The sequence below is a fragment of the Rhodoferax lacus genome, assembly GCF_003415675.1.
Taxonomy (GTDB): domain Bacteria; phylum Pseudomonadota; class Gammaproteobacteria; order Burkholderiales; family Burkholderiaceae_C; genus Allorhodoferax; species Allorhodoferax lacus.
Map to the genome: position 1 here is coordinate 1 of NZ_QFZK01000018.1, position 55,844 is coordinate 55,844.

The 55,844-nt window shown below is 62.7% G+C and carries 55 protein-coding genes and 1 tRNA gene (1 of these 56 running past the window's edge); 35 read left to right on the forward strand and 21 right to left on the reverse strand.

All coding sequences use genetic code 11. The features are described from left to right. Positions 1–589, reverse strand: a 589-nt coding sequence (locus DIC66_RS18830; RefSeq protein ID WP_147321354.1) for a dihydrodipicolinate synthase family protein, incomplete at its 3' end; no start/stop codon positions are given. A 27-nt stretch (positions 590–616) separates the two neighbouring features. Further along, entirely contained in the window at positions 617–2,341 is a 1,725-nt protein-coding gene (locus tag DIC66_RS18835) for an IlvD/Edd family dehydratase (RefSeq protein WP_117179784.1), read from the reverse strand. Positions 2,342–2,483: 142 nt separating this feature from the next. Here DIC66_RS18835 and DIC66_RS18840 point away from each other — a divergent pair, with 142 nt between their 5' ends. Beyond that, positions 2,484–3,272, forward strand: coding sequence for an SDR family NAD(P)-dependent oxidoreductase (locus DIC66_RS18840; protein ID WP_117179727.1), 789 nt, complete (start codon positions 2,484–2,486; stop codon positions 3,270–3,272). Between the two features lie 84 nt (positions 3,273–3,356). Here the strand turns inward: DIC66_RS18840 and DIC66_RS18845 are convergent, their stop codons facing one another. After that, positions 3,357–3,956 carry a hypothetical protein gene (locus DIC66_RS18845; protein WP_147321355.1) on the reverse strand — a complete coding sequence of 200 codons (600 nt, stop codon included), beginning with the start codon at positions 3,954–3,956 and terminating at the stop codon, positions 3,357–3,359. Between the two features lie 131 nt (positions 3,957–4,087). On the opposite strand from DIC66_RS18845, the gene DIC66_RS18850 reads away from it, so the two are divergent. Further along, entirely contained in the window at positions 4,088–5,080 is a 993-nt protein-coding gene (locus tag DIC66_RS18850; RefSeq protein ID WP_117179729.1) for an NAD(P)H-binding protein, read from the forward strand. 123 nt (positions 5,081–5,203) lie between these two features. After that, positions 5,204–5,830 carry an esterase gene (ypfH, locus tag DIC66_RS18855; RefSeq protein ID WP_117179730.1) on the forward strand — a complete coding sequence of 209 codons (627 nt, stop codon included), beginning with the start codon at positions 5,204–5,206 and terminating at the stop codon, positions 5,828–5,830. 1 nt (position 5,831) lies between these two features. On the opposite strand, the gene DIC66_RS18860 is transcribed toward ypfH, so the two are convergent. Then, positions 5,832–6,803, reverse strand: a complete 972-nt coding sequence (locus DIC66_RS18860) for a LysR family transcriptional regulator (protein ID WP_117179731.1) — start codon at positions 6,801–6,803, stop codon at positions 5,832–5,834. An 85-nt stretch (positions 6,804–6,888) separates the two neighbouring features. Between DIC66_RS18860 and DIC66_RS18865 the strand changes: the two genes are divergently transcribed. The 6 genes from DIC66_RS18865 (at position 6,889) to DIC66_RS18890 (ending at position 13,729) form a co-directional block, all read left to right on the forward strand. Beyond that, on the forward strand, positions 6,889–8,067 hold the full coding sequence (locus DIC66_RS18865) for a fumarylacetoacetate hydrolase family protein (RefSeq protein ID WP_117179732.1): 1,179 nt from the start codon (positions 6,889–6,891) through the stop codon (positions 8,065–8,067). Positions 8,068–8,220: 153 nt separating this feature from the next. Then, positions 8,221–9,297, forward strand: a complete 1,077-nt coding sequence (chvE, locus tag DIC66_RS18870; RefSeq protein ID WP_117179733.1) for a multiple monosaccharide ABC transporter substrate-binding protein — start codon at positions 8,221–8,223, stop codon at positions 9,295–9,297. A gap of 85 nt (positions 9,298–9,382) precedes the next feature. Further along, the gene (gene mmsA / locus DIC66_RS18875) at positions 9,383–10,915 is read left to right on the forward strand and encodes a multiple monosaccharide ABC transporter ATP-binding protein (protein WP_117179734.1); all 1,533 of its coding nucleotides are present in this window, start codon (positions 9,383–9,385) and stop codon (positions 10,913–10,915) included. Between the two features lie 2 nt (positions 10,916–10,917). Further along, positions 10,918–12,123 (forward strand): multiple monosaccharide ABC transporter permease, encoded by a 1,206-nt coding sequence (gene mmsB / locus DIC66_RS18880; RefSeq protein WP_117179735.1) that lies wholly within the window; start codon positions 10,918–10,920, stop codon positions 12,121–12,123. 8 nt (positions 12,124–12,131) lie between these two features. Then, positions 12,132–13,100, forward strand: coding sequence for a 2-dehydro-3-deoxygalactonokinase (locus DIC66_RS18885; RefSeq protein ID WP_117179736.1), 969 nt, complete (start codon positions 12,132–12,134; stop codon positions 13,098–13,100). Further along, positions 13,097–13,729 carry a 2-dehydro-3-deoxy-6-phosphogalactonate aldolase gene (locus tag DIC66_RS18890; protein WP_117179737.1) on the forward strand — a complete coding sequence of 211 codons (633 nt, stop codon included), beginning with the start codon at positions 13,097–13,099 and terminating at the stop codon, positions 13,727–13,729. The genes DIC66_RS18885 and DIC66_RS18890 overlap by 4 nt, the downstream gene beginning before the upstream one ends. Before the next feature lie 46 nt (positions 13,730–13,775). Here the strand turns inward: DIC66_RS18890 and DIC66_RS18895 are convergent, their stop codons facing one another. The 6 genes from DIC66_RS18895 to DIC66_RS18920 are packed head-to-tail and all read right to left on the reverse strand — an operon-like array spanning position 13,776 to position 23,355. Beyond that, entirely contained in the window at positions 13,776–19,505 is a 5,730-nt protein-coding gene (locus DIC66_RS18895) for a hybrid sensor histidine kinase/response regulator (RefSeq protein WP_117179738.1), read from the reverse strand. A gap of 27 nt (positions 19,506–19,532) precedes the next feature. Further along, complete coding sequence (locus DIC66_RS18900; RefSeq protein ID WP_117179739.1) at positions 19,533–21,806, reverse strand: methyl-accepting chemotaxis protein; 2,274 nt, start codon at positions 21,804–21,806, stop codon at positions 19,533–19,535. 20 nt (positions 21,807–21,826) lie between these two features. Then, positions 21,827–22,345, reverse strand: coding sequence for a chemotaxis protein CheW (locus tag DIC66_RS18905; RefSeq protein ID WP_117179740.1), 519 nt, complete (start codon positions 22,343–22,345; stop codon positions 21,827–21,829). Positions 22,346–22,354: 9 nt separating this feature from the next. Then, a complete protein-coding gene (locus tag DIC66_RS18910) occupies positions 22,355–22,720 on the reverse strand; it encodes a response regulator (protein ID WP_117179785.1) in 366 nt (121 codons plus the stop codon). Continuing rightward, on the reverse strand, positions 22,720–23,142 hold the full coding sequence (locus tag DIC66_RS18915) for a response regulator (RefSeq protein ID WP_117179741.1): 423 nt from the start codon (positions 23,140–23,142) through the stop codon (positions 22,720–22,722). Before DIC66_RS18915 ends, DIC66_RS18910 begins: the two co-directional genes overlap by 1 nt. 39 nt (positions 23,143–23,181) lie before the next feature. Continuing rightward, positions 23,182–23,355, reverse strand: coding sequence for a rubredoxin (locus DIC66_RS18920; protein ID WP_199534800.1), 174 nt, complete (start codon positions 23,353–23,355; stop codon positions 23,182–23,184). Between the two features lie 122 nt (positions 23,356–23,477). On the opposite strand from DIC66_RS18920, the gene thiD reads away from it, so the two are divergent. The 6 genes from thiD (at position 23,478) to DIC66_RS18950 (ending at position 27,078) form a co-directional block, all read left to right on the forward strand. Then, positions 23,478–24,389: a bifunctional hydroxymethylpyrimidine kinase/phosphomethylpyrimidine kinase gene (gene thiD, locus DIC66_RS18925; RefSeq protein WP_117179742.1), complete on the forward strand. Its 912-nt coding sequence runs from the start codon at positions 23,478–23,480 to the stop codon at positions 24,387–24,389. Between the two features lie 36 nt (positions 24,390–24,425). Further along, positions 24,426–25,724, forward strand: coding sequence for a glutamate-1-semialdehyde 2,1-aminomutase (hemL, locus tag DIC66_RS18930; RefSeq protein WP_117179743.1), 1,299 nt, complete (start codon positions 24,426–24,428; stop codon positions 25,722–25,724). Positions 25,725–25,727: 3 nt separating this feature from the next. Beyond that, complete coding sequence (locus DIC66_RS18935; RefSeq protein WP_117179744.1) at positions 25,728–25,985, forward strand: hypothetical protein; 258 nt, start codon at positions 25,728–25,730, stop codon at positions 25,983–25,985. Positions 25,986–26,054: 69 nt separating this feature from the next. Next, a complete protein-coding gene (locus DIC66_RS18940) occupies positions 26,055–26,279 on the forward strand; it encodes an addiction module protein (RefSeq protein WP_117179745.1) in 225 nt (74 codons plus the stop codon). Next, the gene (locus DIC66_RS23780; protein ID WP_117179746.1) at positions 26,279–26,572 is read left to right on the forward strand and encodes a type II toxin-antitoxin system RelE/ParE family toxin; all 294 of its coding nucleotides are present in this window, start codon (positions 26,279–26,281) and stop codon (positions 26,570–26,572) included. The genes DIC66_RS18940 and DIC66_RS23780 overlap by 1 nt, the downstream gene beginning before the upstream one ends. A gap of 101 nt (positions 26,573–26,673) precedes the next feature. Beyond that, a complete protein-coding gene (locus DIC66_RS18950; RefSeq protein ID WP_117179747.1) occupies positions 26,674–27,078 on the forward strand; it encodes a hypothetical protein in 405 nt (134 codons plus the stop codon). Positions 27,079–27,139: 61 nt separating this feature from the next. Here the strand turns inward: DIC66_RS18950 and purH are convergent, their stop codons facing one another. The 3 genes from purH to dusB are packed head-to-tail and all read right to left on the reverse strand — an operon-like array spanning position 27,140 to position 30,037. Beyond that, a complete protein-coding gene (gene purH, locus DIC66_RS18955; protein ID WP_117179748.1) occupies positions 27,140–28,732 on the reverse strand; it encodes a bifunctional phosphoribosylaminoimidazolecarboxamide formyltransferase/IMP cyclohydrolase in 1,593 nt (530 codons plus the stop codon). A 22-nt stretch (positions 28,733–28,754) separates the two neighbouring features. Beyond that, entirely contained in the window at positions 28,755–28,991 is a 237-nt protein-coding gene (locus tag DIC66_RS18960) for a helix-turn-helix domain-containing protein (RefSeq protein ID WP_117179749.1), read from the reverse strand. Continuing rightward, positions 28,988–30,037 (reverse strand): tRNA dihydrouridine synthase DusB, encoded by a 1,050-nt coding sequence (gene dusB, locus DIC66_RS18965; protein ID WP_117179750.1) that lies wholly within the window; start codon positions 30,035–30,037, stop codon positions 28,988–28,990. The genes DIC66_RS18960 and dusB overlap by 4 nt, the downstream gene beginning before the upstream one ends. Before the next feature lie 155 nt (positions 30,038–30,192). On the opposite strand from dusB, the gene DIC66_RS18970 reads away from it, so the two are divergent. Together DIC66_RS18970 and DIC66_RS18975 are read left to right on the forward strand one after the other, a co-directional pair. After that, a complete protein-coding gene (locus DIC66_RS18970; RefSeq protein WP_117179751.1) occupies positions 30,193–30,660 on the forward strand; it encodes a YqaA family protein in 468 nt (155 codons plus the stop codon). Beyond that, a complete protein-coding gene (locus DIC66_RS18975; protein ID WP_117179752.1) occupies positions 30,660–31,259 on the forward strand; it encodes a hypothetical protein in 600 nt (199 codons plus the stop codon). The genes DIC66_RS18970 and DIC66_RS18975 overlap by 1 nt, the downstream gene beginning before the upstream one ends. 27 nt (positions 31,260–31,286) lie before the next feature. Here DIC66_RS18975 and DIC66_RS18980 read toward each other — a convergent pair whose 3' ends face one another. Next, the gene (locus DIC66_RS18980) at positions 31,287–32,186 is read right to left on the reverse strand and encodes a DMT family transporter (RefSeq protein WP_199534801.1); all 900 of its coding nucleotides are present in this window, start codon (positions 32,184–32,186) and stop codon (positions 31,287–31,289) included. A 10-nt stretch (positions 32,187–32,196) separates the two neighbouring features. Beyond that, the gene (gene ychF, locus DIC66_RS18985) at positions 32,197–33,288 is read right to left on the reverse strand and encodes a redox-regulated ATPase YchF (RefSeq protein WP_117179753.1); all 1,092 of its coding nucleotides are present in this window, start codon (positions 33,286–33,288) and stop codon (positions 32,197–32,199) included. Between the two features lie 321 nt (positions 33,289–33,609). Here ychF and DIC66_RS18990 point away from each other — a divergent pair, with 321 nt between their 5' ends. Further along, the gene (locus DIC66_RS18990; protein ID WP_117179754.1) at positions 33,610–34,989 is read left to right on the forward strand and encodes an EAL and HDOD domain-containing protein; all 1,380 of its coding nucleotides are present in this window, start codon (positions 33,610–33,612) and stop codon (positions 34,987–34,989) included. Positions 34,990–35,027: 38 nt separating this feature from the next. On the opposite strand, the gene DIC66_RS18995 is transcribed toward DIC66_RS18990, so the two are convergent. From DIC66_RS18995 to DIC66_RS19010, 4 genes are all read right to left on the reverse strand, one after another. After that, positions 35,028–35,699, reverse strand: a complete 672-nt coding sequence (locus DIC66_RS18995) for a DUF799 domain-containing protein (RefSeq protein WP_117179755.1) — start codon at positions 35,697–35,699, stop codon at positions 35,028–35,030. Between the two features lie 9 nt (positions 35,700–35,708). Beyond that, a complete protein-coding gene (locus DIC66_RS19000) occupies positions 35,709–36,065 on the reverse strand; it encodes a DUF4810 domain-containing protein (RefSeq protein ID WP_117179756.1) in 357 nt (118 codons plus the stop codon). A gap of 30 nt (positions 36,066–36,095) precedes the next feature. Beyond that, a complete protein-coding gene (locus tag DIC66_RS19005) occupies positions 36,096–36,770 on the reverse strand; it encodes a CsgG/HfaB family protein (protein WP_117179757.1) in 675 nt (224 codons plus the stop codon). A 314-nt stretch (positions 36,771–37,084) separates the two neighbouring features. After that, positions 37,085–39,277, reverse strand: a complete 2,193-nt coding sequence (locus tag DIC66_RS19010; protein ID WP_117179788.1) for an FUSC family protein — start codon at positions 39,275–39,277, stop codon at positions 37,085–37,087. 91 nt (positions 39,278–39,368) lie between these two features. Here DIC66_RS19010 and DIC66_RS19015 point away from each other — a divergent pair, with 91 nt between their 5' ends. The 6 genes from DIC66_RS19015 (at position 39,369) to DIC66_RS19040 (ending at position 44,486) form a co-directional block, all read left to right on the forward strand. Then, on the forward strand, positions 39,369–39,740 hold the full coding sequence (locus tag DIC66_RS19015; RefSeq protein WP_117179758.1) for a hypothetical protein: 372 nt from the start codon (positions 39,369–39,371) through the stop codon (positions 39,738–39,740). A 46-nt stretch (positions 39,741–39,786) separates the two neighbouring features. Next, positions 39,787–40,926, forward strand: a complete 1,140-nt coding sequence (locus DIC66_RS19020; RefSeq protein WP_117179789.1) for an FAD-dependent monooxygenase — start codon at positions 39,787–39,789, stop codon at positions 40,924–40,926. Positions 40,927–40,982: 56 nt separating this feature from the next. Beyond that, on the forward strand, positions 40,983–41,711 hold the full coding sequence (locus tag DIC66_RS19025) for a DsbC family protein (RefSeq protein WP_117179759.1): 729 nt from the start codon (positions 40,983–40,985) through the stop codon (positions 41,709–41,711). After that, positions 41,708–43,549 (forward strand): M61 family metallopeptidase, encoded by a 1,842-nt coding sequence (locus tag DIC66_RS19030; protein WP_117179760.1) that lies wholly within the window; start codon positions 41,708–41,710, stop codon positions 43,547–43,549. The genes DIC66_RS19025 and DIC66_RS19030 overlap by 4 nt, the downstream gene beginning before the upstream one ends. Positions 43,550–43,580: 31 nt before the next feature. Further along, positions 43,581–44,360: an enoyl-CoA hydratase gene (locus tag DIC66_RS19035; protein WP_117179761.1), complete on the forward strand. Its 780-nt coding sequence runs from the start codon at positions 43,581–43,583 to the stop codon at positions 44,358–44,360. Positions 44,361–44,409: 49 nt separating this feature from the next. After that, positions 44,410–44,486 (forward strand) — tRNA-Met (locus DIC66_RS19040). 91 nt (positions 44,487–44,577) lie between these two features. Here the strand turns inward: DIC66_RS19040 and DIC66_RS19045 are convergent. Continuing rightward, complete coding sequence (locus DIC66_RS19045) at positions 44,578–45,225, reverse strand: tetratricopeptide repeat protein (RefSeq protein ID WP_158558949.1); 648 nt, start codon at positions 45,223–45,225, stop codon at positions 44,578–44,580. Positions 45,226–45,499: 274 nt separating this feature from the next. On the opposite strand from DIC66_RS19045, the gene DIC66_RS19050 reads away from it, so the two are divergent. The 5 genes from DIC66_RS19050 (at position 45,500) to DIC66_RS19070 (ending at position 48,538) form a co-directional block, all read left to right on the forward strand. Beyond that, positions 45,500–45,871 (forward strand): hypothetical protein, encoded by a 372-nt coding sequence (locus DIC66_RS19050; protein ID WP_233506003.1) that lies wholly within the window; start codon positions 45,500–45,502, stop codon positions 45,869–45,871. Between the two features lie 98 nt (positions 45,872–45,969). After that, positions 45,970–47,334, forward strand: coding sequence for a tRNA (N6-isopentenyl adenosine(37)-C2)-methylthiotransferase MiaB (gene miaB, locus DIC66_RS19055; protein WP_117179763.1), 1,365 nt, complete (start codon positions 45,970–45,972; stop codon positions 47,332–47,334). 81 nt (positions 47,335–47,415) lie between these two features. Beyond that, positions 47,416–47,838, forward strand: a complete 423-nt coding sequence (locus tag DIC66_RS19060) for a BLUF domain-containing protein (RefSeq protein WP_117179764.1) — start codon at positions 47,416–47,418, stop codon at positions 47,836–47,838. Positions 47,839–47,949: 111 nt separating this feature from the next. Further along, a complete protein-coding gene (locus DIC66_RS19065; protein ID WP_117179765.1) occupies positions 47,950–48,228 on the forward strand; it encodes a helix-turn-helix domain-containing protein in 279 nt (92 codons plus the stop codon). Positions 48,229–48,295: 67 nt separating this feature from the next. Then, positions 48,296–48,538, forward strand: coding sequence for a helix-turn-helix domain-containing protein (locus DIC66_RS19070; RefSeq protein WP_117179766.1), 243 nt, complete (start codon positions 48,296–48,298; stop codon positions 48,536–48,538). A gap of 6 nt (positions 48,539–48,544) precedes the next feature. Here the strand turns inward: DIC66_RS19070 and ffh are convergent, their stop codons facing one another. Continuing rightward, on the reverse strand, positions 48,545–49,909 hold the full coding sequence (gene ffh, locus DIC66_RS19075; protein WP_117179767.1) for a signal recognition particle protein: 1,365 nt from the start codon (positions 49,907–49,909) through the stop codon (positions 48,545–48,547). A 78-nt stretch (positions 49,910–49,987) separates the two neighbouring features. On the opposite strand from ffh, the gene DIC66_RS19080 reads away from it, so the two are divergent. The 6 genes from DIC66_RS19080 to DIC66_RS19110 all read left to right on the forward strand — a co-directional run. Then, a complete protein-coding gene (locus tag DIC66_RS19080) occupies positions 49,988–50,785 on the forward strand; it encodes a cytochrome C assembly family protein (protein WP_117179768.1) in 798 nt (265 codons plus the stop codon). Further along, complete coding sequence (locus tag DIC66_RS19085; RefSeq protein ID WP_117179769.1) at positions 50,782–51,009, forward strand: PP0621 family protein; 228 nt, start codon at positions 50,782–50,784, stop codon at positions 51,007–51,009. The genes DIC66_RS19080 and DIC66_RS19085 overlap by 4 nt, the downstream gene beginning before the upstream one ends. After that, positions 51,010–52,752, forward strand: a complete 1,743-nt coding sequence (locus DIC66_RS19090) for a two-component system sensor histidine kinase NtrB (RefSeq protein WP_117179770.1) — start codon at positions 51,010–51,012, stop codon at positions 52,750–52,752. It begins immediately after the preceding gene. Continuing rightward, positions 52,731–54,227: a sigma-54-dependent transcriptional regulator gene (locus DIC66_RS19095; RefSeq protein ID WP_117179771.1), complete on the forward strand. Its 1,497-nt coding sequence runs from the start codon at positions 52,731–52,733 to the stop codon at positions 54,225–54,227. Before DIC66_RS19090 ends, DIC66_RS19095 begins: the two co-directional genes overlap by 22 nt. Continuing rightward, the gene (gene ampD, locus DIC66_RS19100; RefSeq protein ID WP_117179772.1) at positions 54,220–54,810 is read left to right on the forward strand and encodes a 1,6-anhydro-N-acetylmuramyl-L-alanine amidase AmpD; all 591 of its coding nucleotides are present in this window, start codon (positions 54,220–54,222) and stop codon (positions 54,808–54,810) included. Before DIC66_RS19095 ends, ampD begins: the two co-directional genes overlap by 8 nt. 416 nt (positions 54,811–55,226) lie before the next feature. Next, positions 55,227–55,844, forward strand: the start of a protein-coding gene (locus DIC66_RS19110) for a ribonucleoside-diphosphate reductase subunit alpha (RefSeq protein WP_117179774.1). 2,319 nt of this gene lie beyond the right edge of the window; only the first 618 of its 2,937 coding nucleotides appear in the window; it begins with the start codon at positions 55,227–55,229; the stop codon falls past the right edge of the window.

Below are 55,844 nucleotides of genomic sequence, written 5' to 3' on the forward strand. Positions count from 1 at the left end.
CCCACGGCCCTTCGATGGCTTCGCCGCCCAGGCGGATCAGCTCGCGCAGCTTGGAGGCCGCCCCTGCGGTTTCGATCTTGAAGTAGCAGACGTTCTCGATTTCCTTGGCCATGCGCGCCAGGAAGGCGGCCGACAGCGGCGTGCCGCTGACCGGTGCATCCTGGATCATGATGGGGATGTGGATGGCATCCGACAGGCGGGCGTAAAACTCGTAGATTTTTTCTTCACTCACGCGGATGGTGGCACCGTGGTAGGGCGGCATCACCATCACCATGGCCGCACCGGCCTCCTGGGCGCGCACACTGCGCTGGGCACAGACCCCGGTGCCGAAATGCGTGGTGGTGACGATCACCGACACGCGGCCGTTCACGTGCTTCAGGATGGCCTGTGTCAACACCTCGCGCTCTTCGTCCGAGAGCACAAACTGCTCGGAAAAGTTGGCCAAAATGCACAGGCCCGTGGAGCCCGCGTCAATCATGAAATCCACACAGCGCAGCTGGCTGTCCAGATCGAGTTCGCCGCTGGGCGTGAAGGTGGTGGGCACCACGGGAAATACGCCGCGGTAACGGGGCTTGGACAGGCTATGCATGGTGGCGACGGGCGGAGTGAAAAGGTTTCAATGTGAATCGCGCGGAATGCCGGCACCACTGCCGCCCACCAGAAAGTCCAGGTCGGCACCCAGGTGCGCCTGCTGCACGGTTTCCACATACAGCTTCTGGTAGCCGCGCTTGGGCGCCTCGGGCGCCACCCACAGCTTGCGGCGCTCGGCCAGCACTTCGTCACTCACCTCCAGGTGGATGCGCCGGCCTGCCACGTCGAGTTCAATCATGTCGCCGTTCTGCACCAGGGCCAGCGGGCCACCGGCGGCCGCTTCGGGCGAGGTGTGCAGCACCACGGTGCCGTAGGCGGTGCCGCTCATGCGGCCGTCGCTGATGCGCACCATGTCGGTAATGCCTTTTTTCAGCACCTTGGGTGGCAGCGGCATATTGCCCACCTCGGCCATGCCGGGGTAGCCGCGCGGACCGCAATTCTTCAGCACCATGACGCAGTTCTCATCCACATCCAGGTCGTCGCTGTCGATGCGCGCATGCAGGTCTTCGATGTTCTCGAACACCACGGCGCGGCCGCGGTGCTGCATCAAGTGGGCCGAGGCGGCAGACGGTTTGATCACCGCGCCATTGGGCGCCAGGTTGCCGCGCAGCACGGCAATGCCGGCGTCCTTCATGAAGGGTTCGTCCGGCGTCTTGATGACCTCGCGGTTGTAGCAAGGCGCGCTGGCAATGTTTTCGCCAATCGTCTTGCCGTTGGCGGTGAGGGCTTCGGTGTGCAGCAGGTTCTGGATCTCGCGCATCACCGCGGGCAGGCCACCGGCGTAGTAGAAATCTTCCATCAGGTATTTGCCGGAAGGCTGCAGGTTCAAGAGGCAAGGCACCTGCGCGCCCAGCGTGTCCCAGTCTTCCAGGTTCAGCTTGATGCCCATGCGTCCGGCAATGGCGATCAGGTGGATCACTGCGTTGGTGGAGCCGCCAATGGCGGCATTGGTGCGGATGGCGTTCTCAAAGGCTTCGCGGGTCAGGATCTTGGACATCTTCATGTCCTGCTCCACCATCTCCACAATGCGCCGGCCGCTCATTTGCGCCAGGCGGTTTCTGCGCGTGTCGGCGGCGGGGATGGCAGCATTTTCCGGCAGGCTCATGCCCAGGGCTTCGACCATGCTGGCCATGGTGCTGGCCGTGCCCATGGTCATGCAGTTGCCCTTGGAGCGGTGCATGTCGGACTCGGCGGCGGTGAAGTCGGCTTGCGTCATCTCACCAGCGCGCACCATCTCCGACATCTGCCACACGCCCGTGCCCGAGCCAATGTCCTTGCCGCGGAACTTACCGTTGAGCATGGGGCCGCCAGAGATGCCGATGGTGGGCAGGTCGCAGCTGGCCGCGCCCATCAACAGCGAGGGCGTGGTCTTGTCGCAGCCCATGAGCAGCACCACGCCGTCAATCGGGTTGCCGCGGATGCTCTCTTCCACGTCCATGCTGGCCAGGTTGCGAAACAGCATGGCGGTGGGGCGCAGCTGCGTCTCGCCCAGGGACATCACGGGGAATTCCAGCGGGAAGCCACCGGCTTCGTACACGCCACGTTTGACGAACTCGGCCAGTTCCCGGAAGTGGCCATTGCAGGGGGTGAGCTCGCTCCAGGTGTTGCAAATGCCGATGACCGGGCGGCCATCGAGCTCGTCGTGGGGGTAGCCCTGGTTCTTGATCCAGCTGCGGTGCACAAAGCCGTCCTTGTCGTTGCGGCCAAACCAGGCCTGGCTGCGGCGGAAGGGGTATTTCTTGGAATCCATGGTGTCGTCCTCGTATGTGTTTTTTGCAGAGCGGCTGGCGCTGAACCTCTTGACAACAGGCATCCTAGCAAGGCACATTGATAAAGGAAAATCAAGTTATCAGTGTTTGATATATACAAATTGCAATAGATCAGGAATCCGCATGCCCTCTCTCCCCCCCCTCTCCACCAAGCTCGCCCGCTACCCCAGCCTGCAAGGCCAGCGCGTTTTCATCACCGGTGGCGGCACCGGTATCGGCGCGGCCATGGTCGAAGCCTTTGCCGAGCAGGGCGCCCAAGTCGCCTTTGTCGATTTTGCCGAGGCCGAGAGCCTGGCCCTGGTGGAAAAAATTGCCGCCGCCGGCCATGTGAAGCCCTGGTTCTGCCAGTGCGATGTGCGTGATGTGGCCGCGCTGCAAAAGGCTGTGGCCGATGCTTCGGCCGCCCTGGGTGACTTCTCCACCCTGATCAACAACGTGGCGCGCGATGACCGCCACACGCTGGAATCGGTCACGCCCGAATACTGGGAAGAGCGCATGGCGGTGAACCAGCGCCCGGCCTTCTTCGCCATCCAGGCCATCGCTCCCGGCATGAAGCGCCTGGGGGGAGGATCCATCATCAACTTCGGGTCGACCGGCTGGCAGACCAAGGGCAGCACCTACCCCTGCTACGCCATCGCCAAGTCGGCCGTCAACGGCCTCACCCGCGGTCTGGCCGGCAGCCTGGGGCAGGACCGCATCCGCGTGAACACCATCTCGCCGGGCTGGGTGATGACCGAGCGCCAGATCAAGATGTGGCTCAACGATGAAGGGGAGAAGGAGATCAAGCGCAACCAGTGCCTGCCCGACAAACTGCAACCATCCGACGTGGCGCGCATGGCGCTGTTCCTGGCCTCCGATGACGGCGCCATGTGCACGGCGCAGGAGTTCAAGGTGGATGCGGGGTGGAACTAAAGGGGAGGTCTGACGCGAAATGACGGGGGACTGCGGCCTGTGCCATGCATGGCGCCGCGAGGGTCCCCCGGGGTCTGCAAGGGCTTATTGTTTGGTCAGTTGGATCTTTGAAAAATAGCCACCTATGCTATCCATTTGGCCACCCGGATTGACGAGCAAATAGAGCTTGCTGCCTTCCATGAGGTAGCCAACCCTGGTAGTCGTTACGTTGAATGGAAAACTTCCGCTCCACTTGGAGAGAGTGGTCCCGCTGATGCCAACATCTGCAATATTGGCGGTACCACTTTTATTAACGCCACCCTTGAATTCGCTGTCTGCGGCGGCTTGCGCCGTGATGACCTTGGTCGTGGTGGTAGCCGTCAAAGTACCAGTGAGTGTCACATCAGCTTTTTTATTTGCGTCGATGCATCCTGCCGATGTATAGCTCTTGGCGTTGAAGGAAAAATCAGCGTTCGTGCTGCCTTTCGGGTTGCTGATCTGCAAGGTGTAGCTTTCCAAGCCGCTGCTATTTGGACTGTCGGAGCAGCCATTGGCATAGGTCCCCTGCATCGCAGCAAACGTGTTGGATGCGCTGGGTGGGGTTGTATTGGAATTGCTGCTGCCGCCTCCGCCACAAGCTGCGAGAAGCAGCGCGGGCAAGCAAATGGAAGCGGCCGTAAAAATAGTACTGTGTGTGACTTTCATAGGAATCTTTAGTTGAGTTTGAGGAAATTACTCAATGCGCAATCGAGTACTTCTCAGGCTAAGGACGGGCAATTTTTTTACGATGGACAATGTGTTTTCGCAAACAATGTGTCGAAAAACAGGGGGAACGCATGACCGCACGCCGCGTCTTTGTCATAGGTGCCACCGGCACCATCGGGCAGGCCACGGTGCGTGCGTTGGTGCGGCAGGGACACCACGTGGTGTGTTTTGTGCGCCCCACATCCGGTGTGGGCGGCAAGCTGGGCGCTGAGGACTGTGCCCGGCTGTTCCCGGGTGCCGAGGTGCGAGTTGGCAACGTCACGGACCCGCAGTCCTTGGCGCGCGAGGGCTTTTGTGGCGAGCACTTTGATGGGCTGGTGTCCTGCATGGCATCGCGCACCGGCGCGCCGCAGGACGCCATGGCCATTGACTACCAGGCCCATGTGCATGCCCTGCAGGCAGCCCGGCAGGCGGGTGTGACCCACATGGTGTTGCTGTCCGCCATCTGCGTGCAAAAGCCGCGTCTGGCCTTTCAGCACGCCAAGCTGGCCTTCGAGCGCGAGCTGATGGCATCTGGCCTGACCTACTCCATCGTGCGGCCCACGGCCTATTTCAAGTCTCTCTCCGGCCAAGTGGAGCGGGTGAAAAAAGGCAAGGCCTTTCTGGTGTTTGGCGATGGCACGCTGACCGCCTGCAAGCCCATCAGCGACGACGACCTGGGCGACTTTATGGCTGGCTGTCTGAACGACCAGAGCCGCCACAACCGCGTCCTGCCCGTGGGCGGCCCGGGCCCGGCCATCACACCGCGGCAACAGGGTGAACTGCTGTTTGCATTGCTGGGCCAGCCACCACGCTTCAAGCAGGTGCCGGTGGCTTTGTTGGACACCATCATCACCGTACTGGGCTGGCTGGGGCGTGTGGTGCCCGCGCTTGCAGCCAAGGCAGAGCTGGCGCGCATTGGCCGCTACTACGCCACCGAGTCGATGCTGGTGTGGGATGCGGACCAGGGCCGCTATGACGCGGCGGCAACGCCGTCCCATGGCACGCGCACCTTGGCTGACCACTACCGCGATCTGCTGAGCGGAACTGCCCACAATGAGCGTGGCGACCACGCGGTTTTTTGACACAAGCGGCGGATCCATCCCCAGCTGTTCAAACAAATGAAACGACGTCGTGAATTGGGGTGCAGACCTTCCCAGCCCCTGTCGCATACCATGCCCGCAACTCCTCCCCTTTCAAAGCGCACCATGCCCGCATCCATCGTCATCCAGAAGCCAGCCGGCGCAGCCCGGCAACTCATTTTGTTATTCCACGGCGTGGGCTCGAACGCGCAGGACCTGGTGCCTGTGGGCCAACAATTTGCAGCCAGGTTCCCTGAGGCAATGGTGGTAAGCCTCGAAGGCCTGCAGCCATCGGACTTTGGACAAGGCCGCCAGTGGTTCTCTGTGGCTGGCATTACCGAAGAGAGCAGGCCTGCACGCATTGCGGCCGTCATGCCAGCGTTTCAGGCGCTCATCGCGCAACTGCAGCAAACCTCAGGCGTGTCGGCTGACAAGACCACGCTGATTGGCTTTTCCCAGGGCTCCATCATGTCCCTGGAATCCACCCAGAAGGCACCTGCACTGGCTGGCCACGTGATTGCCTTCTCGGGCCGTTTTGCAGGTGCTCCCCACGTCGCGCCCGTGGGCACGGCGATTCACCTGATCCATGGCGACGCTGATGCCGTGATTTCCGTGGACCAGAGCCGCAATGCAGCCAAGCAACTGCAGGCATTGGGCGCCAGCGTTTCGCTGGACATTGAACCCGGCATGGGCCACGGCATCAACGCGCACATGATGTCATTGGCCCTGGGCAAATTGCCGGCCCAGGAATAGTTCACGCGCCCGGCAGCACCTCGGCAGGCGCCAGCCCATACACCGTCTGCGCTGCCACGCGTATGGCGCGCAGCATCACCTCGGCTGCGGGTGACAGCAGCCGGTCGCGCCGGGTGATGATGCCGAAGGCCTCCATCTGGCAGGGCAGGTCTATGGGCAGGATGGACAGCAGGCCGTGTGAGGCGTAGTAGCGCGCCACGTCGGTGGCCAGCACACTGAGCATGTCGCTTTCCTGCAGCATCTTGGTGGTGAACAGCAGGGCGCCGGTCTCGATCAGGTTCACCGGCGCGCGCAGGCCCAGTTCCTGGAACATCAGCTCAAAGCGGTGCCGCAGCACACTGCCCGCAGGCGGCACGATCCAGCCCGCATCGGCCATGTCTTTCAGGTTCAGGTTTTTTGATTCCAGCATCGGGTGGCCGGGTCGCGCCACCACGCTGATGGGCTCTTCGGTCAGCACTTCGTAGCGCAGGTCGCTCTTGTCGTGCTGCGCAAACAGGCGCGCCACCAGGATGTCGAGCTTGTTCTGGTTGAGCTTTTCGATCAGCACGTCGCTGGTCTCGATCTGCAGCGACACGCGCAGGTCCGGGTGGTTGGCCTTGACCAGCTTCACCGCCTCGGGCAGCACCACCAGTGCAGGCGAGGTAATGGCGCCTATGCTCACCTGGCCAAACTGGCCGGCCTTGGCGGCCTGCAGTTCATCGTGCGCCTGGTTGAGCGAGGCCAGTGCCACACGCGCGTGGCGGATCATGGTCTCGCCATACCAGGTGGGGCGCATGCCGCGCGGCAGGCGCTCGAACAGCGGCACCTCCAGCACATCTTCCAGGTCCTTGAGCAACTTGCTGGCCGCGGGCTGGCTCATGTTGAGCACCTGGGAGGCGCGGTGGATGTTGCCCTCCTCTGCCAGCGCCACCAGCAACAGCAGTTGCCGGGTCTTGAGACGGGCGCGGATAAACCAGTGGTTGTAGTTGGTCATGGATGTTGGACTGATCCCTGTTTCGGTATGGAAGAGGGTCGATAAACGATTAGAACATTATCAATCGCCTTCGTATCATGGCCGCATGCACACACACGCCTTTCTGCCCCACGACCTGACCACAGGCACCCTGGTCACCCGCATCTGGAACCCCGCAGGCCCGGGCGGACCCTCGGTGGCGGTGGTCCGCGCCGATGGCATCTACGACCTCTCGCGTCACGTGCCCACTATGAGCACCCTGCTGGAGGCCGCGCAGCCTGCCAGCCTGGTGCAGGGCTACGCAGGCGTGCGGGTGGGTTCTCTGGAAGAGGTGCTGGCCAACAGCACCGAGGCCGGGCGCGACGAACGCAAACCCTTCTTCCTCTCGCCCTGCGACCTGCAGGTGGTCAAGGCTGCCGGTGTCACCTTTGCCACCAGCATGGTGGAGCGCGTGATCGAGGAAAAGGCCGGTGGCGACGCCAGCCGCGCCCAGGCCTTGCGTGCGCAGGTGTTGGCGCAAATCGGCACGGACCTCTCGAGCATCAAGCCCGGCTCGGAGCAGGCGATGCAACTCAAGGCGGCGCTGCAGGCCCAGGGCATCTGGTCGCAATACCTGGAGGTGGGCATAGGCAAAGATGCCGAGGTGTTTACCAAGGCGCCGGTGCTGTCCTCGGTGGGCACCGGAAGTGATGTGGGCATACGCGCCGACTCGCACTGGAACAACCCCGAGCCCGAGGTGGTGCTGGCTGTGAACAGCCGCGGCGTGATCCAGGGCGCGGCCCTGGGCAATGACGTCAACCTGCGCGACATCGAGGGCCGCAGCGCCCTGCTGCTGGGCAAAGCCAAGGACAACAATGCCTCCTGCGCCATAGGCCCCTTCATCCGCCTGTTTGATGCCAGCTTTACCTTGGACCATGTGCGGCGCGAGGTCGTGCACCTGCGGGTGACCGGGGAAGACGGCTTTGTGATGGATGGCGTGAACTCCATGGACCAGATCAGCCGCGATCCGCTGGAGCTGGTGCAGCAGGTCATGGGCGCGCACCAGTACCCGGATGGTTTCATGCTGTTCCTGGGCACGCTGTTTGCGCCCACGCAGGACCGTGGCCAGAAGGGTGCGGGCTTCACCCACCACCTGGGCGACACGGTGCGCATCAGCAGCCAGCACCTGGGCGCTTTGTGCAACCGGGTCAGCCACAGCGAGACTGCTGCGCCCTGGCAGTTTGGCCTGCGCGCCCTGTTCAACAACCTGGCTGCGCGCGGTCTGCTGGACAGCACGCCCTTGTGAGTGGTCTGGGCCGCGACCCAAGGGTAACCACCAATCCACGAATTGCTATCTAAAGTGCCCTAATCTCAATTGGAAGATTATCGATGGTGTTCATATGATCCAGCATCTTTGACCACAGGCCAAAGAGCATCCCACCACATACAGGAGACAAGAATGAACGCACGCAGATACACCCTCAAGGCACTGGCCGCCGGTCTGGCACTCGGCTTCTCGCTCGCAGCCCCCGTGGCGCAGGCACAGGACAAGGGCACCGTCGGCGTGGCCATGCCCACCAAGACGTCTACCCGCTGGGTGAGCGATGGCAACAGCATGGTCGCAGCCCTGGCTGCCAAGGGCTACAAGACCGACCTGCAGTACGCAGACGATGACATCCCCAACCAGCTGGCCCAGATCGAGAACATGATCACCAAGGGTGTGAAGGTTCTGGTGATTGCCTCCATCGACGGCACCACCCTCTCCAACGCGCTGCAAAAAGCCGCCGACAAGGGCATCAAGGTCGTGGCCTATGACCGCCTGATCGTGGGCAGCAAGAACGTGGACTACTACACCACCTTCGACAACTTCCAGGTCGGCGTGCTGCAAGCCCAGTCGCTGGAAAAAGCACTGGGCCTCAAAGAAGGCAAGGGCCCGTTCAACATCGAGCTGTTCGGTGGTTCGGCCGATGACAACAACGCCTTCTTCTTCTACGACGGCGCCATGTCCGTGCTGCAGCCCTACATCGACAAGGGCAAGCTGGTGGTGCAGAGCAAACAGGTCGGCATGAACAAGGTCTCGACCCTGCGCTGGGATGGCGCTGTGGCCCAGGCCCGCATGGACAACCTGCTGAGCGCCTTCTATGGCAACAAGCGCGTGGACGCGGTCCTGTCCCCCTACGACGGCCTGAGCATCGGCATTCTGTCCTCGCTGAAGGGCGTGGGCTACGGCTCGGCTTCGCAGCCTTACCCCTTTGTTTCCGGCCAGGATGCCGAAGTGCCTTCAGTGAAGTCCATCATCCGCAAGGAACAGTACTCCACCATCTTCAAGGACACGCGTGAGCTGGCCAAGGTTACGGCCAACCTGGTGGACGCAGTGCTCTCCGGCAAGGCGCCCGAGATCAACGATACCAAGACCTACAACAACAAGGTCAAGGTCGTGCCCTCTTACCTGCTCAAGCCGGTGCCTGTGGACCTCTCCAACTACAAGGCCGTGCTGGTTGGCAGCGGCTACATCAAGGAAGAGCAGCTGAAGTAATTCGGTAGCGGGCTTTTCGTGAAAGGCCCTGTGCACCGCTGCACAGGGCCTTTTTCATTCAACGCATACAGCAGGCAAGGCACACATGACAGACCCCATTCTTGAAATGCGTGGCATCAAAAAATCGTTCCACGGCGTGCGCGCTTTAAGCAACGTGAACCTGACGGTGCAGCCCGGCGAGATCCACGCCATCGTGGGCGAAAACGGCGCTGGCAAGTCCACGCTGATGAAGGTGCTCTCGGGCGTCTACCCGCATGGCGACTTCGAAGGCCAGATCCGCTTCCAGGGCCAGGACTGCCACTTCAAGGGCATTGCCGACAGCGAGCACAAGGGCATCATCATCATCCACCAGGAGCTGGCACTCGTGCCGCTGCTCTCGATTGCCGAGAACATCTTTCTGGGCAACGAGCAGGCCACAGCCGGTGTGATCAACTGGACCACCTCGTTTGTGAAGACACAGGCGCTGCTGAAAAAAGTGGGCCTGAAGGAATCACCCAGCGCGCTCATCACCAACCTGGGTGTGGGCAAGCAGCAGCTGATTGAAATTGCCAAGGCCCTGTCCAAGGAAGTCAAGCTGCTGATCCTGGACGAGCCCACCGCCAGCCTGAACGAGACCGACAGCGACGCCCTCCTGGAGCTGCTGCTGGAATTGAAGCGCCAGGGCATCACCTGCATCCTGATCTCGCACAAGCTCAACGAGATTTCCAAGGTGGCCGACAGCATCACCGTGCTGCGCGATGGTGCCACTGTGGCCTCCTTGGATTGCCGTGCCGGCAAGATCAGCGAAGACACGGTGATCCGCCACATGGTGGGCCGTGAGATGGCGGACCGGTATCCGAAGCGCACACCGAATATTGGCGACAAGGTCTTTGAAGTCAAAAATTGGAAGGTGCACCACGAGGTGCACCCGGAGCGCGTGGTCATCAAGAACGTGGACCTGCATGTGAACCGTGGCGAGATCGTCGGCATTGCCGGCCTCATGGGCGCAGGCCGCACCGAACTGGCCATGAGCATTTTTGGCAAGACCTATGGCAAGGGCATCAGCGGCGAGGTGTTCCTGCATGGCAAAAAGGTGGACACCAGCACCGTGCAAAAAGCCATTGCCAACCGCATTGCCTACGTCACCGAAGACCGCAAGGGCTACGGCCTGGTGCTGGACGAAACCATTGCCTGGAACACCACGCTGGCCAACCTGGCTGCCGTCTCCAGCCACAGCGTGATTGACGAGGGCCGCGAGTTCAAGGTGGCCGAGGACTACCGCAAAAAGCTCAACATCCGCTCCCCCGATGTGTTTGCCCGCACGGTGAACCTGTCGGGTGGCAACCAGCAAAAAGTGGTGTTGAGCAAATGGCTGTTCTCCGACCCCGAGGTGCTGATATTGGATGAGCCCACGCGCGGCATTGACGTGGGCGCCAAGTACGAGATCTACACCATCATTGCGCAGCTGGCCGCCGAGGGCAAATGCGTGCTGATGATCTCCAGCGAGATGCCCGAACTGCTGGGCATGTGCGACCGCATCTGCGTACTCAACGAAGGCAAGTTTGTTGCCGAATTCACGGCCTCTGAGGCCACCCAGGAAAAAATCATGCGATCCATCGTGACATCAGGAGTGAACTGACCATGGCAACCAACACCCTTGAAACCCAGGCCGCAGAGGCCGCTGCCAATGCCAACACGGGCGGCAGCTTTCTGAAAAACAACCTGCGCGAATATGGCCTGTTGATCTCCCTGGTGGTGATCATGGTCTTCTTCCAGGTGCAGACCAACGGCACACTGTTCCAGCCACTGAACCTTACCAACCTGATCCTGCAAAACAGCTACATCATCGTCATGGCCCTGGGCATGCTTCTGGTGATTGTGGCCGGCCATATTGATCTGTCGGTGGGCTCGGTCAGCGGCTTTGTGGGGGCCTGTGCAGCGGTGCTGATGGTCAACCACGGCATGCACTTTGTGCCCGCCACCATCATCTGTCTGGTGCTGGGCGGCGTGATTGGCGCAGCCCAGGGCTACTGGGTGGCCTTCTACAAAATCCCGTCTTTTATTGTCACGCTGGCCGGCATGCTGGTGTTCAAGGGCCTGGCCCTGGCCGTGCTGGAGGGTTCGTCCGTGGGCCCCTTCCCCGAAGACTTCCAGCTGCTCAGCACCGGCTTCATCCCCGACCCCTTCCATGGTGAGGCCCTGCGCATCACCTCTCTGGTGGCGGGCATTCTGATGGCGCTGGTGCTGCTCATCACCAAGGTGCGCGGCCGCGCCGAGCGTGTGAAGCACGGCATGGAGAGCGAACCGGCCCTCCTGTTCATGGTGAAAAACCTGGTGTTCGCGAGCATGATTGCGGCCTTCAGCTACATGCTGGCCTCGTACAAGGGCCTGCCCAATGTGCTCATCGTCATGCTGCTGCTCATGCTGGTGTATGACTTTGTGACGTCCCGCACAACGTTGGGCCGGCGCATCTACGCGCTGGGCGGCAACGAGAAGGCCGCGCGTCTCTCGGGCATCAAGACCGAGCGCCTGACGTTCTACACCTTCATCAACATGGGCGTGCTCTCGGCCCTGGCCGGGCTGATTTTTGCGGCGCGCCTGAACACCGCCACCCCCAAGGCTGGCCTGGGCTTTGAGCTCGATGTGATTGCCGCCTGCTTTATCGGTGGCGCCTCTGCTTCGGGCGGCGTGGGCAAGGTGCTGGGCGCAGTCATTGGCGCCTTCATCATGGGCGTGATGAACAACGGCATGTCCATCATGGGCATTGGCATTGACTACCAGCAGGTCATCAAGGGCCTGGTGCTGCTGGCCGCTGTGTGCGTGGACGTCTACAACAAAAAGAAATAATCCACGGCATGAATGAACGCAGCACCATGACGCAAACCGCTGAAGCACCTTTTATAGGCATCGACTGGGGCACCACGCACCGGCGTGTGTACGCACTCAACCCACAGGGCGTGTGCACGCAAACGTTTGCCGATGACGAAGGCGCGCTGGCCTGCAAGGGCCGCTTTGCAGAGGCTCTGGATTCCGCCCTGCAAAGCATGCAGGTGCAGCCCGCGCAGGTGCTGCTCTCAGGCATGGTGGGCAGTGCGCTGGGCTGGCAGGAAGTGCCCTATGTGGATGGCAGCGTGGCGCTGGCCGATTTGCCGCGCCACCTGGTGCGCGTGCGCGAAGCCGCCGGTAGTGCAACGGGCCAGGCAACTGGCAATGCCGAGAAGCTGATTGTTCCCGGCTACTGCGTGCGCAACGCCTGGGGCCAGCCCGATGTGATGCGTGGCGAAGAAACCCAGCTGCTGGGCGCCTGGGCGCTGGGCCACCACAGTGGCTGGTTTGTGCTGCCCGGAACGCACAGCAAATGGGTGGAGCTGCAGGCCGGGCGCATTGTGCAGTTGCGCACCTACATGACCGGCGAACTCTTTGACATGCTGGGCCGGCAGGGCACGGTGGCCGCCGCGGCCGGCACGGCCGAGCAGGTGTGGGATGTGGCCGCGTTTGCACAGGGCGTGCAGTCGGCCGCCCACAGCACGCTGAGCCACCAGCTCTTTGGCTGCCGCGCCCGGGTGGTCTGCGGGGATATGCCCGCCAGCAGCGCCAGGTCGTACCTCAGCGGTCTGTTGATTGGTGCCGAGCTGCACGACGTGCTGCGCAGCAGTGGCGATGCGCTGCGCTCCAGCCCCGTCCACTTTCTGGGCGCGTCCGAATTGGCGCGCCACTACCTGGCCGCCGCCCAGCCCTTGCAACTGCGCTTTGAGGTGCTGGATGCCCAGGCTGCCTACCTGGCGGCGTTGGCCTATATTCAAAGTGCCTGGAAGAAACCATGACTGCTGTTCACCCCTTGTTGACCCAAGCCCGGCGCATGCCGCTGGTTGCCATCTTGCGCGGGCTCGACCCTGCCAACGCCGAGGCGATCGGGGCCGCCCTGGTACAGAGCGGCTTTCGCGCGCTGGAGGTGCCGCTCAACCGGCCCGGCGCACTGGAGTGCATTGAAATTCTCGGCCGCACGCTGCCAGCCGATGTGCTGGTGGGCGGCGGCACCATGCTCACGCCTGAGCATGTGGACGCGGTGCACGCCGCCGGTGGGCGATTGATGGTGTCGCCCAACTGCGACGCGCGGGTGATTGCGCGCGCAGTGAGCTTGGGCATGCTGGCCGTGCCGGGTGTGGTCACGCCCACCGAGGCCTTTGCGGCACTGCAAGCCGGTGCGCATGCGCTCAAGCTGTTTCCCTGCGACATGGTGGGCGTGGGCGGGCTCAAGGCGCTCAAATCGGTACTGCCTGCGGGCACCGACCTGTGGCCTGTGGGCGGCATTGCACCCGACACCATGGCACCCTGGATAGCCGCCGGCGCCACCGGCTTTGGTATCGGCAGCCAGCTCTACACACCGGGCAAGTCGGCCCGCGATGTGACCGACATGGCGGTGAAATACGTGCAGGCCTGGCAAGCGCTTTGAACGCAGCCTGGCGGCCCGTGAGGCACCGCCCGGCTGTGCAGCGCCCCTACTCTTCCACCGCCTCTGCGCAGTACGAGCGGATCAGCGCCAGCAAGGCATCTTCCGAATAGGGCTTGCCCAGGTAGTGGTCCACACCGAGTTCGAGCGCATGGTCACGGTGCTTTTGGGCAATGCGCGAGGTGATCATGATCACCGGCAGATCGCGCAGTTTGTCGTCGTTGCGGATGTTGCGCACCAGGTCAAAGCCGTCCATGCGCGGCATCTCGATATCGGACAGCACCACAGCCGGTTTCTCCTGTGCCAGCACCTCCAGCGCATGCAGGCCGTCGTTGGCCAGGGCCACGCGGAAGCCTTCGCGCTTGAGCAGGCGCTGCGTCACGCGGCGTACGGTGATGGAGTCATCCACCACCAGCACCAGCGGTGCCTGCGTTACGCCTGCCTCGGGCTTCACGGGCACAGTGCCTGCGGCGTCCGTGGAGGCCGCAAGGGCCGAGTGGCTCTCCATCAGGGCACGGGCCGAGGCGCCATACACCGTGGCCAAGGCCACCGGGTTGTAGATCAGCACCACCGCACCCGAGGCCAGCACCGACATGCCGGCCAGGCCCGGCAGGCGCGCGAGTTGCGGCCCCAGGTTCTTGACCACGACTTCGCGGTTGCCCAGCACTTCGTCCACGTGCAGGGCCAGGCGCTGGCCCGCGCTGCGCAGCACGGCCACCGGCAGCATGCGCGCGGCAGGCTCTGCGCTGCGGCCCGAGACCTGCAACAGGGCACCACCCCAATAGAACGCAATGTCCTGCCCGGACAGCGCGTAGGCACCGCGCTGGTAGGCCGCCTGCACGTCTTCAAGCGGCGCACGCAAAATGGTTTCCACCAGATTGGAGGGCACACCAAAGGTGAGCTCACCCATGCGCAGCATCACCACCTGGGTGACGGCTGTGGTCAGCGGCAGCACCAGACGGAAGGTGGTGCCCACACCGGTTTTGGTTTGGGTATCCACCACGCCGCCCAGGGCGTTGAGTTCGGTCAGCACCACATCCATGCCGATGCCCCGGCCCGAGAGTTCGGTCACTTCGGTGGCCGTGGAAAAGCCCGGCTTGAACAGCAACTGGGCCGCGGCTGCGTCACTGAGTTCCGCGTCGGCCGCAATCAGATGGTTGGCAATGGCCCGGGCGCGAATCTTGTCCAGGTGCAGGCCGCCGCCATCGTCCTTGAAGGTCACCGACACGTCGTTGCTTTCCTGGTGCACGGTGATGGTGATGGCACCCACTGCGGGCTTGCCCGCTGCGGCACGCACGGCCGCACTTTCAATGCCGTGCGCCACGGCGTTGCGCAAAATATGTTCGAAGGCCGGCGTCATGCGGTCCAGCACGCCGCGGTCCATCTCGATGCTGCCGCCCACGATTTCGAGCTTGACCGCTTTTTCTGATTCCTTGGCGGACTGGCGCACCACGCCATAGAGCCGCTCGGCAATGCCGTCGAACTCCACCATGCGGGTGCGCAGCAGGTCGCGCTGCAGTTCACGCGCCTGGCGGGCCTGGGCATTGAGGTCGTCTTCCGCGCCTTCCAGCGCGCGCTGCAGATTGCGCTGCACGGTGGCCACGTCGTTGACCGACTCGGCCATCATGCGGGTGAGCTCCTGCACGCGGGTAAAGCGGTCGAACTCCAGCGGGTCAAACGCCTGCGCATCTTCCTTGGTGTGCGCCATGCGCGACTGCATTTGCGATTCGGCCTGCACTTCCACGTCGCGCAATTGCTGGCGCAAGCGCTCCAGGTTGCCACCCAGATCGCCCAGGCCGCTGCGCATCTGCAGCACGCGGGCGTCCAGCCGGGAGCGGCTGATCATCACCTCACCCGCCTGGTTGACCAAGCGGTCCAGCAGCTGCGTGCGTACCCGCACGGACTGCCCGGAGGTGCCACGTGGTGCATGGCGCATGACCTGCTCCAGGCTGACCGGCGGGGCGTGGGCCACCGGCGCTTCGGCCGGGGCCACCAGTGCGTCAGCGGGAGTTGCTTCTGCTTCTTCGTCAGCTGTGTCGGCCGGGCTTGCCAAGGGCTGGCTGATGTCCTGGCGCGGCGCCAGATCCAGCGCATCGAGCGTGTTCTGCAGGGCGTCGAGCTGACCCAGCAGGGGCTCCAACTGCTCCGTCGTGAGGTCTTCAATACCAAGGGCCTCCACACCGGACTCCATGGTGTGTGACATCTCGCCCAGGCGCATGGCACCGGCCAGGCGGGCACTGCCCTTGAGGGTGTGCAGCACGCGCAGGGCTTCGGCCCGCGCGCCCAGGTTGTCCGGGCGTGCCACCCATTGGCGCAGGGCCGTGCCCAGGGCCGGCATCAGCTCCTGTGCTTCTTCCTGGAAGATGGGGAACAGGTCGGTATCCAGATGGTCTTCGGCTGCTGCGGGCTTGTCATGCGCTGCAGGAACGGCCAGTGCCTGAGGTACCTCGGTAACCAGCACGGGCGCCGCAAACTCGGCGGCAATGATGTCTTTGAGGGCCTGCAGCAAGGCTGCGTCATGGGGCTTGAGGAAGCCAGCGGCGAACTGGTGCAGCAGGCGGCGAATTTCTTCGGCGGCGTCATTGAAGACCTGTGCATGCTGGGCCGTGCCCTGGTCGTGCAGCTTGACGTGCTCGAGTGCATGTTCCAGCGTGCGCGCCACCTCGGCCAGGGCGGTGAAGCCGACGGTGGCCGCTATGCCGCCCAGGGAGTGCGCCAGCGCGATGGTGGAGTCTGCAATCGGGTGATGAATCTCCATCGCCCATTCGCTGAGCTCCACCTGCAAGCGGCGCGACCATTCGTCCGCCTCATTGAGAAAGACGTTGTACAGGGGAATGCCCAGGCGCAAATCACCGATGACCTTGACCTGCTCTTCGGCACCGGTGTCGGGAACTGCGTCCAGCACTGGCTCGGGCACAGGCTCTGCTTCTGCTTCTGCTTCTGCTTCTGCTTCTGCTTCTGCTTCTGCTTCTGCTTCTGCTTCTGCTTCTGCTTCTGCTTCTGCTTCCAGCGGCGCTACAGGCGCGTCTTCGGCTTCAGCGGGTGCCGGTGCCTCCAGGAATTGTGGGTCCAGTTCCAAACCTGGGAAGTCCAGGTCACCCAGGTCAATTTCCGGTGCAGCGAGCTCGGGCTCAGGCACCGACAGCTGCAGGGCTTTGGGATCAAAGGTCTGGGTGGATTCAAACTCCGGGCGCAGCAGGGAATCCGAATCCGGCACGATGTCCTGCAAGTCCAAGCCGGTTTGGGTAGCTGAAAAGTCCGGGATTTCAAACGCCGCGGGCAGCTCCAGGGAATCCGTCAACCGGGTATTGGCAAAATCCACGGGGGCCGGTGTATGCGGTTTATGCGGTGTGTGTGGCGCAAGCACCGTTTCCTCGGGCGGGAGCGGTTCGGGTTGCACCGAGTCATCAAACACCGGGAAGGCCGAGGGCACTTCGTCACCGGCACCGGGTACCTGCAGTGGCAAGGCCTCGCCATGCAGGCGCATGGCGTCCGCACTGGCACGAAAGCCTGCCGCGCTCCAGAGTCCGCCGGCATTGCCGGAAATGTCTTCAATCCAGCGGCCAAACGCCGACATGCCCACGGTAGAGAGAGAGATCAGTGCATCGCTGGCGGGCTTGTGCTCGGCCAGCCAGGCATTGAACATCTGCTCAAAGGCCCAGGCGGCTTCGCCGAACTCGGTGAGCCCGACCATGCGCGAGCTTCCCTTGAGGGTATGGAAGGCCCGGCGCAAGGTGGTCTGCTCGGCCAGGTTGGCGGGGTCCATGGCCAGGGCGCGTGCGGCGGCCAGTCCGGCCAGCACCACCTCGCGGGCTTCTTCCAGAAAGATGTCCTGCAGGTCTTCTTCATCCTCTGCCGCTTCGGCCACTTTCAATTCGGAAGCAACTGCTTCTGCAACTTCCGCTTCGGGCTCTGCCAACGATTGCAGCTCGGGCACGGAGGGCGCGGCTGGGGCCGGGGCCTCCTGTGGCACAGCTTTCTGTGCAGGTGCTTCTTCCAGCGCAGGCGCATGGGTGCGCTCGCGCCCCATCAAGGGCTTGAACTCACCGGCCTCTTCGTCATACACAAAGAGCTTCTTGGCCATGGCGCGCTGGTAGCTCAGCATGTCGATCAGCAGACCGAGGGCACCCAGACTGTTGCCCAGGCGCTCAAAGACGCCGGTGCGTGCGGCAGCAATGTCGAGCTCATCCACCAGCAGGTGATCCACGCTGGCGCGCATGCGCAAGGAGGCCAGGGCCGGTTGGTCCAGTCCCAGCACCGAGAACACGCCGCGCATTTGCGACAGGCGCCCGGGCACTTCGCGCAGGGGCGCCTTGTCGGTGGGGTTGCGGAAGAACTGGTCCAGTGACTTTTCCACCTCGGCCAGGGAGGCGCGCAACTCATCCACCACGCTGCCCATGGTCTGGCGCTCGCTCACGCGCCGGTACAGCTCTTCCATCCAGGCTTCCAGTGGCTCGGGCTCGGCGCCGTCCAGCACCAGCTGCAGGCGTTTGGCCAGGCGCGCACTGCGCTCGGCCATCTGGTCATCGGTGGGGTCCAGGTCTTCGTAAGCGGCTTCGAGATACAGAATGGAGGTGGCAACTTCCATGGCCACGGATGGCGCGGGTGCCGTTGCGCTGCGCAGGGTTGCGTCGATAACACCGGTGAGGGCATGCGCCAGGGCGCTGCTGTGCGGGTGCAGCTTGACGATGGATTCGGCAACGGCAGCGAACTGCTCGCCGGTCTGCTTGAGGCGGTTGGTGTCACCACCGGCCAGGGCCGACCAGGTCTCGGCCGCAGCGGCAATGCGCTTGCGCGCCAGCACCAGCTGGGCCGGATCGAAGCGGCCAAACTGCTCGGCGCTGTAGTTCACGGCAACGCTGTCCTGCAGGCCATAGGCCAGGCGCACGGCGGCCAGAACGGCGGCGGGTTGCTGCGGCAGTGCCTGGGCCTGGGCGCAGAAAAACACCAGGTCCTGCGCCAGCCGTTCGCTGGGGCCGGACTCGCCCTTGGCCAGGGTGGCGTACTGCTGCAGGATGCGCGAGGCGGTGCGCTTGGTGTAGATGTCCGCGGGCAACAGGCCCAGCCCCACGGCCTGGAAATAGGCCGCTGCAATGGCCCAGAAGCTATGCGCCTCCAGCGTGCCATGGCCCGCGGCCAGGCCCAGGCAGGTCTGTGCCAGCTTGGCCGCAGCGTGGGGGTCTGCGGTCTTGACGATCTTCAGTACCGAATGGTCCAGGCGGGCGCGCACCTCGGGCGAATAGGCCAGGGGCGGCACATCGGCAGGCAGGGTCACGGCGTTCCAGCGCCACTCCAGCGGCCACAGGTCGGCCGGGTGGATGCGGTCGGCCCCGGCTAGCTCCATCACCGCGCGGTACTGCGGAAACAGCGCCACGCTGGAGGCCTGTTTGCCCTTGAGCAAACCTTCCAGGTATTCGGTCAGGGCGAAGCCGGCGCGCTCAATCCGGATGGCCGCATCGTCGCTGCACAGCTCGGGACGTTGCACAAACTTCTGCACGGCCGACTCCATGGCGTGCAACAGGCGCGCGGGGGCGGGCATGCCCACCATTTCCAGGGCGCCCACGGCCTGATGCAGTTGCTGACGTGCCACGCGCAGGTGGCTGGTGTCGAGTTCGCTGAGCTCGGAGCCGCGTGCCAGTTCGGCATCGCGCACAAAGCGGTGCATGGCTTTGGTGGCGCCGTCCAGTGATTTGCGCAGCTCGTCCAGGACCCAGGCCAGTGGCCCGAGGTCGTTCAGCGCCGGATCGCTTTCTGCTATAGCCGAAGGAGTCGATGCCATGGTTTCAATCTCTAGGGGTTACACGCTTCACACAATCTTGAACCGCGACACGGACTGCCGCAATTCCTCGGCCATGCGCGAGAGCTCGCGCACCTGGCCGGCCGTGACACGGGTGCCCTCGCCGGTCTGCTCGGTCACGGCAAAGATGTGCTGAATATCCTGGGCCATCTCGTTGGCCAGTCCGGCTTCGCGCGAGGCGGAGTTGGAAATCTGCTCGATCAGGTCAGCCACACGGCGCGACACGCGGTCGATTTCGGTGAGCGCCGTGCCGGCGTTGTCCGACAGCTTGGCACCTTCGACCACGCCCTGCGTGGAGCGCTCCATAGCGCCTATGGCATCCTGGGTGTCGGTCTGGATGGCTTTCACCAGCGCGGCAATCTGGCGCGTGGCATCGCCCGAACGTTCGGCCAGACGCTGCACTTCCTCGGCCACCACCGAGAAGCCGCGACCGGCCTCACCGGCACTGGCGGCCTGGATGGCAGCGTTGAGCGCCAGCACGTTGGTCTGCTCGGTAATGTCGGAAATCAGCTCGGTGATTTCACCAATTTCCTGCGAAGACTCGCCCAGTCGCTTGATGCGCTTGGAGGTTTCCTGGATCTGCTCGCGGATCGAGTTCATGCCGCCAATGGCGTTTTGCACGGCTTTGAGGCCCGACTCGGAAGCCTGCAGCGACTGGCGCGCCACACGGGCTGACTCCTGCGCCTGGACCGACACGTCATTGATGCGACCGGCCATTTCCAGCACGCTCTGGCCGGTCTCGCGGATCTCGTGCAGCTGCTCCTTGGAGGCAGCCAGCAGCTCGGTGGAGGTGGCGTCCACATCGGCGGTGGTTTGCGCCACCTGGGAGGCCGTGTTCTGCACGTTGGCCACCAGCGAGCGCAGCTCTTCGACCGTGTAGTTGACCGAGTCGGCAATGGCACCGGTGATGTCTTCGGTGACGGTGGCTTCCTGTGTGAGGTCGCCTTCGGCCACGGTTTGCAGCTCGTTCATGAGCCGCAAAATGGCGGCCTGGTTGGCGTCGTTCACACGCTTGGCGTGCTGCTCCTGGCGCTCGGCTTCCTGGCGCTGCGCATCCGCTGCCGACTGGCGACGGCGGCTGTCCTGCAATTGCACAAACGACAGGCCACCCGCAGACAGCAAAGCCAGGGCCGCCGCCAGAACCATCAGCACCAGGGCTGTTCCGCCCACGCCGGTCTGGCTGGTGAGCTTGCCCTGCAGTTCTTCGAGGCCGCGGCGCAGGGGTTCACTGTCGGCCACGATGGAGGTCTGGGCCTCGCGTGCAGCCACCAGGCCCTGCAGGTTGTCCAGGATGGCGCCGCTCTTGGCACGCAACTCTTCGTACTGTTTCATCAGCGTATCGAGTTGCTCGCGGGTGGCAGCGTCACGGGCTGCGCCCAGGCGCAACTCGGCGCTGCCATTCTGCAGGCCCAGGGTGACTTCCTTGAAGCTGCTCAGGTCTTTGCCCAGCAAAAATACGGCTTCCGGGCTGGCCCCTTCGGCCGTCAGGAATTCGTTGGACGACTTGCCGATGCGCTGGGTCAGCATGATGAGCTGGCCCACAGCCGACACTTCGGCGGCAGGCGCGTTCTGTTGCACCTTGAGGCTGGAGATGCCCTGGGCCGTCTCCAGCATCGTTCCCGACTGGCGGCTGATCTGGCGCAGCGCCTCGCCAATCTGGGTGAGCGTTTTTTGCTGCAGCAGTACAGCCTTGGCATTTTTCTCGGCACGGTCTACCAGGGGCATGACCTTGTCGAGTTCAGGCCGCATGCTGCTGTCGAGCGCGCTCAGGCGCTGGGTGCTGTCGCCCTCCTGCAGTCCGTGGGTGGCCTTGGCCAGAATGCCAATGCTGTCCGTCACATCGGCAAAGGCCGGCACATTGCCCACCAGGGCCTGGCTCACCGACTTGGCCAGGCGCTGCGACTGCATCAGCGACTGCCCTGTCACACCCAGTTGCTGCGCCACTTTGTCGGACTGGTTGAGCGCAAAGACCGTCACACCGGCCAGGAACAACAATGACACACCCAGCAGGATGCCCAGCACCCGCTGGTGCTGCGCGGCTGTGCGTGCACCCATGCCGGGCAATGCAATCAGGTCGGGGTCCAGCACCTGGGACTTGTCCTGCTGCGCTTGCTCTGTCAGTGCGGCCGGTCGGCTCACTGCCACTTGCCTGGAGACCAGCACCGTCTCGGGCGGCTCGGCATCTCCTGCCTGGTCTGGCATAGCCAGGCTCAGACTCGAATCCAGATCGGATTCATTCGGCTTTTTGGCAAGCAGCTTCTTGATGGAGTCTAGGACGGACATGTTGGGCACCTGGAGATGTACTAAGCACCAATGCTTAAGAAGGTCGGAGACTGTGCCAGCGCGCGCAGGTTGATTTCCTGCCAGAGCTGACCCTCTTTGTCGGTATGGCAGGGGCCAAAATATTCGGGCGCACCGGCAGGTGCTGCGGTGCTGGAAGCAAAGGCATCGCTGCCGCGCAAGCCCGCCAGGCTGTCCACCTGCAGCCCGCAATTCACCTCGAGTTGGGCGTTCAGTGTCACCACGCTGGCCTCGGTGCCGTCAGGTGCGCTGGCACTGCCAGAAACAAAGCGGGCCATGTCCACCACACCCACCAGATTGCCGCGCACATTGAGCACGCCCCTGAACCAGCTTTTGGAATAGGGCACTGCCTGCAGTTGGGACAGGGCGACGATTTCACCCGCCTGTGCCAAGGGCAGCAGGTAGTTGCTGCCGCCTGCGCGTACCGCCAGCCAGGACACTGCAATGCCCTCGCTTTGTGCCGCCTGCAAACGCTTTGCCAGTCGTGCCTGAAGTTCCCTGAGTGCTTCGCGTTTTGCCATCGTTTCGGTTCAGCCCAGCGCCTTGATTTTTGCAAACAGTTCGGCCCCGTCCACCGGCTTGGTGATGTAGTCACGCGCGCCCTGGCGCATGCCCCAGACGCGGTCGGTCTCCAGGCTCTTGCTGGTGCACATGATGATGGGTATGCCGGTGAACTCGGGGGTGCGGCTGATGGAGCGGGTCAGCTGGAAACCGTTTTGCCCTGGCATCACCACGTCCATGAGGATCAGGTCGGGCCGGTCTTCGGCCAGACGGGCAAAGGCTTCGGTGGCATTTTCGGCCGAGCGCACAGCAAAGCCGTTGCGTTGCAGCAGGTCGGTCATGAACAGGGTTTCGGTCTTGGAGTCATCCACGATGAGTACTTTGTGTATGGCCATCATGCGGCTCCCTGCACAGCGGCGCCAAACTGCTGCACGGCCTGCAGCAACTGCTCTTTGGAAAACGGTTTGGTGAGGTAGTCCTGCGCACCGGCCATGCGTCCGCGGGCCTTGTCAAACACACCATCCTTGCTGGACAACATGACCACGGGCACGCTGGAGAAACGGGCGTTTCGTTTGATGATGGCGCAGGTCTGGTAGCCGTCAAGACGCGGCATCAGGATGTCACAAAAAATCAGATGGGGCTGGTAGTCGTTGACTTTGGCCAGGGCGTCAAAGCCGTCCTCGGCAAGCAATACTTCGTGCCCGCCTTGCTTGAGGAATATTTCTGCACTGCGCCGTATGGTGTTGCTGTCGTCCACCACCAGCACTTTCAATACCGTATCTTGGGTACTCACAAGGCTTTCCTCTCCTGAACACATCGCACCTGCCGACTGTAGCGCCGGAGCAGATGCACTGCGCTAAATTTGAACCATTTCGAAATCTTCCTTGCGCGCAGCGCACTCGGGACAGACCCAGTTCATGGGCACATCAGCCCACAAGGTACCGGGTGCGATTCCATGCTCCGGCGCTCCCAGCGCCTCGTCATAAATCCAACCGCAAATCAGACACATCCAGGTTTTGGTATCAGTCACAGCTTAAGGGGCCTTCGAATAGAATGCAATCATTGTATAGAGGCAACAGCCGCAGCCCACGCTGCTGATTGTCGAATTCACTGCCATTCTGCCTGATGGCACCCACGAGAACAGGCTACGAAATGACCGCATCACCCATTCCCGACCCAGAAGCTGGCGAACGCGATGACAGCCCCGCTGCCTGTGTGCTGGTATTCAACGCCAATGACCCCAGCGGCGCGGCCGGATTGACCGCAGACCTGATGGCCATTGCCTCTGTTGGGGCACACGCCATGCCCATCATGACGGGCGCCTATGTGCGTGATACCTCCGAGGTGTTTGACCACTTTGCACTGGATGACGAAGCCGTCTCCGAGCAGGCCCGCGTCATCCTCGAAGACATACCGGTGCAGGCCATCAAGGTCGGCTTTGTGGGCAGCCCGGAGAACCTCAGCGCGATCGCCGAACTCGCCTCGGACTATGCCGAAGTGCCACTGCTGACCTACATGCCCGACCTGTCCTGGTGGCGTGAAGACCAGATCGACATGTACCAGGACGCCTGTAGCGAACTGTTACTTCCGCAGACCACGGTGTTGGTGGGAAACCACAGCACGCTGGCGCGCTGGCTGCTGCCCGAATGGAGCAACGAAAAAGCCCCCACGGCACGTGACATTGCGCGCGCGGCCAATGCCTTTGGTGTGGCCTATACGTTGGTTACAGGCATCCCCTTGCCGGACCAGTTCATCGAGAACACGCTGGCCTCGCCCACGGCTGTTTTGTGCACGCACAAGTTTGAGCGCTTCGAGGCGGTGTTCAGCGGCGCAGGCGAGACCTTGTCTGCTGCCGTGACCGCGCTGATTGCCAGCGAGACCGAACTTACCGAAGCCGTGTCCGAAGCCCTGAGCTATCTGGACCGCTGCCTGGACAGTGGCTTTCGACCCGGCATGGGCAATGTGGTTCCCGACCGTCTGTTCTGGGCACAGCCCGAAGACGACGAGGAAGAGGACGCCAAGGAATCCAGCTTCGAAATTTCCCCCAACGACACCCGCCACTGAGTGTCCCCTGCCCCCTATCAGACCCAGCCGACTGCCATGACCATTGACCGCAACCAAACCCTGTTCGACCGTGCCCGCCAAGTGATCCCCGGCGGCGTGAATTCCCCCGTGCGCGCCTTCAAGGCCGTGGGCGGCACACCGCGCTTTGTGCAGCGCGCACAGGGCGCCTACTTCTGGGATGCCAACGGCAAACAGTACATTGATTACATCGGCTCCTGGGGCCCCATGATCCTGGGCCATGGCCACCCGGCTGTGGTGGAGGCGGTGCAGAAGGCTTTGCTCGAAGGCTTCTCGTTTGGCGCGCCGACTGAGCGTGAAGTAGAACTGGCCGAGGCCATTCTGGCGCGCGTGCCCAGCATGGACATGGTGCGTCTGGTGAGCTCGGGCACCGAGGCCGGCATGAGCGCCATCCGCGTAGCGCGTGGTGCCACGGGCCGCAGCAAGTTCATCAAGTTCGAAGGCTGCTACCACGGCCATGCCGATGCGCTGCTGGTGAAAGCCGGCTCGGGCCTGGCTACCTTTGGCAACCCCACCAGCGCCGGTGTGCCACCCGAGGTGGTGCAGCACACCATCGTGCTGGAGTACAACAACCTGCAGCAGCTCGAAGAAGCCTTTGTCACGCATGGCAAGGAGCTGGCCTGCATCATCATCGAGCCGATTGCCGGCAACATGAATTTTGTGCGCGCTTCTCTGCCCTTTATGAAGCGTTGCCGCGAGCTGTGCACGCAGTACGGCGCCCTCCTGGTGTTTGACGAAGTGATGACCGGCCTGCGCGTGGCCCTGGGCAGCGCACAAAGCGTGTACGCCCGCAGCATCCCCGGCTTTGAGCCGGACATGACGGTGCTGGGCAAGGTGATTGGCGGCGGTATGCCGCTGGCGGCCTTTGGCGGCAAGCGCCACCTGATGGAGCAGCTCGCCCCCTTGGGCCCGGTCTACCAGGCCGGCACGCTGTCTGGCAACCCGGTGGCCACCGCCTGCGGCCTGGCCACCTTGCACGAGATTGGCAAGCCCGGCTTCTATGAAGACCTGGGCCGCAAGACCCAGTCGCTGGTCAGCGGCCTGACCGCTGCGGCCACCAAAGCCGGCATTCCCTTCTGTGGCGACAGCGAAGGCGGCATGTTCGGCTTCTTCCTGTTCCCCGAGTTGCCGCAGAACTACGCCAAGGTCATGACCACCGACAACAAGACCTTCAACACCCTGTTCCACGGCCTGCTGGACCGCGGTGTGTACATCGCGCCAGCCCTATACGAAGCCGGCTTCATGAGTGCTGCCCACACCGAGGCTGACATCGCAGAAACAGTGGCAGCAGCGGCAGACATTTTCAGCGCACTCTAGGCCATGGACGCCGCATCCGAAGCGGCAGGCACGCTGGGCGCCCTGGGCCTGAGCCTGCCCTCCCCCGCCTACCTGCTGGGAGCCGTGCTGTTCGGCATTTTCGGATACGTGGCCTACCGGCGCGGCAAGCTGGCATCGAGCCCCAACCTGCGCTGGAGTGGTCTGGCCTTGATGATCTACCCCTATGCAGTCTCCGAGACCTGGATGCTGTGGGCTCTGGGTGTGGCGCTGTGTGGCTGGGTGTGGTGGAAGTGGGAATGATGGCGCACACCGAAAACTGCTGATATGGCAAACTTAGGGTCATCCCTCACTTCTTCACCGGAGGCCACCATGGGCATTGATTTGAATGTGCTGGAAGCCCAGGTTCTTCAGCTCAATCCTGCTGACAGAGAACACCTGTTTGAGCGCCTGATCGCCAGCCTGGACGCTGACAGCGCTGTCGAGCAGGCCTGGGAGTTGGAGGCCGACCGCAGGGAAGCGGAACTGGACAGCGGTTTGGTGGTCGCCGTGCCGGGCACGGAAGCAGTTGCCAGACTCAGAGCCAAGCTTGCGTAATGGGATATACGCTCCACCCAGGGGCTGAAAACGACATTGCCGGGGCACTTGATTTTTACCTCGAACACGCCGGGATGACGGTTGCCAAACGTTTTCTTGACGAGTTTGAGCGGGTCGCAATTCTGTTAGTCCAGCATCCCGGATTTGGAACTCCTACGACAAGGGGTCGGCGAAGTTTCCCGCTCAAGGTCTTTCCCTATTCTGTGGTGTATCGCGTAGTCGATAGCGAAATACGCATTCTGCTCATACGCCATCAACGCCAACGACCTGGCTATGCGGGCAGCAGGCGGTAGGCGCCCTGAGCGCCACTTGCTTTCATGCGTCACACATCTGTCACGCAACTTTTGAATTGTTGTGTGAGACTTGCAGAAATGTCCAACCCAGGAACCAAGCAATGGATGACGCTGACAAGAGAATGCATACGCGGGCACAGTACTTCCTGATCAAGGAAGACAAAGAGGCCATCCCCATTTACGCCTTTCGGGATCCGGCCGACACCTTGGCCATCCCGGCACTGGTGGTGGACCTGGGGGATGGCGGAGTGCAGATTTTGACGACCCATGTCATCGATCTATCCCTGCAAAGTTACGACCTGGAGTTGGTGGTCACGGGCAGCACGGCGGATGCCGCCATTGGGCGTGAGCCGGTTCAGCTGGTCTGGTCCCGTCCGGACGGAACCAACGTCCGATCAGGCTTTGCTTTCAGCCGTGGCGAGGAGGTTGGCACCAAGTGGAGCACGCTCCTGGAAGGCCAACCCCATCACCTGCTACGCTGCGTGCTGCATCCACTCGCAAGTTAAAAGCAAAAGCGTCTGCTCTGTGCGGGGTGCGCACAGAGCAGACCGGACAGCGCCGTGTTGATCAGTGCCTGAAGTGGCGCACGCCGCTGTAGACCATGGCCACGCCACGTTCGTTGGCAGCCGCAATCACCTCGTCATCGCGCATGGAGCCGCCGGGCTGGATGACGCAGGTGGCACCTGCATCCACCACCACATCCAGGCCATCGCGGAAGGGGAAGAAGGCATCGCTGGCCACCACGGTGCCTGACAGGCTCAAACCGGCATGCTCGGCCTTGATGCTGGCAATGCGGGCCGAGTCCAAGCGGCTCATCTGGCCTGCGCCTACGCCCATGGTCATGCCGCCCTTGCAGAAGACGATGGCGTTGCTCTTGACGTACTGCGCCACCTTCCAGGCAAACAGCAGGTCTTGCAGCTCCTCTGGCGTGGGTTGTTTGACCGTGACGACCTTCAGGTCCGCCAGGGTGAGCTGGTGGTTGTCAGCGGTTTGCAGCAGGATGCCGGAGCCCACGCGCTTCATGTCGATGGCGTTGCGGCCGTTGTCCCAATCGCTCGCGCCACCCTTGGGCAGGTCGATCTGCAGCACGCGCACATTGGCCTTGGCGGCGAACACGGCCAGGGCTTCGGGCGTGTAGGCGGGGGCCATCAGCACCTCGACAAACTGCTTGGAGATCTCGCGCGCACCGGCTTCGTCCAGTGGCGTGTTCAGGGCGATGATGCCGCCGAAGGCCGAGGTGGGGTCGGTCTTGAAGGCCTTGCTGTAGGCCTCCAGTGCGTTGGCGCCAATGGCCACGCCGCAGGGGTTGGCGTGCTTGACGATCACACAAGCAGGCGTGTCAAAGCTCTTCACGCATTCCCAGGCCGCGTCGGCATCGGCAATGTTGTTGTAGCTCAGTTCCTTGCCTTGCAACTGCTTGGCCGTGACCAGCGAGCCGGGGGCGGGATACAGGTCACGGTACAGGGCGGCTTGCTGGTGCGAGTTCTCGCCGTAGCGCAGGTCCTGCAGCTTCACAAAGCGGCCATTGGTCTGGGCGGGGAACTGGCTGAGGGTGGGTGCCTGGTTGTCGGCCACGCCTTCGCCAAACTGCACTGCGGACAGGTAGTCGCTGATGGCGCCGTCGTACTGGCTGATGCGGTTGAAGGCGGCAACGCTCAGGGCGAACTTGGTCTTCTGTGTGACGCCGCCGGCCTTGAGCTCGGCAATCACTTCTGCGTACTGCGACGCGTCGGTCAGCACGGCCACGTCTTTCCAGTTCTTGGCGGCGCTGCGCACCATGGCCGGGCCACCGATGTCGATGTTCTCGATGGCGTCTTCCAGCGTGCAACCGGGCTTGGCCACGGTGGATTCAAACGGGTAAAGGTTGACCACCAGCACGTCGATGGTGTCGATGTCGTGCTCGGCCAAAGCGGCCATGTGGGCAGGCACATCGCGGCGGGCCAGCAGGCCGCCGTGCACGCGCGGGTGCAGGGTCTTGACGCGGCCGTCCAGCATTTCGGGGAAGCCTGTCATCTCGGCCACTTCGGTCACAGGCAGGCCGTTGTCGGCCAGCAGCTTGGCGGTGCCGCCGGTAGACAGCAGTTTGATGCCTTGGGCATGCAGGGCCTGGGCGAGTTCGAGGATGCCGGTTTTGTCGGAGACGGAAAGCAGTGCGTTCATAAAGGGTCAGGGTAGGAAGTTGTTATTTCAGTAGCTTGTGTTCAAGCAATTTTTTGCGCAGGGTGTTGCGGTTCAGGCCCAGCCATTCGGCCGCGCGCGACTGGTTGTGTTCGGCATGTGCCATCACCACTTCCAGCAGGGGTTTCTCGACGATGCGCACCATCATTTCGTGCAGGCTGTCGGGTTCGGTGCCGCGCAGGTCACGGAAATACACTTCCAGGCTGCTGCGCACGGTCTCCTCAATCTGTTTTTTGCTCATGCGGTCTCTTCTCTTTGGGGTTCTTCTTCATTGTCTGTGACGGAAGTTGGCGTGGGCAAGCGGTCCATGCTGGCGCCCAGCTGGTCCATGAAGTGCTCCACACAGGCCACCTGGGCCGTGCTGTCTTCCAGGGTATTCATGTGGCTGCGAAAGGCTTCTGCGCCGGGCAGGCCACGCACATACCAGGCGATGTGCTTGCGCGCCGAGCGCACGCCGATGAATTCGTCGTACAGGCTGTAGTGGTCGTGCAGGTGATCAATAAGCAGGCGCCGGACCTCGCTCACCAGGGGCTGCGCCAGGTGCTCGCCGGTGGCCAGGAAGTGGTTGATCTCGCGGAATATCCAGGGGCGCCCTTGCGCCGCACGGCCAATCATGATGGCATCGGCACCGGTGGCCTGCAGCACGTCGCGTGCCTGCTCGGGCGTGCGGATGTCGCCATTGGCCACCACGGGAATGCGCAAGGCGGCCTTGACGGCGGCAATGGTGTCGTACTCGGCTTGGCCCTTGTAGCCCTGCTCGCGCGTGCGACCGTGCACGGCCACCATCTGCACGCCGGCCGACTCAGCCGCGCGGGCCAGCACCACGGCGTTCTTGTGACTCTGGCACCAGCCGGTGCGCATCTTCAGCGTGACCGGCACGTTGCGCGTGGCGCAGGCATTCACCACGGCCTCGATGATCTGCAGGGCCAGGGTCTCGTCCTGCATCAAGGCGGAGCCCGCCCATTTGTTGCACACTTTCTTGGCCGGGCAGCCCATGTTGATGTCGATAATTTGCGCGCCGCGGTCTATGTTGTAGAGCGCGGCCTCGGCCATCATGGGCGCTTCGGTGCCGGCAATCTGCACGGCAATCGGGCCGGGCTCGCCGGCATGGTTGGCGCGGCGCGAAGTCTTGAGGGTGTTCCACAGGTCCTTGCGCGAGGTCACCATCTCGCTGACCGCATAGCCCGCACCCAGGCGTTTGCACAGCTGGCGAAACGGCCGGTCAGTCACCCCCGCCATGGGGGCGACCATGAGCGGATTTGCCAAAGCAAACGGGCCAATGTGCATAGGGTGTGAAGAAAGACGGGTTGGGGTGGCGGCTGCGGCGTGAAGCCTGCTGCAATTCTACCTGCCCAAAATTTCAGCAATTGAAATTCTTTTGCAAGCAAGTGCTGCACTGTGCACAGCAGGCAACACGCCGGGGTTTCTATACTCGCAGGCACATGGAACTCTGGATCAACCACCTCTTGGCCCTTCTGGCATTGCCGCAGTACAGCCTGGGCACGGTGTTTGTGGTGTCTTTTATATCGGCCACCCTGCTGCCGCTGGGCTCGGAACCTCTGGTGTTCGGCTTGATCAAGCTCAACCCCGACCTGCTGTGGCAGGTGATAGCCGTGGCCACGCTGGGCAATACCCTGGGCGGCGCAGTAGATTGGTGGATGGGCTTTGGTGCACACAAGGTGGCTGACAAGTACGGCCGATCGTCCATGCATCTGCGGGCCCTGGCCTGGCTGGAGAAGCTGGGCCCCAAGGCCTGCCTGCTGGCATGGCTGCCCTTGGTGGGCGACCCGCTGTGTGCCGTGGCGGGCTGGCTGCGTCTGCCCTTCTGGCCTTGCCTGCTGTACATGGCGATTGGCAAGTTTTTGCGCTATCTGTTTTTCACTTCGACTCTGTTGGGACTGTTTACGTAATGGAACTTTTTATTCTGGCCCTGGCAATCGGCGGCCTCTGGTTTTTCAACATCCGTGAACAGCACCAACGCATACGCCTGCTGGCCGGCATTCTGGGCCAGTTCCAGGTGGAAAAAATGATGGAGACGGTGGCCGACGGCTACCTGCGTGCCCTGGGCGAAAACGATGCAGAGCGCAGCACCCAGGTCTGGAACATGTTGGGCCAGGCCGAGATCACACTTTGCGGCCAGATCCAGGCCTTCACCCAGGCCTTTGATGCGGTGGACGCAGAGTCCGCCCACTTCAGCACCCTGCCGATTGGCCTGCCCTTTGCCAAGCAACTATTCTCCAACTACAGCGCGGACCTGCGGCCCCTGCTGCATATCCATGCCAAAGGAGTGGAGGCCCTGGTGCGCAACGAAGCCGGGCTGAACCAGAAGGACAAGGCCTTCATGCTGACGGCCGAACTGCTGCTCCTGCAGCACAGCTGCCAGTGGTTTTGCCGCTCCAAGGCAACCGCCAGCGCACGCATGATGGCGCGCCACCGCACGCCGCATGCGCAGTTGCTGGCCTCGGTGTCGGAACAGACGCGCAGCACCTACACCCGGCTGCTGGGTTAAGCCGCGCCGCTTGGGGCTCGGATAAATCTAGCGCAGCAACACCACCGCAGTACCAACGACCGTGAGTGCGGCCCCCAGCCAGGCGCCCGGCGCCGGTGCGCGGCCCAGACGCAGCCACAGCAGGGGCAGCAGCAACACAGGCGACACGCTGGAGAGAATGGCCACCATGCCCACATCGCCATGCTGCAGGGCCAGAAGAATCAGGCTCATGCCCACGCCCATGCCCAGGAAACCGATCCAGCCCACCTGCAGCAGGATGCGCGGGGTGGCCGGGTTGAGCGCACGCGCTCCCGCGTAGCCCGACCACAGCAGTACCAGTTGCGCCACGCAGGTGGCGCCCACCCGCACGGCGGTGGCGGCAATCGGGTCCACGCCGCTGACCATGACCGGCTTGGCAATCAGCGAACTCAGGGCCTGGCACAGGGCGGCCAGCAAACCCAGCGCCACGCCCAGTCCCCAATGGCCATGGTTGGCCTCCAGGGTGTGCGCCTCGTCCTTGTGGCGGCCCAACAGAATGGCCGTCACCACGCCGCCCATGACCAGGGAACCACCCAGCATGGCCTGCGCGCCCATGCGCTCATCCAGCACCCAAAAGCCCATCAAGGCGCTGAAGAGGGCATGGGTGGCAAACAGCACGCTGGTGCGGCGCGGCCCCAGCCGGTTCATGGCGGCAAACAGCGCGGTGTCGCCCACAAAAATACCGATGAAGCCGCTGACCGCCATCACGCCGCAGTCCGCCAGGGACAGGCTGCGCCAAGTGCCGCTGAACAGCACCACGGGCACCAGCATCAGCAGCACCAGCGACATGCGCCAGCGTGTGAAGGCAAAGGTGCCCAGGTGCCGCGCAGGCGTGGCCGACATCACACTGGTAAAGGCCCAGCAGACCGCCGCCCCCAGGGCCAGCAGGTCGTAGGGAGAGATCAGCAACGAAGCAGGCTTAGGAGCTGAACAGGAAGTTCATCACATCGCCATCCTTGACGACGTAGTCCTTGCCTTCGGCGCGCATCTTGCCCGCGTCCTTGGCACCCTGCTCGCCCTTGAAGGCGATGAAGTCGTCAAAGGCGATGGTCTGGGCGCGGATGTAGCCCTTCTCGAAATCGGTGTGGATCACACCGGCGGCCTGCGGGCCGGTGTCGCCCACGTGGATGGTCCAGGCGCGCACTTCCTTCACACCGGCCGTGAAGTAGGTCTGCAGGCCCAAGAGCGTGTAGGCCGATCGGATCAGGCGGTTCAGGCCGGGCTCGTGCAGGCCCAGCTCTTCCAGAAACATGTCGCGGTCGGCGTCTTCCATCTCGGACATCTCGGCTTCGAGCTTGGCGCAGATGGCCACCACCGGCGCGTTCTGCGCCTTGGCAAACGCCGTCAGGCGGTCCAGCATGGGGTTGTTCTCGAAACCGTCCTCAGCCACGTTGGCCACAAACATGGCGGGCTTGGCGGTGATCAGGAAGAACTGCTTCAAAAGCGGCAACTCGTCTTTGCTGAAGTCCAAGGTGCGCACCGGCTTGGCCTGGTCCAGCGCGACCTGGCACTTCTCCAGAATTGTCACCAGCTTGGCCGACTCCTTGTCGCCCGAGCGCGCCAGCTTGGTCACGCGGTGCAGGGCTTTTTCCACCGCACCCAGGTCGGCCAGGCAGAGCTCGGTCTGGATGACTTCGATGTCGGCAATCGGGTCCACTTTGCCGGCCACGTGGATCACGTTGTCGTCTTCAAAGCAGCGCACCACATTGATGGTGGCGTCGGTCTCGCGGATGTGCGAGAGGAACTTGTTGCCCAGGCCTTCGCCCGTGCTGGCGCCAGCCACCAGGCCGGCAATGTCCACAAACTCCACGATGGCCGGGACGATGCGCTCAGGGGTGATGATGGCAGCGAGCTGCTGCAGGCGCGGGTCTGGCACTTCGACCACGCCCACATTGGGCTCGATGGTGCAGAAGGGGTAGTTTTCTGCCGCAATGCCGGCCTTGGTCAGGGCGTTGAACAGGGTCGATTTACCAACGTTGGGCAGGCCAACAATTCCGCACTTCATAAAAATCCTTTTAAATCAGTTTTCCCAATGGCAGCACCGAGCCGAATGTCGGCGTGGTCGAGGTGCCGGACCTGCAAGCGGCCGTTGATGGAGCCGGCAGCGTCAGTCATTGCAAAACCCTGCTTCGCAGCAAAGTTTTGTCCTCGTTTTGTCCTGGGGAGTAGCGGGTGATTGTACTTACAGGGGAAGACTGCCCCAGGGCCAGCTGCGCGGCGCTGCACGCCAGAGGCGATTGCACGGTTTGCCGCTTGGCCAAAAGAAATTGCGCGCCCAGAATGCACCCCACGTGCTCTCAAAGACACAAGCACACAGCCAAGGGGGATTTCCATGTTCGCATTCTTGCGGCGCCTGTGGCCTGCTGCAAAACCGCCCCGGGCAAGCAACCCGCCGCCGGCCGCAGCGCCGCCCCCCCGCAAAAGCCGCCCCCTGCCCGAGCGCATCCCCGACCCGACCAGTGAATTTGTGCGGCGGGAGTCCCTGCTGGACCGCTCAGAACACATTGCCGGCTACACCTTTTCCCTGTTCGCCAAACTGCATGACCGATTGAGCCGGCGCAACGGCGTGTCGCGGCGCGCCTTTGACCTGGCCTTGCTGATGCGCATGGCGCTGTACGACGGTGACGCGCTGCTGGGCCACCGCCTGGCCCTTGTCAATCTGGCCGCCGACTCCCTGCATGACCCGGTGCTGGCGAATGTGCCGGTACACAACACCGTGCTGATGCTGGAGGTCATACAGCCCGAGAGCACCGACTGGGAGGCACTGGTCAGCCGGGCCACTGCGCTGATTGCGCAGGGCTTTTCCATCGGCATGTGCGTGCAGGACGCAAGCGATCTCGCCCGCCCCTTGCTGGCCCATGTGGACTACATCCAGGTGGAGGTACCCCGGTTTGACGGCCTGGTGCTGCGCGAACTGGTGGCGGGTCTGCGCCAGCAGCGCGGACCCGCAGGAAAGCGTGTGCGGCTGGTGGCGCACAACCTGCAAAGCCATGATGACTTCCTGTTTGCCCACAAGAGCGGCTTTGACTACTTCCACGGGCCTTTTGTGAGCAGCCCGGTCAAGATCAAGGCGGGCGGTGGCATCAACCGTCTGGTGGTATTGCCGATTCTGAACATGGTGCGTGCGGACCGGAGCTTCGCCCTGATTGCCGAGAAAATCAAAAGCGAACCTACGCTGACCTTCAAGTTGCTGCGCTACCTGAAGTCACCGGCGATGGGTTTGCAAGGCCAGGTTGACAACCTGACCAGCGCCCTGGCACTGGTAGGCAGGGCCAGGTTCTACCGCTGGATGTCCCTGCTGCTGTTCGACTTCACCAACCCGAGCTACCAGGAGCGCCTTCTGGCCGAACGCGCCCTGACGCGCGGGCGCACGCTGGAGCTGCTGGCCGGCAAGGGCCGTATTCCCAATATTCCGGACGTGCTGTTTCTGACCGGATTGTTTTCCCTGCTGGACGTGGCACTCAACCTGCCACTGGCAGAACTGCTGGACCAGGCGGCCTTGCCGGAGCCGGTCAGCAGCACCCTGCTGGGCCAGAGCGGCCCCATGGCCGATGCCTTGCTGCTGATGAAGCTGGGCGAAGCCGACTCGGCGTTTGAACCCCAGCGCCTGTCGCAGGCCCTGTCAGCCTGTGGCATTGGCGACCATGCGTACAGCCTGGCCGCCCAACAGGCGCTGGTATGGGCCAATGCTGCGCTGGGCGATGCCGAGTAGCACCGTCACGCTGTGCTGTGGCACGCTGGGCACAGCGCTCAGTCCAGCTTGTCTTTTCCGTAGTTGGGTGAGCGCGGGCCATACAGCAAACCATTGCGTTGCCCGGCCGACAGCAGCCGCGCCGTGGCAATGCCGGCGATCTGGTGGCTTTCATCGGTCGTGCTGGCAACCACTTGCTTGATGATGGCCGTTATCAGCAGCACGGCAAGCCCACCCTGGTTTTGGTTATTGCTTTCGGCACTTGAGGCTTGCGCAGAGCCAGACCACAATGTTTTGCCGGTTTTCAAGTCAATCAGATTGGCCTGTGCCGCAACCAGGGACTGGCTGTCAATGACCTGGTACGTGGTTCCGTACTTCGATACCGTGATGTAGAGCGCAGCATCCGCACCAAATATTTCACTGAGCTTTTGCGGCGATGTGGCGTGCATGTCAGAGGGCTGGGTCATGCCATTTTCCTTGAACGCCTCGGCAACCAGGGTGACTGGCATCACGTAGTAGCCCGCTTCTGCCAGTGGTCGCGTGGCATAGGACAGCACGCTGTAGCTTGCAGCCACTTCCGGCGAGTTGTTCACGGGCGGCAACACCAGTATGGAACGGGGATGGCTTTCCTTGAAGGCCGTGTAGTCGTAAGGTGCCTTGGTTGCACAGCCGGAAAAGACCAGAACCATTGCGGCCACACCAACGCATTTCAAACAGCTTGTGAGTTTCATTTTGAATTCCTACTTCTTGAAGTTGCGCAACAGGAAGTCCATGAAGGTCTCCGACTCAGGGTATTGCTTTCTTTCAGCGCGTATCTTTTCTGCGAACTGATCGAGTCGGCCTTGCTGCCCATAGAGAAGGCCCAGGTGTGCGTAGTAGCCCGGTGGGACAGCCCCTCCGCTGGCAGTGATTTTTTGCAGATCGGTTTCCATTTGCTGGACCTGGGCATCCGGGCTTGTCTTGTCAGCGCGGAAATACGCATCGACATTGTTTTGATAGCCCTGCCACTGGTACAGCGATGTCTGCTTTGTCGCGCAGCCACCCAGCAACGCGGCCAGCAGCATCAACCCGATCAAACGCAATAGGGTGTTTTTCATGAGTGTTCCTTGAAAAAGTGGCAGGCGGTATCAGGGGGCCGGGCGCCAGGCACCACTGTCCATACCGGAGACCAGGTTGTTGACGGCATCGCGAATGGCCAGGTCCAACACTTTTCCGTTCAAGGTGGAGTCATAGCCTGCGGTACCGCCAAAGCCGATAACTTCACGCTCAGACAGGCTGTATTCGCCAGCACCCTGAGACGAATAAACCACTTCCGAGGTCAGCGTGTTTACGATATTCAGATTGACCTTGGCATAGGCAATTTGCGTCTTGCCACGGCCCAGCAGGCCAAACAATTGGCGGTCACCCACATCACGGCGGCCGAACTCGGTGACGTCGCCTGTGACGACAAAATCAGCGCCCTTCAATGCCTGTGCCTTCTTTTGAAGCGCGGCCTCTTCTTTTATTTCCGTCATGTTGGACCGGTCCAGCACACTGAAGCGACGGCTTTGCTGCAAATGGGTGATCAGAATGGTTTGTGCCTGGCCGCCCAGTCGGTCCACATTGTCTGAAAAAACGCCGCGCATAAAGGATGAACGATTGTCAAACTTGCCCACGGATATGGGTGTGCGAGTTCCGCTATAGGTTTGCCCTGCGGAATCTACTTTTTGAATCGCCAAGGTTCTGGATTCTTCCTGGTGGGCACATCCCATCAGGCTCGCAATAGCAACAACAACGCATGGCAAAAAAAATTGCTTTTTCATTCTGACCTGGCTCCTGATAGAAACACTTGGATGGCCACTTCACGATGTACGAAGTGAAACCAATACGGCACGTTCGGCGAGAAGACCATCCGCAAGACTATTGGATTTATGTTCTTGAACCGGACAAGTTCGTCGCCGAGAAATTGAACAGCCTGTCTGCTACTGATCGGCATTCGGGAGCAAGTCTAGTAGTTGCATCCGATTGCGCTATCCCCCAACCGGGTGAAATGCAAGGCAACTGGATGATGTAGATCAACCAAAGCAAAATCAACGTCGAGCAGTCAAGAGGACGCGCCCCGAAAAAAATGCGGAGCCTATGGGGCAGCCACTTTGCTGCCAAACGCATTGGCATCCTGCTGCAGTTGCCGTGCAATGCCGGTCAACAGGCCCAGGCGGCGCAGCATCCAGGGGGTGAGGTCACTCTCGAACGGGTCGGATAGTTGTTCCAGCTCATTGGCCAGTGCATAGTCCGCGGGAGCCTGCGTGGTAAGGGCCACGCCGGGCTGCAGCGCCTCTTCCAGGGTCTGGGCGGTTTGCAGCAGGGGCTGTGCAATCCGCTCCAGTTGCAGCCGCTCGCGCCGCAGCATCAGCATGGTTTTGACCGAGGTGAGCTGGGCCAGCAACTGGTAGCTGCGTGCCAGGATGCGCCCCGATGCTTCCAGTGGCGGCTGCTCGGCGCGCGGCTCCACCAGTGCGCGCTGGGTGGCATTCACCAAAGCGGACAGGCTGTCGTAGCACTCGCGCCGCGCCAGGCGCCAGGCCAGTTCGGGCGCGTTCTCCATGCGCTGCACCTGGCCCAGCGTGAGGGACAACTGGGCGTAGCGCGCCTGCGCGGCCAGGGCGCGGGCCACCAGGGCGGCAATCTGGTGCCGCTCCCAGGAGGGCAGCACATAGCTGAAGGCCCAGGCAATCGACACGCCCAGCAGGGTGTCAGCCACGCGCTCCAGTTCGGCAAACACCGGGCTGGCCCCGGCATTCACCATGTGGGCTTGCACGAGGCCCAACACGGTGGCGGCAACGGCAGTCACCAGGTACACGCGCAGCGCCAGCGCATGGGCCACGGCCTGTGCCAGAGTCAGTACCAACAGCAGGACAAGCGGTGGCGCGTGCGAGGCCAGAATCAGGCCGGCCAGCACGCAGCCGATGACCGTGCCGGCCACACGGCTGTTGCGCCGCTCCAGGGTTTGCGCCAGGCTGCCGCGCAGGACCACCACGATGGTGAGCACTATCCAGTAGTCATGGCTGCCCCAGGGCATGGCCAAGCCCAGCGCATAGGCAAAGCCGATGGCCAGGGTGGCACGCACCGCGTGGCGCAGGGGCGGCGCGTCCCAGCGCCAGACGGAAACAAAGGGGCGCCAGGACCAGTCGGTGGTACTGACGAACATCTGCCAGTTGGTGCGTATCAGGTCGATGTCGGGTTGGGCTTCGCCGCGCGCCAATGCGGCGATGCGCACTGCCTCATCGCTGAGGTTACCCACCCGATTGGCCAGGCCGCGTGCCAGCATGGCATTGGCGGGTTCGTGGCCACCCACACGGGGGTCCCAAGACAGCGCGGCCAGTTGCGGCCTGCAATTGCGCAGGGCTGCCGGCAGGTGGCCCAGCAGCAAGGCATCGGCCACCCGCTCCACATCCACCGACAGGCTCACCAGAATGTCGCTCATGCCCTGCATGGCCTGGTAGTTACCAGCCGAGGCATGCAGGGTGTCCAGGTCCAGCTCGCAGGCCATCAGATGGTCGCGCATTTCCAGCACCACCATCAGCATGGCCGCCAGTTGCTGGCGCCGTGCCGAGTTGGGTGACTCCAACAGCAGGTCACGGGCCGCTTGCAGTTGCTCGGTCAGCACCGCCTGCTGGCGCAACAGCACGCCGATCAGGGGCGCCTTGTCACGCTTGTCGGCAGATGCGTTGAGCACAAACTGCTCGGCCTGGGTGCGCATCAGGCGGGCCAGGGCCATCAGGGTATCGGCCAGCATCTGGCTGCGGTAGCGGCCATTGAGCACGATGTTGGCGCAAGTGGAATACAGCACATACAAACCGGCCCCCAGGCCGAAATACAGGCTGCTGTCCACAGCACCCGCAACGCCGGCCTGCGGCGGCACTGCCATGGAAAACACCATGGCAAACATGACCGACACCACGATGGGCAGCCCGCGCTTGCCCCAGGCCCCGGCCAGAAAGGCCAGAAAGGTGGCAGGCACCAGCAGCAGGCCCAGTGCCAGCGGCCGCGCGTGCAGCAGTTGCACGGCCAGGAACAGCGGTACGCCCAGCAAAGCCGCAGGCAGCAAGTGCCAGAACTTGCCCTTTTTGGGCGCGGCCTGGTCTGGGGGAATGCAGACAATCACACCAATCGACGCCGCCCCCGCGGCCGTGGCACCCAGCAGAATGTGGACCACGCCCGAAATGAGGAACAGCCCCAGCGCTGCTGACATGCCGTTTGTGACGTAGTAACTCAGCAGAATGCGTAGCAAATCTTTGCTGCGTTGATGGAGTGAATGGGGTGCCTGCATGGTTGCCCCATTGTCAGGCAGGCGGGGCAACGCTTGCATGTGCGCTACCATGCGCCTGTCATGTGATGCGAACATTCGCAGGGGAGTCGGTTTGGCCTACACAATCAACTGGGAGCGCAACGGCGCCTACATCTGCTACCAGGATAGGGTGACCTTTGCCGAGTTCATGGGGGCGGTGCTCGAGATACACGCCGACATCAACTACATCACCACCAAATATGTCATTCACGACATGCTGGCGGCCTCGGAACTGGATTTTTCAGGGCTGGATATGACAGCCATGGTGGCCCACGAACTGGGCGCCCGTTTTACCAACCCCGGCGTGCGCCCGGCCGTGGTGTCCAGCGACCCGAACATGGAAGCCAGTACCCGGGCTTTCAGTGACCTGACCCGGTTGGAGGTAGGCTTCTTCTCCACAGTGGCCCAAGCACGGGCCTGGGTCACGGCTGCACCGGCGCAATAAGCCACCACAGGCTGCTGCCTGGCCGGTGGCCTCCTACAATGCCCCCATGGCGAAAACCTATGACATCTGTATCCGCGGCGCTGGCATTGTGGGGCGCAGCCTCGCACTGCATCTGGCCGCCAAGCGCCTGCGCGTGGCTTTGGTCGCGCAGGATCTGCCGGACAACCTGGCCCATTCGGATGTACGCGCCTATGCGCTGAGTCCGGCCTCGCGTACCTTGCTCGAAGCCATCCGCTGCTGGCCAGATGAAGCCCACGCCACACCGGTCACCCGCATGCAGGTACAGAACGAGGGTGATGCACCCGTGGTGTTTGACGCAGCAGCCCAGGGCACAGACGCGCTGAACTGGATTGTGGATGTGCCGGTGCTCGAAGGCCTGCTCAAAGAGGCCGTGCGCTTCCAGCCCCTGATTGAGATGGTGACCCATCCGGCCAAGGCAGATTTGACGGTGGTGTGCGAAGGCCGTGCCAGCGCCACCCGCGCCGAATTTGGCGTGGAGTTCTCCACCCGTCCTTATCACCAATGGGCACTGGCCGCGCGCGTGCAGTGCGCCCTGCCCCATGGGCAGGTGGCACGCCAGTGGTTTGCGGGCGGCGACATCCTGGCCCTGCTGCCACTGGACGGGCCAGAGGGCAAACAGTGCGCCCTGGTCTGGTCCGTCGAGCCGACGCGGGCTCAGGCCTTGCAGGCCACGGATGCATTGGATTTTTGCCAGCAATTGCTGGAGGCCAGCCAGGGCGCCCTGGGGGCCCTCACCCTGTGCAGTGAGCGCAAAGCCTGGCCGTTGCAGGCCGCCCAGGCAAAAGCATGGGCAGGACAGGCCGCTGGCGCCAGCTGGCTGCTGGCGGGCGATGCCGCCCACAATGTGCATCCGCTGGCCGGGCAAGGTCTGAACCTGGGCCTGGGCGATGTGGCTGAGCTGGTCCACATCCTGGACCACCGCGCCTATTGGCGCAGTGTGGGCGACCCCAAGCTGCTGCGCGCCTACGAGCGCGCACGCAAGGCCGACTTTGCCGTGGTGGGCGGCTCGGGCGATGTGCTGCAGCAGATGTTCAAACAAAACCATCCCGCCTGGCAAACGCTGCGTTCCCTGGGCATGCGCGGCTTTGAGCAGAGCGGCCCCTTCAAGCACTGGGTGGCTGCGCGTGCCATGGGTGGCAGACAGCGCCCCGGCACACAACACTGAAGCCAGCTCACGATTCCCTGCGGCGACCAACCACCCGAACCCCAACAGAAAGCTCTATGAAAAACCCAACCCTGCGCCGCATCAGTCTGACCCTGGTCGCCCTGGCCCTGTCGGCCGGTGCCTTCGCCCAGGAAGCGCTGATCCGCAAAAACATTGCCCAACGCTTCCCCGACCTGAAGGCCATCGACGAGGTCAACAAGTCCGTTGTTCCCGGCTTGTATGAAGTGCGCATCAACGGCACCGAGATCTACTACACCGACGCCCAGGGTGACTACCTGGTGGTGGGCAATGTGTATGACACCAAGCAGCGCCGCAACCTGACCGAAGAGCGGGTGGACAAGCTCACCGCCATCAAGTTCGACAGCCTGCCCTTCAAGGACGCCTTCACCATCGTGCGGGGAAATGGCGAGCGCAAGCTGGCCGTGTTTGAAGACCCCAACTGCGGATACTGCAAACGCTTTGAGCGTGACCTGCAGACCATCAACAATGTCACCGTCTACATGTTCCTGTACCCCATCCTGGGCGCCGATTCGGTGGAAAAGTCCAAGTCCATCTGGTGCTCCAAGGACCGCGCACAGGTCTGGCAGGACCTGATGGTGCGCGAGAAGAACATCCCCAACGCGGTGCAGATGTGCGACACCAACGCCGTCACCCGCAATGTGGAGTTGGGCCGCACCCACAAGATCAATGGCACGCCCACGCTGATCTTTGTGGACGGCACACGGGTGCCTGGCGCCATTGACGCCAAGCAGATTGAAAAACATTTGGCTGACGCCAAGTCATGAGTGGCAGCAAGACCAAAGCCGCAGGGCCCCAAGCTCAGGACATCCACTACCGTGTAGAGCTGGCCGACCTGCACAGCCACCTGTTCAGCGTCACCCTGCACATTGCAAACCCGCAGGCCGCCCAACTGCTGCAATTGCCGGTGTGGATTCCGGGCAGCTACCTGGTGCGCGAGTTCGCCAAGAACCTGCAGCAACTTGAGTGCAAGCAGGCCGGCCGCAGCGTCGCCGCCCTGCAGCGCGACAAGGCCAGCTGGGTAGTGGACTGCAAGCCGGGCGTGCCCCTGCAGGTGCACTACCAGGTCTATGCCTTTGACAGCTCGGTGCGCACCGCCTGGCTGGACGCCACGCGCGGCTTTTTCAACGGCACCAGCCTGTTCTTGAAGGTAGCAGGTGCAGAGGAGCAGAGCCATGCGGTGGAGATCATCGCGCCGCCCCAGGCCCCCCACTGGAAGCTGGCCACCGCCTTGGAGCCGGTGCGCGCGCTCAAGTCCGGCTTTGGCAGCTACCGCGCTGCCAACTACGACACCCTGGTGGACTGCCCGGTGGAGATGGGCGATTTCTGGAGCGCCAGCTTCACGGCCTGCGGCATTCCCCACCGCTTTGTGGTGGCCGGTGCCACCGAGAGCTTTGACGGCGACAGGCTGATTGCTGACACGCAGGCCATTTGCGAAACCGAAGTCCGGTTCTGGCATGGCGCACAGGCCAAGGCTGGTGCCAAACACACCGACAACCCGGTTCCCTTCAAAAGCTACCTGTTCCTGCTCAATGCCGTGAACGACGGCTATGGCGGCCTGGAGCACAGCAACTCCACCGTGCTGATCTGCACCCGCAAGGACCTGCCGCGAAAAGCCCGCCAGACCCTGGCCCAGCCGGTGCACAAGCAGCCCGAGGGCTACACCACGCTCTTGGGCCTGATCAGCCACGAGTACTTTCACACCTGGAACGTCAAGCGCCTGCGCCCCGCCGAATTCGCGCGCTACGACTACACCCAGGAAAACTACACCGAGCTGCTGTGGTTCTTTGAAGGCTTCACCAGCTATTACGACGACCTGCTGCTGCGCCGCGCCGGGCGCATCGACAACACTGCCTACCTCAAGCTGCTGGGCAAGACCATCAACCAGGTGCAGCAAACCCCCGGGCGCCTGGTGCAAAGCGTGGCGCAAGCCAGCTTCGATGCCTGGGTGAAGTACTACCGCCAGGACGAGAACACCGCCAACGCCACGGTGAGCTACTACACCAAGGGCTCGCTGGTGGCCCTTTGCCTGGACCTGACCCTGCGTGCCGAGGGCCGCACCACGCTGGACGCGGTGATGCAGGCGCTGTGGCGCACCTGTGCGGCCGGCCCCATGAGCGAGCAGAACCTGCTGGACGTGCTGGCCGAACTGGGTGGGCGCTCGTTTGCCAAAGACATCGCCCGCTGGGTGCACAGCACGCAGGAGCTGCCCGTGGCTGAGCTGCTGGAAAAGCACGGCGTGAAGGTGCACCGCGAACCAGACCAGGTGGCCCAGCAGCTGGGTCTGCGCGTGAAGGAGTCGGGTGGCCTGACGATTCACCAGGTGCTGCGTGGCGGTGCCGCCGAGAAGGCTGGCTTTGCCCATGGCGACGAGTGGCTGGCGGTGCAGGCCGAAGGCCCGAAGTCCACCGGCGCCTGGCGCATGCAGACCCTGGACGACCTGATGCTGTACGCAGGCAACGCCAAGAAAGTGACGGCCACCGTGGCCCGCGACAAGCGCCTGCTGAACCTGACACTCACCCTGCCCAAAGCCAGCCAGGCCGTGCGCCTGGCAAGCAGCGACGCAGCGCTGGTCAACCGCTGGCTGGAACCCGCAGCACCCTGATTTCTCTTATTTCAACAACAGAGGGACTCCCATGGACTACGAATGCATCACCACCCGTATTGAAGGCGACAAGGTCGCCATCATCACGCTCAACCGCCCCAAGCAGCTCAATGCCCTGAACAACCAGCTGATGGACGAGCTGGGCCACGCCCTGCAGGCCTTTGACGCCGACAGTGCCATTGGCTGCATGGTCATCACCGGCAGCGAAAAGGCCTTTGCCGCGGGCGCCGATATCACCGCCATGGCCACGCTCACCTTTGCCGAGGCCTACCGCGGCGACTTCATCACCCGCAACTGGGAAACCATCCGCAGCGTACGCAAGCCGGTGATTGCAGCGGTGAGTGGCTTTGCCTTGGGAGGCGGCTGCGAGCTGGCCATGATGTGCGACTTCATCATCGCCTCCGATACGGCCAAGTTCGGCCAGCCCGAAATCAAGCTGGGTGTCATCCCCGGTGCCGGTGGCACGCAGCGCCTGCCGCGCGCCGTGGGCAAGGCCAAAGCCATGGACATGGCTCTCACCGGCCGCATGATGGACGCAGTGGAAGCCGAGCGTGCCGGCTTGGTCAGCCGCGTCGTGCCCTATGACAAGCTCATGGACGAGGTGCTGGGTGCAGCGCTGATGATCTGCGGCTTCTCGCAGATCGCCACCATGGCGACCAAGGAAACCGTCAACCGCGCCTTTGAGAGCGGCCTCTCTGACGGCCTGATGTTCGAGCGCCGCCTGTTCCACGCCCTGTTCGCCACTGCCGACCAGAAAGAGGGCATGGACGCCTTTGTGAACAAGCGCCGCGCAGAATTTCGCAACGCCTGAGGCCCCGATGTAAAACCGCCCAATTTAGCCTGCTATAATTGCGGCCTTCGGTCGTATAGCTCAGCTGGTTAGAGCGCAGCATTCATAATGCTGATGTCGGTGGTTCAAATCCACCTACGACCACCAGACAATCAAAACCCGCAAGGCCTCCAGGCCTTGCGGGTTTTTTGTTGTCCTGCCAATGCAGGCGGCAGTCATGGCCAGTTAGCGCTCACGCTTATTCCCCGCCCTGCTCCAGCAACATGATTTGCAGGGCAATGCCCTTGTTGAATATGGCCTCCACCAAGTCCGGGTTGCAGCCAATGGCCATTTCATAGCTCTGGAAGGCCTGCGTATATCGCCCGAGTCGTGTCAGTGCATTGCCACGGTTCAGATAGGCCTCGGCCATTTCGGGGTTCAAGGAAATCGCCTGGTCAAAGCTGGCGATGGCTTCGAAGTACTGCCCCAAGGCATACAGCGTATTGCCGCGGTTGGAGTGGGCCTGGGCATAGTAGGCGCGCAGCGCGATGGCTGCGTCATAGCCACTGAGCGCCTCGCCATAGTGCTTGCATGCGGCCAGCGCATTGGCCCGGTTGAAATGGATTTCCGGAATGCACGGGTCCAGCGTGATGGCCTGGTCATAGCTTGCGATGGCTTCGGCCGGCTGCTGCAGTTCCATGTGCAGATTGCCGACCGTAAACAGGTCAATGGCGGATAGCGGCGCATGGAAGTGCCCCTGTGCGCTGTTGGCAGACTGCCTGCTGCCCGCGTAGTCCATCAGGACGCTGGGGGCCATGGCGCAGGCGATCCCTTCAGCCGATGCAGGAACGAGCCCGGATGTGTTGCCCAGAACCCGTTTGACGTTTTCCAGTTGCGCAATGTGCATGGCTAAGCTCCGTTGGTGGTGTGTGCGTGCCTGCAAGGCGGTCTGCTCCGGATCGGTGGCACGGGTGTGTGGGTGCGCTGACTCGCCACGTTCCACAGGGAGCATCTCTGTGCCCGATGGTAGGGTGTGGCGTGCCAATGCTTAAGCCACATAAGCGCCGCTTTTGGCGGTCAATTCGGGGCTTAGGCCTTTGCTGCCAATGGCGTTTTCTCTTGCTTTTTCGGCTGCGTGATAGCATGCAGGCCTTCTCTTTTACAGCCTCTGGATACACACCATGAACCGCTGCACCGCAACCGACTCCCTGGCGCCATCACGACGCACCCTGATGCGCCTGGCCCTGGCCGCGCCCCTGATGGGCATGGCCGCCTGGGCTTCTGCCCAAACCAATGTCCGCCCTTTTCCGCCCACTGCCGAGCGGGGTGTGATGCAGGTCATCGCGCCGCCTGTGATTGCAATGAGCGGCAAACCCGACCGCCTGTCACCCGGTGCACGCATACGCGGGCCGAACAACCTGCTGCTCATGTCGGGCGCCATCATCGGGCAAAACCTGGTGGTGAACTTTGTGCGCAACCCCACGGGTGAGGTGCATGACGTGTGGGTCCTGACGGACGCGGAAGCCGCCCTCAAGCTGCCAACACAGCAGTAGTTGCCGCCGGGCCTGCGCGCGGGTGTTTGCGCGCCGCCACGGCCTTGCCTGATTCCCGCAGCCATCGATGCTGCGCCTCCCCTTTGCAGAGTACCGCCATGACCAAAAAAGTATTTATCAAAACCTTCGGCTGCCAGATGAACGCGTACGACTCGGACAAGATGGCCGACGTGCTCAACGCCGCCCAAGGGTATGAGCCGACACAGAACGTGGACGAAGCCGATCTGATTCTGTTCAACACCTGCTCGGTGCGCGAGAAGGCGCAGGAGAAAGTGTTTTCCGACCTGGGGCGCATCAAGCACCTCAAGAAAAAGGGCGTGCAGATCGGCGTGGGTGGCTGCGTGGCCAGCCAGGAGGGTGCGGCCATCATCGCGCGCGCGCCCTATGTGGACGTGGTGTTCGGCCCGCAAACCCTGCACCGCCTGCCCGAAATGCTGGCCGCACGCGCAGCCCAGAACAAGCCGCAGGTGGACATCAGCTTTCCCGAGATCGAGAAGTTTGACCACCTGCCGCCCGCCAAGGTGGACGGCGCCTCGGCCTTTGTGAGCATCATGGAAGGCTGCAGCAAATACTGCTCGTATTGCGTGGTCCCCTACACGCGCGGCGAAGAGGTGAGCCGCCCGTTTGAAGACATTCTGGTGGAGGTGGCAGGACTTGCCGACCAGGGTGTGAAAGAGGTGACCCTCCTGGGCCAAAACGTCAATGCCTGGCGCGCGCCCCTGGCGGGCAAGCCGGGTCTTGCGGACGACACAGCAGAGGTGGCGGACTTTGCCACGCTGCTGGAATATGTAGCCGACATTCCCGGCATCGAGCGCCTGCGCTTCACCACCAGCCACCCCAATGAGTTCACACCGGCACTCATTGCAGCCTACGGCCGGATCCCCAAGCTGGTGAGCCACCTGCACCTGCCGGTGCAACATGGCAGCGACAAGATCCTGATGGCCATGAAGCGCGGCTACACCGCCATGGAATACAAGAGCACGGTACGCAAACTGCGCGCCATCCGCCCTGACATGGCCTTCAGCAGCGACTTCATCGTGGGCTTCCCTGGCGAGACCGAAGATGACTTCAACAAGATGATGAAGCTCATCGACGACGTGGGCTTTGACAACTCCTTCAGCTTCATCTTCAGCCCGCGCCCCGGCACGCCGGCCGCCAACCTGCAGGACGACACGCCCCATGCGGTCAAGTTGCAGCGCCTGCAGCATCTGCAAAGTGTCATCAACGGCAACATCGCTCGCATCAGCGAAAGCCGTGTGGGCACGCTGCAGCATATTCTGGTGGAAGGCGCCTCCAAGCGCGATGGTGGTGAACTGATGGGCCGCACCGAATGCAACCGCGTGGTGAACTTTGCAGGCCACCCGCGCCTGGTGGGTCACATGGTGCAGGTGCGCATCACCGAGACGCGCAGCTACACCTTGCGTGGTGAAGTTGTCACGGAGCCTGCCTCTGCCCTGGAATAAATGTACGAATCAGTGCGTTCTGATTGTCCGCCATGGCCCCTAGAGTCCGCCTATACATAACGATAGCGGGCGAGGAAATGCATGACCCATCTGAACATCATTTTCGTCAGCGCATTGCTGCACGAAGATGGGCGTGACCTCCCTGCGATCCTGGAACATGCGATAGCGTGCAACCCGTCCAGGACCTTGCGTTCCATGGTGCTGTTTTCGACCGGCAGTGTCATGCAGGCCATTGACGGCGAGGCCCTGCAAGCCAGACTCGAATTGAAGCGGATTTCTGGAAGTTCCCTCTACCTCGACACCATCGTGCTCAACGAAGAAGAGGTGCAAGGGCACAGCCTGAGCGGCAACAGTCTGGGTGCGTTGCACCTGTCCGCTGATGTGGTGGGAATGCTGCCGGCCGATGTCGCATTCTTCAACCTGAGCGAGGGTGCTGTCGTGCAACGTGTACGTATGGGCATTGCAAGAAATCTGCTCAAGCAATTCGCTTTTGACTACTCCTGAATTTGCAGAAACCGGCCAATTTCCAGGGCAGGTTTTGCGGCTTATGTACGCTGCCGTGAATGTATGAATCAGTGTATTTGATTAGTTGCCAATCAAATCGATACTACTTTCATGAAGCAAAGTGAAATCGACTTCAAGAAAGTCGTTGGCAAGCAGGTGAAGAAGCTCAGGTTGAAAGCCGGGATGACGCAGGACGTATTGTCCGAGCGTTGCGGCATCTACCGGACGTATCTTTCACGTGTCGAAGCGGGAAGCGCGAATCCAACTCTACTGGTCATGATTGCACTTGCGACATCACTGGGCGTGCATGTCTGTGAACTGTTTCACGACTTTGATGACACGGCCAATGACCTGATTGCCACCCTTACTGACAGACAACGGACGCAATAGCCCGGTTGCCTCTTCAGGTGTCGAAATGGCGCTTGGCAATACATCGATAAGGCGCCATACTCGACCTATGGGTCGCTTACATATCAATGAAGTTTTGGGTGCCAAAATAAAACGTTTGCGTCAGGAGGCCGGCATTACGCAGGCCACCTTGTCGCAACGCAGCGGCTTGTTCCGAACCCATTTGTCTCGCATTGAGTGCGGCACCGCCAACCCCACTCTGACGGCCATTGTGGCCATTGCTGTTGCACTTGAAGTTGACCCCGCCATGCTGCTCAAGGAAAGCGCCTTGAGCATGCCCGGCGGCCAATAGAAGCGCTCAGAAGGGCATCTTGGGCATGCCCTTCATGCCACCCAGGCGCTTCATCATCTTCATCATTCCGCCGCCCTTCATCTTCTTCATCATGTCCTGCATCTGCTCGAATTCCTTGAGCATGCGGTTGACCTCCTGCACATGCACACCGGCGCCGTTGGCAATGCGGCGCTTGCGCGTGGCCTTGATGAGTTCAGGCTTGCGGCGCTCCAGCGGCGTCATGCTGTGGATGATGCCCTCCTTGCGCTTGATGTCTTTTTCGGCCTTGTCCATGTCCACCTGACCGGCCTTGGCCGCCATGGCCGCGGGCAGCTTGTCCATCAGGCTCGACAAGCCACCCATCTGCTTCATCTGCTGGATCTGAGCGAGGAAATCGTTGAGGTCAAAGCCCGCACCGCTCTTGACCTTGGCGGCCAGCTTTTGTGCCGCTTCCATGTTCACGCCCGAGGTGACCTGCTCCACGAGGGCCACGATGTCACCCATGCCCAGCACACGCCCGGCATGGCGCTCGGCATCAAATACTTCCAGACCATCGAGCTTTTCGCTGGTACCTGCGAACTTGATGGGCGCCCCGGTGATCTGGCGCACCGACAGGGCCGCTCCACCGCGTGAGTCGCCATCGGTCTTGGTGAGGATGATGCCTGTGAGCGGCAACGCGTCCTTGAAGGCCTTGGCCGTGTTGACCGCATCCTGGCCCTGCATGGCATCCACCACGAAAAGCGTTTCCACCGGATTGAGCGCCGCGTGCAGCTGCTTGATCTCCAGCATCAGCGCCTCGTCAATCGCCAGGCGGCCGGCCGTATCGACCAGCAGCACATCAAAGAAATGCTTTTTGGCATAGTCCAGCGCGGCCAGGCCAATGTCCACCGGCTTCTGGTCGGACGTGCTGGGGAACCACTCGGCACCGGCCTGCGCGGTCACGGTCTTGAGCTGCTCGATGGCGGCCGGGCGGTAGACGTCACCGGAGACCGTGAGCACTTTTTTCTTGCGCTTCTCGATCAGGTGCTTGGCCAGCTTGCCGGTGGTGGTGGTCTTGCCCGCGCCCTGCAGGCCAGCCATCAGGATCACGGCCGGGGGTTGGGCTGCCAGGTTGATGTCGCTGATGCCCTCGCCCATGGTGGCGGCCAGCTCGCGGTTGACAATGCCCACCAGCACCTGGCCTGGCTGCAAGGAACCCAGCACTTCTTCGCCCAGGGCCTTTTCCTTCACACGGGCAATGAAGTCGCGCACCACGGGCAGGGCCACGTCGGCCTCCAGCAGGGCCATGCGCACCTCGCGCAGCATGTCGGAGACATTGCTTTCGGTGATGCGGGCCTGGCCGCGCAGTTCTTTGACGAGGCGGCTGAGTTTGTCGGTAAGGGCGGAGGCCATAGGGAGAAAGTCCGCTGCGCGGAACCTGTGTTGTGCGCCAGACAGTGCTGGCAGGAAGCAAAAGGCTAAACTGTGCACATGATTTTAGCCAGTGCGTCCCCTCTTCCCCTGATCCTTTCGGTTCTGGCCGCATTGGCCTACCTGCTGCCGGCCGCACTGATGCACCGTATGAGCGTACGCAGTGCCCACGCCTGGGTGGCTGTGGCCTGGTTGCTGCAGGGCATCTTGCTTGTCAGCGGGCTGCTGGGTGAGCCGCCCCACTTCGGCTTTGCGCCAGCCCTTTCGGTCACGGCCTGGCTGGTTGCGGCGGTCTACGCGATTGAGAGCCTGATTTATCCGCAGTTGCCAACCCGCTGGACGCTGAGCACGATAGGCGCCGCTGCCGTTCTGTTGGCCTATATGTTCCCGGGCGGACCCATGTCCCCCAGCACCTCGGTGTGGCTGCCACTGCATCTGGCCTTTGGCATTGCCTGCTACGGCCTGTTTGGCATTGCCGTGGTGCATGCCTGGTTCATGAACCATGCAGAAAAGCGCATCCGCCAGGGCAAGGATTCGCAGAGCGGCCTGCCCCTGTTGACGCTGGAGCGCCTGACCTACCGCTTTGTGGCGGCCGGCTTTGTGCTGCTCAGCGCCACCCTGGTGGTGGGCATGCTGTTTGGCGAAGTGGTTTATGGCCACGCCTGGCGCTGGGACCACAAGACTGTGTTCTCGGTGCTGTCCTGGCTGACTTTTGCCGTGCTGCTGGTGGGGCGCACCGGTTTTGGCTGGCGTGGCAAACGCGCCGCCACCATGCTGTACACAGGCTCGGCCTTTTTGCTGCTGGCCTATGTCGGCTCACGCTTTGTGATGGAAATCGTGCTGAGCCGCACCCCATGAAGTTTTTGTTGCTGTTCTTCATCTTCATGGTGCTGCTGTGGCAATGGCGCCAGGCACGCCAACCCAAGGTCAAGCAGGCAAAGCGCAAAAGCGCAGGGCCTGCCGGTGTCGTGGCCATGGTGGAGTGCGCGCAATGCGGCCTGCACCTGCCCGCACACGACGCCATCCAGGGCGCACACGGCCTGTATTGCAGCGCCGCGCACCGCCTGGCGCGGGAGCCCTGAATGGCGCGGGCGTCCACCGAGCGCTCCTGGCTGGGACAGGCAGCACCTTGGGCGGCCGTGATTCACACCGACGACACGCGCGAGTTCTCGCGCATCTGGCAGGGCTTCATGACCGCGCGCCTGACCCTGGGGCTGGTCTTGCTGGCCATGCAGGTCACCATGATGGCCATAGGCACACCGCACAGCAAATGGCTGATCGGCATCAGCCTGGCCTACCTGGCCAGCACGCTGACCACGGGCCTGTTTGGCAAACCCCTGTTTCTGGGCAACAGCTTCAACCGCCACTGGATACGCCTGGTCGGGCTGGATGTGCTGGCCTATTCGTCACTGCAGATTCTGCAAGGCAACACGGTCAACTACACGCCGCTGTTTGCACTGCCCATTTTGCTGGCCTCGGTGCTGGGCTCCCTGCGGCTGGCGCTGGGCACGGCGGCCAGCGTCACCATGCTGCTGCTGGGCAACACCGCACTGGCCTACCTGAATGGCAGCGTGGACACCACCGTATCCCTTTTGCAGGCAGCGCTCACGGGTGTGGGCTATTTTGCAATCGCGCTGCTGGCCAACCAGTTGTCCAGCCGCTTGTCGAGCGAAGGCATGCGGGTGCGCAGCAGCCAGGCAGCGGTCAACCTGCAGCGCCAAGTCAACGAACTGGTGATTGAGTCATTGCCCGATGGCGTGCTGATCGTGGACCGCCAGGGCCTGGTGCGCGCCGCCAACCCGGCAGCGGTGCAGCTGCTGGCCCCCACGCCAGAGCAGAAGGGACCAGTGGCTGACTTGCACCGTGAACCGGCCTGGCAGCCCCTGCTGGAATTGACACACCGGAGCTTTGCACAGGGCCACGGGCAACAGGAAGATGTGACGATCCGGCATGCAGGCCAGGGGCCCCGCCGCATCCACGTGAGCACGCGCCCGACCAATCCGCAGGACCTGGGCGGCGAGAGCCTGTGCGTGTTGTTCCTGCAGGACCAGCGCGAGCTGGAGGCCCGCATGCGCACCGAAAAGCTGGCCAGCATGGGCCGCATGTCCACCGCCGTAGCACACGAGATCCGCAACCCGCTGGCGGCCATCTCCCAGGCCAACGCCCTGCTGGAAGAAGACCTGACAGACCCGCACCACAAGAAGCTCACCCATATGGTGGGACAAAATGCGCAGCGCCTGGCCCAGATCGTCAACGACATACTCAACGCGGCGCGCGCGCAGCCCCAGGATGGCGGGCAAACGCCGCTGCTGGTCAACCTGAACGAGGCGGCAGGCCGGGTTTGCCGTGAGTGGAGTGCGCAAAACACCTGCGAAAAGCGCCTGCAGTACCTGCCTGAGGCACAGAGCATCACGGTGCAATTTGAAGGCGACCACCTGCGCCGGGTGCTGGTCAACCTGCTGGACAATGCACGCCGCTTTGCATCGGACACCCCCGGCTCCATACAGGTGCAGACGCACAGCGTGCCGCAGCACGCCACCCTGCGCGTGTGGAGTGCGGGCCCCCCCATGGACCAGACGGTGGAGCGCCACCTGTTCGAGCCCTTCTTCTCCTCCGAGAGCCGCTCCAGCGGTTTGGGGCTGTATATTTGCCGCCAGCTGTGCGAAGGACATAACGCCAGCATTGCCTACCACCGCAGTGTGCGTGAAGTGGATGGACAGGCCATCGAAGGAAACGAATTTTTTGTGCATTTTGTAAACATTGCCCAGACCCTGCCTGCGGCTGACGAAGCCCACACCACACCATGGCCCACTCCCCTTCCGTGAGCGATATCCAGATCCTGGTCCTCGACGACGAGCCCGATTTGCGCACCCTGTACGAGCTCACGCTCCTGCGCGAGGGCTACCAGGTGGAGGCGGCCGGCACCGTTCAGGAGGCCTGGGACCTGCTCAATGCACGGCGCTTTGACCTGGTGATTACCGACATGCGCCTGCCAGACGGCTCGGGCATCGACTTGCTCAAAGGCGTGCGCGCCCAGCAGCGGCGTGAGCGCTGCATCGTCATCACGGCCTATGGCTCGGCCGAGAATGCAGTGGAGTCGCTCAAGGCGGGCGCTTTTGATTACCTCACCAAGCCAGTGGACCTCAAGCAGTTCAGGGCCGTGGTGGCTGCCGCCGCGCGCGGCACGCAGGCAGCAGGTGCGGGATTCTCTGCCAGCACGTCGGCGCCCCTGTCCGATGGCGGCTCCGGCCACGGCAACAAGGGCGAGCAGGCGCTGGCACGCATGGCCGGTGACTCGGCCGCCATGCGCATGGTGCGTGAACGCATTGTCAAAGTGGCGCGCAGCATGGCGCCGGTGATGGTGCGTGGCGAATCAGGCACCGGCAAGGAACTGGTGGCCAACGCACTGCACGCCAACAGCCACCGCAAGGACGGGCCCTGGATTGCGGTGAACTGCGGCGCGATTCCCGAGAACCTGCTGGAGGCGGAATTTTTCGGCGCCAAAAAGGGCGCTTATACCGGCGCAGCCCAGGACCGCGAGGGCTTCTTTCAGGCCGCCCACGGTGGCACCCTGTTTCTGGACGAGATTGGCGACTTGCCGCTGGCCATGCAGGCCAAACTGCTGCGCGCCATCCAGGAGCGCTGCGTGCGGCCCCTGGGAGGCAACCAGGAAGAGAGTGTGGATGTGCGCATCGTCAGCGCCACGCACAAGGACTTGCCCGCTGAAGTGGCGGCCGGGCGCTTTCGCCAGGATTTGTATTACCGCCTGAATGTGATCGACATCGACATTCCGCCCCTGCGCGAGCGGCCGGAAGACTTGCCCGCACTGTGCCAGGCGCTGCTGGGTCGCATCGCCCGGGATTCGGGCCAACCCGAGCGCCATGTCACTGCCAGCACCGTGGCACGCCTGGCCGGCCTGTCCCTGCAGGGCAATGTGCGCGAGCTGGAAAACATTCTGCACCGTGCGCTGGCGCTGTCAGATGGAGAGACGCTGGAACTGTCTGACCCCACGCACGAGTCGGGCAGCGCCAGCATGCCTTTGAGTGGCCATGTGCCTCTGGGCGCTGGCACGCCATCAAGCGATACGGTGAGCACACCCAGGCAGCCATTGCCAGGCGATTTGCAGGGGTACCTGGATGAGAAGGAACGGCAGATTCTGGTGCGTGCATTGCGCGAAACCGGATTCAACCGCACCCTGGCTGCCAAGTTGCTGGGCCTGACCCTGCGGCAGATCCGCTACCGCATTGCACGGCTCAAGATTGATGCGCCCGACATGCAGGGTGACGAGGCCGATGACTGAGAACACAGTGGGCCTGCCCAAGGCATGGCGGAACGGCTGGTATGCGTTTGCGCGGCCATGCCAGTCCCCCAACTTCGGACCACGCCCACCGCTCACAGCCATTGACCTGGTGGTGCTGCATTCCATCAGCCTGCCACCGGGCCAGTTTGGAGGCAACTGCGTGCAGCAACTGTTCACCAACCAGCTGGACTGGAACGCCCACCCCTACTTCAAGCAGATCGAGGGCCTGCAGGTGTCTGCCCATTTCTTCATCCAGCGCGGCGGCGAGTTGTGGCAGTTTGTGAGCTGCGATGACCGCGCCTGGCATGCCGGGCGCTCGTACTTTGCCGGGCGCGACAACTGCAATGACTTCTCGATCGGTATCGAGCTCGAAGGCCTGGAGGGTGGCAACTTCGAGCCCGCGCAATACGAGACCCTGGCAGCACTGGTGCCCGCTTTGGCCCTGCACTACCCGGTGCGCCACATTGCGGGGCATGAACACATCGCACCGGGCCGCAAGGCCGACCCTGGTCCGGGACTGGACTGGGCCTTTTTGCAACGCTGCACAGGCCTTGATGCTCGGTGTTTTCCCGATGGCAAATAAATAGTCCTGCAGGCGCTTTGCAGGTTTCGCCGATTCGCGTGTCGCGATGGCCCACACCAAGCGCCTGATGCCTTCAAGGTCCGACAGTCAAGAGCCTTGATTGACGCGCGCTTTGCGGCAAAAAACGCCGCCAGACCGCGCCAACTGGTGCGTTGCGAATCGACCCTCAAGCGCCGCAAGGCTTTCACGCAGGCCACGCCTGCAGAACCACCTGCAGCGCCGTCTTTGGCAACGAATTCGCTTGCTCCAGAAGCTCCGTGGTTTTCCGTTGATACACTACCTGTAGTGGCTTGTAAGCATTACAGACCCCAGATATAGTGTGTCCTGTGAACAGGGACGCACCAGGGTCGGCACCCAGACCAGCTGCCTCGAACATCCAGAGCCCCAACAAAAGAATTGATTTAGCAAAGGTAAACATGCAATCTTCCCTAGCCCCCACCGGCAACGTGGCCCACACCGCTCTCCATGCCGCTGACACAAGCCCTTTTGCGGCTGCGCAGGCCAACCCCATGACCCACTACCAGATCATCCGCCGCAACGGCGCGGTGGTGTCCTTCGAGCCCAACAAGATTGCCGTGGCCATGATGAAGGCCTTTTTGGCAGTGCATGGCACCCAGGGCGCGGCCTCGGCCAGCGTGCGCGAAACGGTGGACGTGCTGACCCAGCAGGTGATACGCGCCATGGTGCGCTCGCGCCCGGGCGGCGGCACCTTCCACATTGAAGACGTGCAAGACCAGGTAGAACTCGGCCTGATGCGCGGCGGCCACCACGAGATTGCCCGTGCCTACGTGCTGTACCGCGAGCGCCGCACGCAAGAGCGCGCCAAGCAGGTGGAGCAGGCCCGCCCCGCCGCACCTACTTTGCACGTGCTGGAAAACGGCCAGCGCGTGGCCCTCGATCTGGTGCAACTCCAATCGCGCATTGAGGCCGCCTGTGCCAACCTGGGCGCCGATGTCAAGGCCGACCCCATCGTGGCCGAGACCATGCGCAACCTCTACGACGGCGTGCCCATGGACGAGGTCTACAAGGCCTCC

Bases quoted from the DNA above. Each gene is read 5' to 3' on its own strand.
- DIC66_RS18840 (WP_117179727.1), top strand. From the start codon at position 2,484: ATGCCCTCTCTCCCCCCCCTCTCCACCAAGCTCGCCCGCTACCCCAGC.
- DIC66_RS18975 (WP_117179752.1), top strand. From the start codon at position 30,660: ATGGAACTTTTTATTCTGGCCCTGGCAATCGGCGGCCTCTGGTTTTTC.
- mmsA (WP_117179734.1), top strand. From the start codon at position 9,383: ATGACAGACCCCATTCTTGAAATGCGTGGCATCAAAAAATCGTTCCAC.
- DIC66_RS23780 (WP_117179746.1), top strand. From the start codon at position 26,279: ATGGGATATACGCTCCACCCAGGGGCTGAAAACGACATTGCCGGGGCA.
- ypfH (WP_117179730.1), top strand. From the start codon at position 5,204: ATGCCCGCATCCATCGTCATCCAGAAGCCAGCCGGCGCAGCCCGGCAA.
- DIC66_RS18890 (WP_117179737.1), top strand. From the start codon at position 13,097: ATGACTGCTGTTCACCCCTTGTTGACCCAAGCCCGGCGCATGCCGCTG.
- mmsB (WP_117179735.1), top strand. From the start codon at position 10,918: ATGGCAACCAACACCCTTGAAACCCAGGCCGCAGAGGCCGCTGCCAAT.
- DIC66_RS18885 (WP_117179736.1), top strand. From the start codon at position 12,132: ATGAATGAACGCAGCACCATGACGCAAACCGCTGAAGCACCTTTTATA.
- DIC66_RS18910 (WP_117179785.1), bottom strand. From the start codon at position 22,720: ATGGCCATACACAAAGTACTCATCGTGGATGACTCCAAGACCGAAACC.
- purH (WP_117179748.1), bottom strand. From the start codon at position 28,732: ATGAACGCACTGCTTTCCGTCTCCGACAAAACCGGCATCCTCGAACTC.
- DIC66_RS19030 (WP_117179760.1), top strand. From the start codon at position 41,708: ATGAGTGGCAGCAAGACCAAAGCCGCAGGGCCCCAAGCTCAGGACATC.
- DIC66_RS19020 (WP_117179789.1), top strand. From the start codon at position 39,787: ATGGCGAAAACCTATGACATCTGTATCCGCGGCGCTGGCATTGTGGGG.
- ffh (WP_117179767.1), bottom strand. From the start codon at position 49,909: ATGGCCTCCGCCCTTACCGACAAACTCAGCCGCCTCGTCAAAGAACTG.
- DIC66_RS18845 (WP_147321355.1), bottom strand. From the start codon at position 3,956: ATGAAAGTCACACACAGTACTATTTTTACGGCCGCTTCCATTTGCTTG.
- DIC66_RS19010 (WP_117179788.1), bottom strand. From the start codon at position 39,277: ATGCAGGCACCCCATTCACTCCATCAACGCAGCAAAGATTTGCTACGC.
- DIC66_RS18915 (WP_117179741.1), bottom strand. From the start codon at position 23,142: ATGTGTTCAGGAGAGGAAAGCCTTGTGAGTACCCAAGATACGGTATTG.
- DIC66_RS18940 (WP_117179745.1), top strand. From the start codon at position 26,055: ATGGGCATTGATTTGAATGTGCTGGAAGCCCAGGTTCTTCAGCTCAAT.
- DIC66_RS19025 (WP_117179759.1), top strand. From the start codon at position 40,983: ATGAAAAACCCAACCCTGCGCCGCATCAGTCTGACCCTGGTCGCCCTG.
- DIC66_RS19070 (WP_117179766.1), top strand. From the start codon at position 48,296: ATGGGTCGCTTACATATCAATGAAGTTTTGGGTGCCAAAATAAAACGT.
- DIC66_RS19090 (WP_117179770.1), top strand. From the start codon at position 51,010: ATGGCGCGGGCGTCCACCGAGCGCTCCTGGCTGGGACAGGCAGCACCT.
- DIC66_RS18995 (WP_117179755.1), bottom strand. From the start codon at position 35,699: ATGAAACTCACAAGCTGTTTGAAATGCGTTGGTGTGGCCGCAATGGTT.
- DIC66_RS19060 (WP_117179764.1), top strand. From the start codon at position 47,416: ATGACCCATCTGAACATCATTTTCGTCAGCGCATTGCTGCACGAAGAT.
- ampD (WP_117179772.1), top strand. From the start codon at position 54,220: ATGACTGAGAACACAGTGGGCCTGCCCAAGGCATGGCGGAACGGCTGG.
- DIC66_RS18935 (WP_117179744.1), top strand. From the start codon at position 25,728: ATGGACGCCGCATCCGAAGCGGCAGGCACGCTGGGCGCCCTGGGCCTG.
- DIC66_RS18900 (WP_117179739.1), bottom strand. From the start codon at position 21,806: ATGTCCGTCCTAGACTCCATCAAGAAGCTGCTTGCCAAAAAGCCGAAT.
- DIC66_RS18905 (WP_117179740.1), bottom strand. From the start codon at position 22,345: ATGGCAAAACGCGAAGCACTCAGGGAACTTCAGGCACGACTGGCAAAG.
- DIC66_RS18960 (WP_117179749.1), bottom strand. From the start codon at position 28,991: ATGAGCAAAAAACAGATTGAGGAGACCGTGCGCAGCAGCCTGGAAGTG.
- DIC66_RS18895 (WP_117179738.1), bottom strand. From the start codon at position 19,505: ATGGCATCGACTCCTTCGGCTATAGCAGAAAGCGATCCGGCGCTGAAC.
- DIC66_RS19050 (WP_233506003.1), top strand. From the start codon at position 45,500: ATGAACCGCTGCACCGCAACCGACTCCCTGGCGCCATCACGACGCACC.
- DIC66_RS19080 (WP_117179768.1), top strand. From the start codon at position 49,988: ATGATTTTAGCCAGTGCGTCCCCTCTTCCCCTGATCCTTTCGGTTCTG.
- DIC66_RS19095 (WP_117179771.1), top strand. From the start codon at position 52,731: ATGGCCCACTCCCCTTCCGTGAGCGATATCCAGATCCTGGTCCTCGAC.
- DIC66_RS18970 (WP_117179751.1), top strand. From the start codon at position 30,193: ATGGAACTCTGGATCAACCACCTCTTGGCCCTTCTGGCATTGCCGCAG.
- DIC66_RS18950 (WP_117179747.1), top strand. From the start codon at position 26,674: ATGGATGACGCTGACAAGAGAATGCATACGCGGGCACAGTACTTCCTG.
- thiD (WP_117179742.1), top strand. From the start codon at position 23,478: ATGACCGCATCACCCATTCCCGACCCAGAAGCTGGCGAACGCGATGAC.
- DIC66_RS19085 (WP_117179769.1), top strand. From the start codon at position 50,782: ATGAAGTTTTTGTTGCTGTTCTTCATCTTCATGGTGCTGCTGTGGCAA.
- DIC66_RS18860 (WP_117179731.1), bottom strand. From the start codon at position 6,803: ATGACCAACTACAACCACTGGTTTATCCGCGCCCGTCTCAAGACCCGG.
- DIC66_RS19045 (WP_158558949.1), bottom strand. From the start codon at position 45,225: ATGCACATTGCGCAACTGGAAAACGTCAAACGGGTTCTGGGCAACACA.
- DIC66_RS18835 (WP_117179784.1), bottom strand. From the start codon at position 2,341: ATGGATTCCAAGAAATACCCCTTCCGCCGCAGCCAGGCCTGGTTTGGC.
- DIC66_RS18865 (WP_117179732.1), top strand. From the start codon at position 6,889: ATGCACACACACGCCTTTCTGCCCCACGACCTGACCACAGGCACCCTG.
- DIC66_RS19035 (WP_117179761.1), top strand. From the start codon at position 43,581: ATGGACTACGAATGCATCACCACCCGTATTGAAGGCGACAAGGTCGCC.
- DIC66_RS19065 (WP_117179765.1), top strand. From the start codon at position 47,950: ATGAAGCAAAGTGAAATCGACTTCAAGAAAGTCGTTGGCAAGCAGGTG.
- DIC66_RS19005 (WP_117179757.1), bottom strand. From the start codon at position 36,770: ATGAAAAAGCAATTTTTTTTGCCATGCGTTGTTGTTGCTATTGCGAGC.
- hemL (WP_117179743.1), top strand. From the start codon at position 24,426: ATGACCATTGACCGCAACCAAACCCTGTTCGACCGTGCCCGCCAAGTG.
- dusB (WP_117179750.1), bottom strand. From the start codon at position 30,037: ATGCACATTGGCCCGTTTGCTTTGGCAAATCCGCTCATGGTCGCCCCC.
- miaB (WP_117179763.1), top strand. From the start codon at position 45,970: ATGACCAAAAAAGTATTTATCAAAACCTTCGGCTGCCAGATGAACGCG.
- DIC66_RS18990 (WP_117179754.1), top strand. From the start codon at position 33,610: ATGTTCGCATTCTTGCGGCGCCTGTGGCCTGCTGCAAAACCGCCCCGG.
- chvE (WP_117179733.1), top strand. From the start codon at position 8,221: ATGAACGCACGCAGATACACCCTCAAGGCACTGGCCGCCGGTCTGGCA.
- DIC66_RS18850 (WP_117179729.1), top strand. From the start codon at position 4,088: ATGACCGCACGCCGCGTCTTTGTCATAGGTGCCACCGGCACCATCGGG.
- DIC66_RS19000 (WP_117179756.1), bottom strand. From the start codon at position 36,065: ATGAAAAACACCCTATTGCGTTTGATCGGGTTGATGCTGCTGGCCGCG.